This window comes from Vibrio sp. 10N.222.52.B7 (genome assembly GCF_041474275.1).
GTDB lineage: Bacteria > Pseudomonadota > Gammaproteobacteria > Enterobacterales > Vibrionaceae > Vibrio > Vibrio crassostreae_C.
This window is the reverse complement of the sequence record NZ_JBFRTU010000011.1, coordinates 34,880-92,550: the sequence shown is the minus strand read 5'-3', so window position 1 is coordinate 92,550 and position 57,671 is coordinate 34,880. Positions and strand designations below refer to the sequence as shown.

The 57,671-nt window shown below is 45.0% G+C and carries 44 protein-coding genes (1 of these 44 cut by a window edge); 16 read left to right on the top strand and 28 right to left on the bottom strand.

Features of this window, described 5'->3' with window-relative positions:
- The 10 genes from ribBA to AB4512_RS04415 form a co-directional block, all read right to left on the bottom strand.
- On the bottom strand, positions 1-98 hold the start of the coding sequence (gene ribBA, locus AB4512_RS04460; protein WP_017060784.1) for a bifunctional 3,4-dihydroxy-2-butanone-4-phosphate synthase/GTP cyclohydrolase II. 1,012 nt of this gene lie to the left of the window's left edge; 98 of the gene's 1,110 nt are visible here — the first part of the coding sequence; it begins with the start codon at positions 96-98; its stop codon lies off the left edge, out of view.
- 108 nt (positions 99-206) lie between these two features.
- On the bottom strand, positions 207-863 hold the full coding sequence (locus AB4512_RS04455; protein ID WP_010436361.1) for a riboflavin synthase: 657 nt from the start codon (positions 861-863) through the stop codon (positions 207-209).
- Between the two features lie 69 nt (positions 864-932).
- Positions 933-2,012, bottom strand: a complete 1,080-nt coding sequence (gene ribD, locus AB4512_RS04450) for a bifunctional diaminohydroxyphosphoribosylaminopyrimidine deaminase/5-amino-6-(5-phosphoribosylamino)uracil reductase RibD (RefSeq protein ID WP_017060785.1) — start codon at positions 2,010-2,012, stop codon at positions 933-935.
- A 40-nt stretch (positions 2,013-2,052) separates the two neighbouring features.
- Positions 2,053-2,502, bottom strand: a complete 450-nt coding sequence (gene nrdR / locus AB4512_RS04445) for a transcriptional regulator NrdR (protein ID WP_004734394.1) — start codon at positions 2,500-2,502, stop codon at positions 2,053-2,055.
- Positions 2,503-2,658: 156 nt separating this feature from the next.
- The gene (locus AB4512_RS04440) at positions 2,659-3,909 is read right to left on the bottom strand and encodes a glutamate-5-semialdehyde dehydrogenase (RefSeq protein WP_102319945.1); all 1,251 of its coding nucleotides are present in this window, start codon (positions 3,907-3,909) and stop codon (positions 2,659-2,661) included.
- A 66-nt stretch (positions 3,910-3,975) separates the two neighbouring features.
- Positions 3,976-5,160 carry a glutamate 5-kinase gene (proB, locus tag AB4512_RS04435; protein ID WP_012604650.1) on the bottom strand — a complete coding sequence of 395 codons (1,185 nt, stop codon included), beginning with the start codon at positions 5,158-5,160 and terminating at the stop codon, positions 3,976-3,978.
- Positions 5,161-5,236: 76 nt separating this feature from the next.
- Positions 5,237-5,626 carry a sigma factor-binding protein Crl gene (gene crl / locus AB4512_RS04430; RefSeq protein ID WP_017060787.1) on the bottom strand — a complete coding sequence of 130 codons (390 nt, stop codon included), beginning with the start codon at positions 5,624-5,626 and terminating at the stop codon, positions 5,237-5,239.
- 144 nt (positions 5,627-5,770) lie between these two features.
- Positions 5,771-7,024, bottom strand: coding sequence for an esterase FrsA (gene frsA, locus AB4512_RS04425; protein ID WP_017060788.1), 1,254 nt, complete (start codon positions 7,022-7,024; stop codon positions 5,771-5,773).
- Between the two features lie 89 nt (positions 7,025-7,113).
- Complete coding sequence (tet(34), locus tag AB4512_RS04420) at positions 7,114-7,578, bottom strand: oxytetracycline resistance phosphoribosyltransferase domain-containing protein Tet(34) (protein ID WP_009847475.1); 465 nt, start codon at positions 7,576-7,578, stop codon at positions 7,114-7,116.
- Positions 7,579-7,662: 84 nt separating this feature from the next.
- The gene (locus tag AB4512_RS04415; protein ID WP_017060789.1) at positions 7,663-8,952 is read right to left on the bottom strand and encodes an NCS2 family permease; all 1,290 of its coding nucleotides are present in this window, start codon (positions 8,950-8,952) and stop codon (positions 7,663-7,665) included.
- A gap of 1,063 nt (positions 8,953-10,015) precedes the next feature.
- On the opposite strand from AB4512_RS04415, the gene AB4512_RS04410 reads away from it, so the two are divergent.
- On the top strand, positions 10,016-11,488 hold the full coding sequence (locus AB4512_RS04410) for an aminoacyl-histidine dipeptidase (RefSeq protein WP_017060790.1): 1,473 nt from the start codon (positions 10,016-10,018) through the stop codon (positions 11,486-11,488).
- A gap of 138 nt (positions 11,489-11,626) precedes the next feature.
- On the opposite strand, the gene AB4512_RS04405 is transcribed toward AB4512_RS04410, so the two are convergent.
- On the bottom strand, positions 11,627-12,166 hold the full coding sequence (locus AB4512_RS04405) for a DUF3332 family protein (RefSeq protein WP_017069508.1): 540 nt from the start codon (positions 12,164-12,166) through the stop codon (positions 11,627-11,629).
- A 271-nt stretch (positions 12,167-12,437) separates the two neighbouring features.
- On the opposite strand from AB4512_RS04405, the gene AB4512_RS04400 reads away from it, so the two are divergent.
- A complete protein-coding gene (locus AB4512_RS04400; protein WP_017060792.1) occupies positions 12,438-13,484 on the top strand; it encodes a succinylglutamate desuccinylase/aspartoacylase family protein in 1,047 nt (348 codons plus the stop codon).
- 202 nt (positions 13,485-13,686) lie between these two features.
- Here AB4512_RS04400 and AB4512_RS04395 read toward each other — a convergent pair whose 3' ends face one another.
- Positions 13,687-14,004 carry a DUF3622 domain-containing protein gene (locus AB4512_RS04395; protein ID WP_017069509.1) on the bottom strand — a complete coding sequence of 106 codons (318 nt, stop codon included), beginning with the start codon at positions 14,002-14,004 and terminating at the stop codon, positions 13,687-13,689.
- A gap of 354 nt (positions 14,005-14,358) precedes the next feature.
- Between AB4512_RS04395 and AB4512_RS04390 the strand changes: the two genes are divergently transcribed.
- The gene (locus AB4512_RS04390; RefSeq protein WP_102319944.1) at positions 14,359-15,366 is read left to right on the top strand and encodes an adenosine deaminase; all 1,008 of its coding nucleotides are present in this window, start codon (positions 14,359-14,361) and stop codon (positions 15,364-15,366) included.
- Between the two features lie 67 nt (positions 15,367-15,433).
- Here the strand turns inward: AB4512_RS04390 and AB4512_RS04385 are convergent, their stop codons facing one another.
- The gene (locus AB4512_RS04385) at positions 15,434-16,618 is read right to left on the bottom strand and encodes an NnrS family protein (protein WP_102319943.1); all 1,185 of its coding nucleotides are present in this window, start codon (positions 16,616-16,618) and stop codon (positions 15,434-15,436) included.
- A 288-nt stretch (positions 16,619-16,906) separates the two neighbouring features.
- Between AB4512_RS04385 and AB4512_RS04380 the strand changes: the two genes are divergently transcribed.
- Positions 16,907-17,461, top strand: coding sequence for a gamma-glutamylcyclotransferase family protein (locus AB4512_RS04380; protein ID WP_017063327.1), 555 nt, complete (start codon positions 16,907-16,909; stop codon positions 17,459-17,461).
- Positions 17,462-17,507: 46 nt separating this feature from the next.
- Here AB4512_RS04380 and AB4512_RS04375 read toward each other — a convergent pair whose 3' ends face one another.
- Complete coding sequence (locus AB4512_RS04375; RefSeq protein WP_017060796.1) at positions 17,508-17,840, bottom strand: tRNA-binding protein; 333 nt, start codon at positions 17,838-17,840, stop codon at positions 17,508-17,510.
- A 197-nt stretch (positions 17,841-18,037) separates the two neighbouring features.
- Here AB4512_RS04375 and AB4512_RS04370 point away from each other — a divergent pair, with 197 nt between their 5' ends.
- Positions 18,038-19,036: a substrate-binding domain-containing protein gene (locus AB4512_RS04370; protein WP_017066816.1), complete on the top strand. Its 999-nt coding sequence runs from the start codon at positions 18,038-18,040 to the stop codon at positions 19,034-19,036.
- A gap of 219 nt (positions 19,037-19,255) precedes the next feature.
- Here the strand turns inward: AB4512_RS04370 and galM are convergent, their stop codons facing one another.
- From galM to galE, 4 genes are all read right to left on the bottom strand, one after another.
- Positions 19,256-20,335: a galactose-1-epimerase gene (gene galM, locus AB4512_RS04365; protein WP_017063325.1), complete on the bottom strand. Its 1,080-nt coding sequence runs from the start codon at positions 20,333-20,335 to the stop codon at positions 19,256-19,258.
- A gap of 111 nt (positions 20,336-20,446) precedes the next feature.
- On the bottom strand, positions 20,447-21,607 hold the full coding sequence (galK, locus tag AB4512_RS04360) for a galactokinase (RefSeq protein ID WP_372174526.1): 1,161 nt from the start codon (positions 21,605-21,607) through the stop codon (positions 20,447-20,449).
- 234 nt (positions 21,608-21,841) lie between these two features.
- Positions 21,842-22,894 (bottom strand): UDP-glucose--hexose-1-phosphate uridylyltransferase, encoded by a 1,053-nt coding sequence (locus AB4512_RS04355; protein ID WP_372174524.1) that lies wholly within the window; start codon positions 22,892-22,894, stop codon positions 21,842-21,844.
- A gap of 228 nt (positions 22,895-23,122) precedes the next feature.
- Positions 23,123-24,133 carry a UDP-glucose 4-epimerase GalE gene (gene galE / locus AB4512_RS04350; protein WP_017070355.1) on the bottom strand — a complete coding sequence of 337 codons (1,011 nt, stop codon included), beginning with the start codon at positions 24,131-24,133 and terminating at the stop codon, positions 23,123-23,125.
- A gap of 393 nt (positions 24,134-24,526) precedes the next feature.
- Here galE and ebgR point away from each other — a divergent pair, with 393 nt between their 5' ends.
- The 7 genes from ebgR (at position 24,527) to ygjK (ending at position 36,903) form a co-directional block, all read left to right on the top strand.
- Positions 24,527-25,510, top strand: a complete 984-nt coding sequence (gene ebgR, locus AB4512_RS04345) for a transcriptional regulator EbgR (RefSeq protein ID WP_017069515.1) — start codon at positions 24,527-24,529, stop codon at positions 25,508-25,510.
- A 324-nt stretch (positions 25,511-25,834) separates the two neighbouring features.
- Complete coding sequence (gene ebgA, locus AB4512_RS04340) at positions 25,835-28,951, top strand: beta-galactosidase subunit alpha (protein ID WP_372174522.1); 3,117 nt, start codon at positions 25,835-25,837, stop codon at positions 28,949-28,951.
- A gap of 3 nt (positions 28,952-28,954) precedes the next feature.
- The gene (locus AB4512_RS04335; RefSeq protein WP_017066026.1) at positions 28,955-29,407 is read left to right on the top strand and encodes a beta-galactosidase subunit beta; all 453 of its coding nucleotides are present in this window, start codon (positions 28,955-28,957) and stop codon (positions 29,405-29,407) included.
- 142 nt (positions 29,408-29,549) lie between these two features.
- Entirely contained in the window at positions 29,550-30,974 is a 1,425-nt protein-coding gene (locus tag AB4512_RS04330; RefSeq protein WP_017063320.1) for an amino acid permease, read from the top strand.
- 575 nt (positions 30,975-31,549) lie between these two features.
- The gene (locus tag AB4512_RS04325; protein ID WP_372174521.1) at positions 31,550-32,983 is read left to right on the top strand and encodes an amino acid permease; all 1,434 of its coding nucleotides are present in this window, start codon (positions 31,550-31,552) and stop codon (positions 32,981-32,983) included.
- A gap of 428 nt (positions 32,984-33,411) precedes the next feature.
- On the top strand, positions 33,412-34,476 hold the full coding sequence (gene ygjJ, locus AB4512_RS04320; RefSeq protein ID WP_004734431.1) for a protein YgjJ: 1,065 nt from the start codon (positions 33,412-33,414) through the stop codon (positions 34,474-34,476).
- 15 nt (positions 34,477-34,491) lie between these two features.
- Positions 34,492-36,903, top strand: coding sequence for an alpha-glucosidase (gene ygjK, locus AB4512_RS04315; protein ID WP_372174520.1), 2,412 nt, complete (start codon positions 34,492-34,494; stop codon positions 36,901-36,903).
- Positions 36,904-37,079: 176 nt separating this feature from the next.
- Here ygjK and AB4512_RS04310 read toward each other — a convergent pair whose 3' ends face one another.
- The 4 genes from AB4512_RS04310 to AB4512_RS04295 form a co-directional block, all read right to left on the bottom strand.
- Complete coding sequence (locus AB4512_RS04310; protein WP_372174518.1) at positions 37,080-40,196, bottom strand: beta-galactosidase; 3,117 nt, start codon at positions 40,194-40,196, stop codon at positions 37,080-37,082.
- Positions 40,197-40,357: 161 nt separating this feature from the next.
- Positions 40,358-41,584 carry an ABC transporter substrate-binding protein gene (locus tag AB4512_RS04305; RefSeq protein WP_050619979.1) on the bottom strand — a complete coding sequence of 409 codons (1,227 nt, stop codon included), beginning with the start codon at positions 41,582-41,584 and terminating at the stop codon, positions 40,358-40,360.
- Positions 41,585-41,761: 177 nt separating this feature from the next.
- Complete coding sequence (locus tag AB4512_RS04300) at positions 41,762-42,613, bottom strand: carbohydrate ABC transporter permease (protein WP_050644910.1); 852 nt, start codon at positions 42,611-42,613, stop codon at positions 41,762-41,764.
- Complete coding sequence (locus AB4512_RS04295; protein ID WP_050619981.1) at positions 42,613-43,533, bottom strand: carbohydrate ABC transporter permease; 921 nt, start codon at positions 43,531-43,533, stop codon at positions 42,613-42,615. The genes AB4512_RS04300 and AB4512_RS04295 overlap by 1 nt, the downstream gene beginning before the upstream one ends.
- 296 nt (positions 43,534-43,829) lie before the next feature.
- Here AB4512_RS04295 and AB4512_RS04290 point away from each other — a divergent pair, with 296 nt between their 5' ends.
- Together AB4512_RS04290 and AB4512_RS04285 are read left to right on the top strand one after the other, a co-directional pair.
- Positions 43,830-44,912 carry an ABC transporter ATP-binding protein gene (locus tag AB4512_RS04290; protein ID WP_372174516.1) on the top strand — a complete coding sequence of 361 codons (1,083 nt, stop codon included), beginning with the start codon at positions 43,830-43,832 and terminating at the stop codon, positions 44,910-44,912.
- Between the two features lie 278 nt (positions 44,913-45,190).
- Positions 45,191-46,531 (top strand): MATE family efflux transporter, encoded by a 1,341-nt coding sequence (locus tag AB4512_RS04285; RefSeq protein WP_017060807.1) that lies wholly within the window; start codon positions 45,191-45,193, stop codon positions 46,529-46,531.
- 93 nt (positions 46,532-46,624) lie between these two features.
- On the opposite strand, the gene AB4512_RS04280 is transcribed toward AB4512_RS04285, so the two are convergent.
- The gene (locus AB4512_RS04280; protein ID WP_372122410.1) at positions 46,625-48,319 is read right to left on the bottom strand and encodes a solute:sodium symporter family transporter; all 1,695 of its coding nucleotides are present in this window, start codon (positions 48,317-48,319) and stop codon (positions 46,625-46,627) included.
- Between the two features lie 102 nt (positions 48,320-48,421).
- Complete coding sequence (locus AB4512_RS04275) at positions 48,422-50,524, bottom strand: alpha-galactosidase (protein ID WP_102393201.1); 2,103 nt, start codon at positions 50,522-50,524, stop codon at positions 48,422-48,424.
- Positions 50,525-50,774: 250 nt separating this feature from the next.
- Between AB4512_RS04275 and AB4512_RS04270 the strand changes: the two genes are divergently transcribed.
- Complete coding sequence (locus AB4512_RS04270; protein WP_102393219.1) at positions 50,775-51,848, top strand: LacI family DNA-binding transcriptional regulator; 1,074 nt, start codon at positions 50,775-50,777, stop codon at positions 51,846-51,848.
- Between the two features lie 233 nt (positions 51,849-52,081).
- Here the strand turns inward: AB4512_RS04270 and AB4512_RS04265 are convergent, their stop codons facing one another.
- Complete coding sequence (locus AB4512_RS04265) at positions 52,082-53,008, bottom strand: LysR family transcriptional regulator (RefSeq protein WP_017060808.1); 927 nt, start codon at positions 53,006-53,008, stop codon at positions 52,082-52,084.
- A 101-nt stretch (positions 53,009-53,109) separates the two neighbouring features.
- On the opposite strand from AB4512_RS04265, the gene chrA reads away from it, so the two are divergent.
- Positions 53,110-54,258, top strand: a complete 1,149-nt coding sequence (gene chrA, locus AB4512_RS04260) for a chromate efflux transporter (RefSeq protein WP_372174514.1) — start codon at positions 53,110-53,112, stop codon at positions 54,256-54,258.
- A gap of 37 nt (positions 54,259-54,295) precedes the next feature.
- Here chrA and AB4512_RS04255 read toward each other — a convergent pair whose 3' ends face one another.
- From AB4512_RS04255 to AB4512_RS04245, 3 genes are all read right to left on the bottom strand, one after another.
- Positions 54,296-55,024 (bottom strand): class I SAM-dependent methyltransferase, encoded by a 729-nt coding sequence (locus AB4512_RS04255; RefSeq protein ID WP_372174512.1) that lies wholly within the window; start codon positions 55,022-55,024, stop codon positions 54,296-54,298.
- Positions 55,025-55,033: 9 nt separating this feature from the next.
- Complete coding sequence (locus AB4512_RS04250; RefSeq protein ID WP_372174510.1) at positions 55,034-55,963, bottom strand: glycosyltransferase family 2 protein; 930 nt, start codon at positions 55,961-55,963, stop codon at positions 55,034-55,036.
- Positions 55,960-57,671 (bottom strand): hypothetical protein (locus AB4512_RS04245; protein WP_372174508.1); only part of this gene is annotated, 1,712 nt, incomplete at its 5' end. The genes AB4512_RS04250 and AB4512_RS04245, both read right to left, overlap by 4 nt.

Genomic DNA, 57,671 nt, shown 5'->3' with positions numbered 1-57,671 from the left:
AGATCGCCTTCATTTTCGCGATCTTCATCATCCATCAGGATAACCATTTTTCCTAGGCGAATGTCTTCAATAATTTCTTGAGGAGTACTAATTGGCATTGTTCTATATCCTTTGAAATGGTTCTGCTTCCTAGAACCGACACTATTTAAACCTGATGATATTGCTTCGCTTTACAAAGTCTCGCTTAACGCACTTTGTATCAACGGTTAGGCAAAACCATTCTGCTGTAAGAATTCCATCGTTAATCGAGATTCAGGCTCAGATTCTTGTTGCTGGCCTTGCAGTAAACGCTCCATGTAACGTGCTAATACATCAACTTCTAGATTCACTTTACGACCGACATTGAATTGGTCGATGGTGGTTTCTGAAGAAGTATGAGGAACGATAGTCAGCTTGAATGCGTTCTTACGTAAATCGTTCACAGTCAGGCTAATGCCATCAACTGTTACTGAGCCTTTTTGAGCCACGTATTTTGAGATTTCTGCTGGCATTTCTACCCAGAATTCAATCGCACGGCCAACTTGGTTACGTTCAACAATCTCACCCACGCCATCAACGTGACCAGACACTATATGTCCACCGAAACGCGTGGTTGGTAACATTGCTTTCTCAAGGTTAACTTTATCGCCCGCTTGGTAATCGACAAAACCCGTTTTTTTCAGGGTCTCAAGCGAAAGATCTGCACTGTAGCTGTGGTCGTTATATTCAACAACTGTCAAACACACACCATTGGTAGCGATACTGTCGCCTAACTTAACGTCAGCCATATCAAGCTTACCAACATTAACCGTTACGGTGATGTCTTCTCCGCGGGGAGTGATTGCACTCAATGTACCTACGGCTTCTACAATTCCTGTAAACATTTTAAAACTCTTTTTGTTGTCAACGACACGTATGTAGTTGGAGTAACTATTTCCACTGTGGTTTCGTTACTATCTGTTTCGAAATACGGGTTTCGCAACGATGCGAATATCCACACCAACCTGTCGAACATCTTTAATTTCTAGGTCAATAACGTCAGACATTGAAGTGAGCCCTAATGCACCCATCAAACCTCGTCCGTCACTGCCCATAAGTTTAGGTGCTAAATAAAGGATTAGCTCATCCACCAGCTGCTCTTCAATCAAGCTTTTTGCCAATGTTGCGCCCGCTTCGACCCAAATATGGTCGATATGATTGGCAGGTAATTGACGCATCAGATCGTGCAAATCGAGCTGACCTGCATCTGTGGTTGCGACTTCAATATCAGCAGATGCTTCGGCAACTCTCAACACCGATGTTGGAGTCTGGAATAACTTGAGTTCAGGACGCAGTTGGTTTTGACGATCAAGAATCACGCGAATCGGCTGACGCAGCTCGTCTTCAGCGTAATGACCTTTGATACTGCTTGGCAACTCTGCCCAACGAACATTCAACGACGCGTTGTCTTCAATCACCGTCTGGCTAGTTGACAACACAGCGCCTGATTTTGCTCGGTAGTTCTGAACATCACGACGTGCTTCTGGCGATGTGATCCACTGGCTTTGGCCATTTTCCAATGCCGTTTGCCCATCAAGGCTAGCGGCCATCTTTAACTGAACGAATGGCATGCCAGTTTGCATACGCTTGATAAATGCAGGGTTCAAGTCGAGAGCGTCTTGCTCTAGCAAACCGATTTCAACCTCAATACCCGCATCGCGTAGCATTTTGATACCACGACCTGCGACTTTTGGGTTTGGGTCCTGCATGGCACAAATCACTTTGGCTACTTGAGCCTTAATCAAACCTTCAGCACAAGGCGGCGTTCGACCGTAATGAGAACAAGGCTCTAGCGTGACATAAGCCGTCGCACCTTTTGCTTTGTCGCCTGCCATTCGCATGGCATGTACTTCAGCATGAGGTTCGCCAGCTTTGGCATGAAAACCTTCACCAACGATCTGACCGTCGGTTTGTACAATGACACAACCCACATTAGGGTTTGGCGCAGTAGTGTAAATGCCGCGTTTTGCTAACTGAATAGCACGCGACATCATTTGAAAATCTAGGGGAGTAAAGTTTGACATGATTGAGGAGTTAATCCTCTAATTTAGCGATTTCTTCGCCAAACTCTCGGATGTCTTCAAAGCTGCGGTAAACAGAGGCAAAACGAATGTACGCCACTTTATCCAATTCTTTCAATTGGCCCATCACAAGATTACCAATCATCTCGCTTGGTACTTCACGCTCACCAGTTGCACGGAGTTGTGACTTAATCGTACTGATCGCAAGTTCAATCGCGTCAGCACTCACTGGGCGTTTTTCTAGGGCGCGCTGTACACCACCCACCATTTTATCTTCATTAAATGGTTCGCGGTTTCCATTCGACTTTATGACTTTAGGCATCACAAGTTCTGCCGATTCGAACGTAGTAAAACGTTCACTACATGCAAGGCATTGACGGCGACGACGAACCTGATGGCCATCGGCTACCAGTCTTGAATCGATTACTTTAGTGTCGTTCTCTGAACAAAAAGGACAATGCATATCACCTCCAAATAATTGAATATCAGTGTAACGGAATTGCCAAACGTTAGGAAAGAAAAAGGGCCAATTAAGGCCCTTTTGTGTGGTGATTCATTGATTATTGCTACTCGACCGCCATTTCAAAAATGAGCTGAGGAGTAAAATTAACGACCAGCGTTAACCGCGGACTAAATAGTTCGCTTTACCTACCCATTTGTAGCTTGTCAGCTCTTCTAAACCCATTGGGCCGCGAGCATGCAATTTCTGAGTAGACACGGCAACTTCAGCACCTAAACCAAACTGTGCTCCATCAGTGAAACGTGTTGATGCATTCACATAAACCGCTGCAGAACCAACAGAGTTAATGAAACGCTCTGAGCTCTCTAAGCTATTGGTCATGATCGCATCTGAATGACTCGCGTTGTGTACACGCATGTGGTCAATCGCTTCTGCCACATCCGCTACCACTTTCACGCCTAGCGTGTAGCTTAGCCATTCAGTGTCAAAGTCGCCTTCAACCGCATCACGTTGGTCTTCAAAACCCGCTAGCAGCGATTTTGCACTGGTATCAGCAACTAAGGTTACCTTGCCGTCTAAACGCTGTTTCAGCTTAGTTAGGAAAGCTTCAGCAACCGCTTCATGCACTAGCAGTGTATCTAACGAGTTACACGCCGATGGACGTTGAACTTTTGAGTTTTCGACCACATCGACAGATTTCTCAAGATCAGCGCTTTCATCAACGAAGATATGGCTGATACCAAAGCCGCCGATGATTACTGGGATGGTGCTGTTCTCTTTACACATCTTGTGCAGACCAGCGCCGCCACGAGGAATGATCATATCCACGTAGTCGTCCAGTTTAAGCAGTTGAGAAACGAGTTCACGATCAGGCTTCTCGATGTACTGAACAGAAGCGGCTGGAAGCTCCGCTTTCTCTAATGCAGACTGGATAACCTTAACCAGTTCCATGTTCGAGAAAAACGTCTCTTTACCACCACGTAGAATGCTTGCGTTACCTGTCTTCAGACACAGAGCTGCAATATCGATGGTTACGTTCGGACGCGCTTCATAGATAACACCCACCACACCAAGTGGCACGCGGCGACGAGACAGCGACATACCGTTTTCTAGTACTTTGCTGTCAATTTCGCTGCCAACTGGGTCATTCAGGCTAATCACGTTACGAACATCGTTAGCGATACCGGTTAAGCGCTCTTCGTTAAGAAGTAGACGATCGAGCAGTGCGTCAGTTAAACCCGCTTCGCGACCTAATTCGATGTCTTTCGCGTTCGCTTCTAAAATCGTTGTTGCGTTTGCTTCTAGCTCATCAGCGATAATCGCCAATGCTTTATTCTTTTGCGCCGTAGATGCGGTCGCTAGGTGGAAAGCAGCGTCTTTTGCTGCGATACCCATGTTAGTTAAATCCACGTTTAACTCTCCCTAAATTCTGTCTGTCTTTGGATGCAAAAAGGTGATTCACCTTATCATCACGAGCTACTCTTGGATTACAACTAGGTCGTCACGGTGAATGACTTCTGACCCATAATCGTATCCAAGGATGTCGCCAATATCTTTACTGTGCTTGCCTGCAATTTTTGCTAGGTCTTGGCTTGAATAACTGGCGATACCACGCGCAATTACTTTGCCTTTGCTGTCTGTGACTTGGGTAACTTCACCACGAGAGAATTCGCCTTTAACTCGAACAACCCCTTTCGCCAACAAGCTGCTGCCTTTGGTGTTGACTGCGTTTACTGCGCCGTCGTCAACCACGATGTCACCTGCTGAAGCAGGGCCCGCTAAAATCCAGCGTTTACGGTTTTCAAGCGCTTCCGCTAAAGGCAAGAAACGTGTGCCTTGTGGGTTATCACTCAGTGAATCAAACACCACATTTTCAGCACTGCCCGCAGCAATAATCACTTCGATGCCTGCGCGACGAGCAATGTCAGCCGCCTGCAGTTTTGTCGCCATGCCGCCAGTACCCAACGTAGTACCGCTGCCACCTGCGATCTTACGCAGCGTGTCATCAATGGTTTTCACTTCTTTGATGAGCTCAGCATTTGGATCTTTACGAGGGTCAGCCGTAAACAGGCCTTTTTGGTCTGTTAGTAGCAAAAGCTTATCAGCACCGCACAAAATACCCACTAAGGCCGACAAGTTATCATTGTCGCCCACTTTAATTTCGTTGGTTGCTACTGCGTCGTTTTCGTTTACTACCGGAATAATATCGTGCTCAACCAGTGCGTTGATCGTGTCACGTGCATTAAGAAAACGCTCGCGATCATCGAGATCAGCACGAGTCAGTAGCATCTGGCCAATCTTAAGGCCATAGATAGCAAACAAAGACTCCCAAACTTGAATCAACTGACTTTGCCCAACTGCCGCAAGCAACTGTTTGCTCGCCATTGAGTTGGGAAGTGCGGGGTAACCAAGGTGCTCACGTCCTGCTGCAATTGCACCAGACGAAACCATAACCACAGAGTGGCCTTGTTTTTTTAATTCAGCACATTGACGAACCAGCTCAACCATATGAGCGCGGTCTAATGCCAATGTTCCACCAGTTAAGACACTGGTACCCAGTTTAACAACGACAGTTTTACGCTGTGTTGTTGTCCCGCTTTGATGATTTGTTGTCATGAAGTCTTTTATGGATAAAACAAATAAGAGGTGATGTTTTAGCAATCAAAAGGGGAATTCACAAGCAGAAAAGGTGCGAAATCGCACCTTTTTGCTTTATATAGAAGAGTAACCTTTAAAATTAGACGAATTCGACAGACTCTTCGTCTAATTGGATACTGATTTCAAACTTACTTTGAAGTTCATCAACCAGTTTCTTGTGGAAGGCTTCTTGAGTTCGAGAGACCTCAGCGACCGCCTTTTTAGGTAACGGCAAAGAATCCCAGTTACCATCGATGTTGTACTTGCCGATATTGTACTTCGCCGAATATCCCTCTTCCGACTTATCCAATTCCAGCCACCAGCCCCAGAACTCGCGTTCTTCTGGTGATTTTTTATCGTTCACACATACAGACAAGCAATCAAAGATATAGTGGCCTTCTTCTGATTGCGGTTCCCTTAAGTAAGGCCCGATCGCCTTTAAAACATTCAACAAGCGGTAATGCGTAGGTTGTTGTGTCACTTCTGACATATTGAATCTCCATTTTCAATGTTAAGAATGACGTTACTCAGACTGTTATACGTAGAAACTACGCATTTGGATTTTATAAATGACCTCTGAGTATCAGGTACTTAGTTTGTACATTTTTCATGCTTAACTAATTTAGGAGAAATGTCATCTAAATAATTCATCCTCAAGCCACTTTATCGCCAATTCGAGGGATTGCTCATAACCTTGTGTAATTGACTTAGCTTTGATTTTCTTCGCTTTTCCGTAATCACTGTAAATAGCAACCAGTTGATTATCCATTGGCGGTGAAACCGGGTCGCCTTCCAGAGCCAATGCCAAGATAGGAACACTGGTTTTACTGTTTGACAGCAAACCTTGTACCTTGAGTGACCACGCCATCAACTGCCCAGAAAGGCTATTGATATCGACCGCCCCTTTACCAAGGCGCGAAGCCAACACATCTAGATGCATTTTAGGCATCTGCTTAAGTTTGTCTGCATGAACAAAGATATCGTGAATTGGCGCGCCTAAAGAAATACACGCTTTAATCTTATGTTGCTCGAGGAAAGATAATCTCACCATCGCATTGCCACCGAAGCGGAAACCAAACAAGCCGACTTTGTGGTGATCGACCCATGGGATGTTAGGCAATTCATTCAGCACTGCTTGGTGAAGACAAGATGAGTCTTCTGTTAACGGCCAATGTGCACTGTGCCCTATTGATGGCATGTCTACCGTTAACATAGCAATGTTCTTAGGTGCTAAATAATCCCTAAACAGGCGCCACATATCGGTTTGCAAGCTATCTAGACCCGCGCTGACAATCACAACCGGTTGTGGTTTATCTGTCTTGGTTAGATGCAAGTTCGCTTTGATCTTCTTGTTTTGGTATGGAATATCAATCTGCTTGACGATCAACTTAGTGTGCTTGATCGCTTCAGAATACGCTGCGTTGGCCAACACTTGAGCCTGAGCTGCCAAGTTGTCGTTCTTGAGGTGTGGGTAACCCGCAATACTGAAGCACAACGATGCGGAAAATAGCTCTTCAGCCATCTCTTCACCATTCTTCTCATTAGAACGATTTTGATGCTGCATACCCAGCTTGGTCCATTCGTATGCCCAGTTACCACTTCGGTAACCCATGACCGTATCAAGCCACTCATCGGTTGTACGAGAGTTATCTGATGACGCGATGCGAGCCAATACCGCTTCCTGCTCTATTGGATTAACGCCTTGCCATACCCACTGAAGACGTCTTAGGTTTCGATACCATGATGAGTTTTGCTGTTCACGTTTCTCATCCAATAGCGCTTCAGAGCTTGGCATGTATTGTGTCAACATTGAGGTCTCTTTCGCTTGCTTGTGCTTTACAAACAAAGTTTCCGAAAGGTTCGAGCTCGTTTCTTCTGGTTCAGACATTGGAATACTTAATAAGAAATGGTTGTTACTAATAATATAAAAAAAAATGACCCTATAAAGGGTCATTTCTCAAAAAACTAAGTTTACGCTTATTTTGACTTGCGATTTACTGGCTCTACGTAGCTTAGGCTAGTATCCCAAGGTTGCTCAATCCATGTATCTTGAGCGATATCAACAATGTACTCGTCTAGCAAATCAGCGCCAGATGGTTTTGCACATACAGCGATCAGTTTCGCTTTAGGGTACATTTCGCGAAGCTTACGTGCAGTGTCACCACTATCAACCAAGTCTTCAACGATTAGGAAGCCTTCGCCGTCACCTTCAGGTGCTTTAACTACTGTCATATCACGTTGGTGATCGTGGTCGTAGCTAGAAATACAAATCGTATCTACGTGACGAATACCTAGCTCACGAGCCAAGATTGCACCAGGAACCAAACCACCACGGCTTACTGCCCAGATGCCTTTCCACTGCTCTGCTGGCATTTGCTTTTCAGCAAGTTGACGGCAGTAAGTCTGCATGTTGTCCCAAGTGATAACGAATTTGTTGCTCATAGTATAAAACCTAATAATTTTGTCATGTTATTAGAGGCTATTTCAAACATAGCCTCTTCAGCGATTAAGCAGAAATCTAGACGATTAAGCGAAAATGTATTTAAGAATAAAGATAGCCGACATTACCCACACAGCAGGTGAAACGTCGCGACCTTTACCACTTAGCAGCTTAATTGCAGCGTAAGCGATGAAACCTAGTGAGATACCCTCAGCGATAGAGTACGTCAGCGGCATAAGCAGACATGTTACCACGACTGGTGCTGCTTCCGTAAGATCACGCCAATCAATGCCAACTAGGCCAGACATCATCAGAATTGCTACATAGAAAAGTGCACCTGATGTTGCGTAAGCCGGAATCATACCTGCAAGTGGCGAGAAGAAAAGAGCCAGTAGGAATAAGATACCAACAACAACAGCCGTTAGACCGGTACGGCCGCCTTCAGCAACACCCGCAACACTCTCAACATAAGAAGTAGTATTTGATGTACCTAGCAGTGCACCAATAGATGTTGCTGTAGAGTCAGCAAGCAGTGCTTTGTTCAAGCGAGGTAGTTTGCCGTCTTCTTTGATTAGGTTTGCTTTCGTTGCAACACCAACCAGAGTACCCGCTGTATCGAACAAATCGACGAACAAGAACGCGAATACCACTGAAATCATACCGATTTCAAATACAGCAGAGAAATCAAGCTGCATGAATGTAGGAGCAAGGCTTGGTGGTGTAGACATGATGCCGCCGTATTGAACGTCACCAATAACAATGCCAAGAGCTGTGATAGCTAGAATCGCAATCATTACTGCCCCTTTCACGCCACGGTGAACAAGAGCAATCGTTAGGAAGAAACCAAGTGAGCCTAGGATAGGAGCAATCGCGGTAATGTCGCCCAGTGAAACTTTAGTTGCTGGGTTAGAAACAACGATGCCTGCATTGCTAAGCGCAATAAACGCTAGGAAAAGACCGATACCTGCAGAGATACCAACACGCAGAGACATAGGGATCGAGTTGATAATCCATTCACGGATCTTAAAGATGCTTAAGAAGATGAAGATTACGCCTGATACGAAAACCGCTGCCAGAGCAACTTGCCACGTATAACCCATACCCATTACAACAGCGTAGGTAAAGAATGCGTTCAAACCCATGCCTGGAGCTTGAGCAATTGGGTAGTTAGCAACAAAGCCCATGATGAAACAGCCAATAGCAGCCGCTAAACAGGTTGCTACAAATACAGCGCCATGGTCCATACCAGCATCAGCTAGAATCATTGGGTTTACAAAAATGATGTAAGCCATTGTTAGGAAGGTTGTTAGACCTGCGATGATTTCAGTGCGCACATTGGTGCCATTTTCACTGAGTTTGAATAGCTTTTCGAACATTATCGAATCCTATAAGGGTAAAAAGTAAACGGTTGCGTAATCGATTGGCTGTGGATTATAAAGTTATCAAATAACAAATTCCAGATAGAATTAAGGCTCTAATCGATATTTATCAGAATGCCGTATGAAACAAAGCGATTAAAAATGAAGATATCATCGATAAATAACCATTAAAAACAAACAATTAACAACAATAGACTCACTAAAACTAGTTGGTTGTTTTTTCTACCATCGGTTATTTTCATTGATAATCTAGCCAGTAAATTCTGAATTCAAACTCACAATAGTTATGTATTTTTCAACAGGATCAGTAATAAGGCGCAAATTGATATTTCGGCGTTTAAAAAACAACCACGCAGAACAGCAAGGAAAGTGACAAGCGAAAGCGGTTTGGAAAAGTAGCAGGCAAAAAAAACGCCACTCAAAACTGAGTGGCGGTAGAATCTGTCAACCAAAAGGGCTGTAAAAGAATTCCAATATATAGGGGTGAACAAAACTGTTCGAGTTACATGCTTACGGTATTAGTAACCAAAGCTTGTAGGGTATGCAAAGTTGCTAGTGTAAACAGAGCTGTTAATCCAGAACATTGCAGATGGTAAACCTTTCATAACTATCACCTTAATAAATCAATAAAAAACGAATTTGATTTCTCGGTTCCTTGGAGGCGATAAAACGGACTCATCCTTTGAGCATTTACTCTTCATCTCAGAAGTTGGTTATTAATATACCCTAAAGAAAAAAGATTACAAGTATTTTTTGCTATACGTCACATTTTTGGCCATTTACGGTTATTTTGCAAACTTATTTTGTAATAAAACTACAAAATAGAATTAAACAAACGTTTGCCTGCTCCATTTATAAGCATCAAGGCGCTTAGCTGTGATCAGATGGACAAGATCGCTTTCAAAATTTGAGCTATTTGAGGTTTAGAACCGCTACTCGTCAAAACGCTCAAGTGGTATGCTGTTGCCATCAAAACAGACCCATATTTTAGATTTTTGTTCTAGGTTTTTCCCCATACAAAACCTAAATATATGGTTATTAAATAAAAAAGGAGTCATCCGTGTCTGAATTCCATTCTGAGATCAGTAAATTATCCCCTGCCCCTATCTGGCAGTTCTTCGATAAGATTTGCTCAATCCCACACCCTTCTAAGCATGAAGAAGAGCTTGCTCAATACATTATTGCTTGGGCAACAGAGCAAGGCCTAGATGTACGTCGTGACCCAACGGGTAACGTATTCATCAAAAAGCCAGCAACGGCGGGTATGGAAAACAAAAAAGGTGTAGTGCTACAAGCTCACATCGATATGGTTCCACAAAAGAACGAAGACACAGTTCATGACTTTGCTAAAGATCCAATTCAACCATACATTGATGGTGAGTGGGTTACAGCTAAAGGCACAACGCTTGGCGCTGATAACGGCATGGGCATGGCTTCTTGCCTAGCGGTTCTTGCTTCAAACGAAATCCAGCACGGCCCTATCGAAGTTCTACTAACAGTAGATGAAGAAGCAGGCATGACTGGTGCTTTCGGTCTTGAAGCGGGTTGGTTAGAAGGCGATATCCTTCTTAACACCGATTCAGAGCAAGAAGGCGAAGTGTACATGGGTTGTGCTGGCGGTATCGACGGCGCAATGACATTTGAAATTGCTCGTAATGCGATTCCAGCTGACTTCGTAACACGTAAGCTAACGCTAAAAGGCCTAAAAGGCGGTCACTCTGGTTGTGACATCCACACAGGTCGTGCAAACGCAAACAAACTGCTTGCTCGCTTCCTAGCGGGTCACGCAAAAGAGCTAGACCTTCGCATCGTCGAATTCAAAGGTGGTAGCCTTCGTAACGCGATCCCTCGTGAAGGTTTCGTAACGGTTGCTGTTCCTGCGGCAAACCAAGAAAAACTGGCTTCACTATACAACTACTACACTGAGCTGCTTTCAACAGAGCTAGGTAAAGTAGAAGACAGCATCGTGACTTTCAATGAAGAAGCTTCTGTAGAAATGGGCGCACTTGCGTCAGCAGACCAAGCTCGCTTTATCGCGGCACTTAACGCATGTCCAAACGGCGTGATTCGTATGAGTGACGAGATTGAAGGTGTTGTGGAAACGTCTCTAAACGTAGGTGTTATCACAACAGAAGAGAACTCAATCACAGTACTTTGCCTGATCCGCTCTCTTATCGATTCAGGTCGTAGCCAAGTAGAAAGCATGCTTCACTCTGTTGCTGAACTAGCAGGCGCTAACATCGCGTTCTCTGGTGCTTACCCAGGTTGGAAACCAGACGCAGATTCAGAAATCATGCATATCTTCCGTGACATGTACGAAGGTATCTACGGTCACAAGCCAAACATCATGGTTATCCATGCTGGTCTTGAGTGTGGTCTATTCAAAGAACCTTACCCGAACATGGATATGGTTTCTTTCGGCCCAACCATCAAGTTTCCGCACTCTCCTGATGAGAAAGTGAAGATCGACACCGTTGAGCTATTCTGGAACCAAATGGTTGCATTGCTTGAAGCGATCCCAGAAAAAGCTTAATTCGATAAGCTATGTTTGTTCAGTAAATGGTGTTTTACAGTAAACACCGTTTATCTGAGACAAAATAAAACAGGTACTCAATGAGTACCTGTTTTTGTATCTAATCTTTGTAGCTACTACTTGTGACTAAATAAACAATTAAGCGCGTGAAGCCGCGTAGCTTTCTAGCTCATCAATTGAAGTTTGTGCCACAACTTCGCCATCGATGAAGTACGTCACCATCTCGCCATCACGAACACCGATTAACGTCGCACGCTCACCAGACTGGTAAGTAATGTCCATTTGGATCGTGTTTTCATCAATCTGCTGCATTTGACCTTTTTCGATCACATCTGCACTCGTGATAGGACCCACTGGCGCTTCCGTTAGCGACGGATCAAGTTGGTGGTTGATGTCTAGGTAAGTATCAGTCTTAGTATCAAAGATGTGCGGAGCACCTGTTAGTGGGTTGCTACCAGTCCAGAACTCTAGTGAGTTGAATACTATGTAATCGGCAGCAACTGTTAGACCGTATGCAGGTGCAAGTAGAATGTTCAAACCACCACGAGCGTAACGGTTATCAACAGCCTTGATGTTGAACTTCATTAGGTAACCCGTTACTGCGTTGCTACCAACACAGCCAGATAAAGCAACAGATACCACCGCTAGTGCTACAACTTTTGAAATTGTTTTTTTCATTTTGATCTCAATATTTGAATTTGGCCGCCAAAAAATGGCGGTGGATAATACCAACGAACTGAATGACAAATATCAGCTCTAAGTTAATGTATTGTCATAAAATTCAAAATTTTAAACACCCTTCAATTAGCCAGATAAAAAACTGAAACCAATTCAGAAGCCCCTTCATAAAAAACTTTTGTCGTCACCGTAAAGCGATTGATTCGTACTAAAAATCAACGATTGCTACATTCCGTGTTAACGAATTATCACCATGTTGAGAACAACCTAAATGGCAAGACTAAAACCTAATCAACCATTCGAATTACTTGGTTATACTGTTCAGCCAGGACAGCGAATGGAGATTGAACTGCAAGCGGCTCAGCTTTACACGCATTCTCCACTTTCGATCCCGATTGAAATTATTCACGGTCGCCAAGCAGGCCCAACACTGATGGTAAATGCGGCTATCCACGGCGATGAGCTAAACGGTGTTGAGATTGCACGACAACTGACCAATGCGATTGATCCAAAGAAACTGAAAGGGACATTAATTGTTGTGCCTATCGTTAACGTATTTGGCTTTATCCATAAATCTCGTTACCTACCAGACCGTCGTGACCTAAACCGTTGCTTCCCTGGCAGTGAGAAAGGATCGTTAACATCACGTATCGCTTACACCTTCTTTGAGAACGTGGCAAAGCACTGTGATTACATTCTGGATCTACACACGGGCGCGATTCACCGTACCAATCTGCCACAGATTCGTGCAAACCTATCGAACCCTGAGACACTGCGCATCGCAAAAGCGTTCGCAACACCCGTGATTATTGATTCTCCACTGCGCGACGGTTCACTGCGTAGCGAAGCGGAAAAACTGGGTATTCCTGTATTAACTTACGAAGGTGGTGAAGCGCTGCGTTTTGATCACCTCGCGATTCGTGCGGGTTACCTTGGCGTGCATCAAGTGATGAAAGAAATCGGCATGCTGCGCCCTAACCGTAAGAAGTTACCAGAGCCAGTATTGAGTAAATCCACCAGCTGGATCCGCGCTGAATCAGACGGTATTTTGCGTAACATGGTAAGACTTGGCGAACAGGTTGAAGCAGGACAAACCCTTGCTTACATCAGCTCTCCATTGGGTCACCAAGAAGGCCAAGTGATCACAACCAAAGGCGGTATCGTGATTGGTCAGCAAACTCTGCCTTTGGTCAACGAAGGTGATGCTGTGTTCCACATCGCTTACTTCAAGCAAGACGATGAAGAAGTAGGACAATCAGTAGAAAGCTACATTGAAGAAGTGGCAGAAGACGATTGGCTAACTGCACTGAATAACTGATCAGACAATGCTTAACAGTTTAAGAGCTCGACGTTAAAAGCGAGAAGCCAAACCGAGCTCTTAAACACAATAAAACAGAACTCCACAAACTAAAAAGCCCCAAAACACTTTTAACTCGAAAGAAAAAAGTTGTATCGGGGCTTTTTTTTCACAAATCCCTTATCTTAAAATTAAGGGATCTATAAATTAGTCATGCACTGAATTATTCAGCGTCTTGTTGCTCTTCTGCACGAGCTTTAGCGCGCGCTTCACGTGCTTGCTCAGCTTTAAGCTCTTTAGTGTGACGTAGTTCGTCACGCTCTTTACGCTGCTCTGATTTACGCTCGTTACGTTCAGCTTGGTTAGCGATGAAAGATGCTAGCTCTTTCTCTGCCCACTCTTGTGCTAGAGCTTCAGTTTCGAAACCAGACTCACGCTTAGATACTGTAGTGCTGCGAGACGTTACTTGACGAGTAATCTCTGCACACCAACCGTTGCGTTTTTCTGTAAGGCGGATATCAAATTTTTTGTTCTTAGACATGTTCTATTTTTTCCTAAGGGAGATCATTAAGGGATCGGTCAACTTTGATAACTCCATCTAAGTGAGCATCTTTTAACACCATCCCTTGGTAAGCGCGGTATTAGAGCACAAATCAATGAATATTGCTGCAAATATTTGCAGCGGATCACACTCCAATGCTGCAAATCGTTTGCGCCTAATTTCAATCGGTTCATAACTCTCGGTTCACCATCAACTTCTATCCTATTTTATCGATAACAATGAAATGAACTATGCTCAAACAGAGATAAATGAAAGAGATACCTGCTTGCTCAGGTTTATAGACTCTACTGTCTCACCTACTCCGCTCATAATTAAAATAGCTAAGGAGTTGCTATGGATAGCTTCATCAAAAATTTACCCAAAGTTGAGCTGCACTTACATATAGAAGGCACATTAGAGCCAGAGCTGATGTTCCAACTCGCCAAGCGTAATAACCTGTCGATTCCCTTTGAGACCCCAGACCAAGTTCGAGACGCGTACCAGTTCCACAATCTTCAATCCTTTCTCGATATCTATTACCAAGGTGCAAACGTACTGATTCATGAACAAGATTTCTACGACCTGACGTGGGCTTATCTGTTGAAGTGTCAGCAAGATAATGTGGTTCATACTGAGATCTTCTTCGACCCTCAGACTCACACTGAACGCGGCATTGACTTTGAAGTCATCGTTGACGGGATTACTCGAGCTTTGAATCAAGTGGAGCAAGAGCTTGGTATCAGCAGCCAACTGATCATGTGCTTTCTGCGTCATCTCGATGAAGACAGCGCTTTTGAAACACTCAAACAAGCCCTTCCTTATAAAGATAAGATCATTGCCGTTGGGTTAGATTCATCAGAACAGGGCAATCCACCAGAGAAGTTTAAACATGTATTCCAAGAAGCGATCAACCAAGGCTTTCTGACTGTCGCGCACGCCGGAGAAGAAGGCCCAGCACAAAATATTAGCGACGCACTGAGCTTGCTAGGCATTACCCGAATTGATCATGGCGTTCGCTGTGTAGAAGATGAAGAGTTGATGGAACAGCTAATAGCAAAACGTACACCACTGACCGTCTGCCCGCTGTCGAATACCAAGCTCAAGGTGTTTGAGACCATGCAAGAGCACAACATCGTCGAGTTGCTGAGAAAAGGGCTGTGCGTCACCATCAATTCCGATGATCCGGCTTACTTCGGCGGCTATATGAATGATAACTTCCTCGCCGTCGCCAATGCTCACCCAGTGACCAAAAACGAATTGGCGCAGTTCAGTATTAATGCCATCGAAGCCAGTTTTATCTCGCCTCACGCCAAGGAAGATCTCATCACACAGGTACGCCAATACCTTGCTGCGAGTACTTAATGAGTTATCAAGATCAAAAAGGGAAGCTCTGAGCTTCCCTATCTATATCAATAGATAACTAATTGGCTTAGCCCGGGTGACCATCCACTCTTGGCGTTAACAGCATCATCCCAAATTTCCAGATAAATAGACCGAACGCTAACGTCCATAAACCCGCGCTGATATTGACCATCTCAAATAAATACGCCGGGAAGAATGTCACACCTAAACTACGAACGAGTGCCGCGATAAATATAGCCGAGAACGCCAAAGCCATACTTGGCCCTTTATAGATAGCACGGCCAGTATGTCCCATTGTCACGCGCGTGATCATCGCCAGAATTAACCCACTCAAACCGCCAATCGCAAACAGGTGCAGCATGTTATGGCTCGCGAACGGGTTATCTATCAAACCGCGTAACAGCAAGCTGAGAGGGATACATAGGTAAGCCGCATGCAGCGACCACACCAAGGGTTCTGATAGTGTTGTCCAAGGCTTCCAGCGGATAAAGCGCACCAACTGTGTCACACCTGCAAATACCATCAACTCATTGCCGACTTGAGCAAAGGTCAATGGGAAGAAGCTCAACACAAATAAGCCAACCAAAGGTAGATTGGCTAACCATTCCAACCAAACCAAGGGCTGCACTTTTTCGAAATCAAAACGACGCGCTGTAAAGAATGGGAGCACTCGCCCACCCATCACTGATAACAGCAAGGTAAACCACCACAACATAGCCTGCCAAACTGCAGACGATGGGAATGGAGGCATCCCCTTAATGGTCGCGTAACTAGCAAAGTTCGCCACGATAGCCAATATAAACAGTGGCACAAAGAATAGATTCTTCCAGCCTTTCGACTTCACGACTCGGAAACCAATTTCGTAGGCGGCGAAGATTAAGAACAGCGCCTCAACCGACGAGATCAGCCATAACGGAGCGGGTGTCCAAAACAGAATACGAGGTGCGAGCCACAAACCGACTAGCGCAGCTAATCGATAATGCTTGGTGCCATTGACACCCGTCCACGTTTGTACTGCCGTTAACACAAAACCGACCACTATCGCCATTGAGAAACCAAACAGCATCTCATGCACGTGCCACCACAGTGCGGGAACTTTTAAAATCTCAGGCTGACCGTTTTGGAACATGATGACCCAAGCGACAATCGCAATCACGGCATAGAGACTGCCTAAAAAGAAGAAAGGTCGAAAGCCTAAACGCAGGTAGGCTGGAATCGCGTCTTCTACACTTTTATCTGTGATATTTAACAAACTCGCTCCTAATTCTCAGATAAGCGGCCAAGGTATTACCTAAACCAAATTTTGTATGCATCAAATCCGATGCAATATGCAGATAACACTGCATGAAACGCGCCAATTAGATAAAACCAGTAAAAACAGCGACTCACGAGATTCACTAGCCAATAAACAAGTCAAAAAAACACAACCAAAAGAGTCATAAAGACATATAGATGTATAAATAGAAACTTACTGACTTTTGGTATCTCGCCACATATAGTAAGACTAGACTTAAATGGAACAACTCAGACAAGGAATGCGATGTATATTTTTGGTTATGGCAGTTTAATCAACTCATCTTCACGCCAGCTTACCGGTCAGACAGGGCAAGCGATCCCTGCGATTGTTCATGGCTTAATTCGCCATTGGAGCAAGATCGATGACAGCTATGTGTTATCACCTTTGATCGTCAATCTCGGCGAGGGACAAGTGAATGGTGTGTTGCTTGAGGTGGATGATATTGCACTGGCTGAGTTTGATCGCCGTGAGCGTGGTTATCACCGAATCGAGTTAAAGGCCTCTCAGATAGAAAGCCAAGATGAGTTCAAACAGGATCAATCTATCTGGGTTTACATCAAAGACGAGATTGAAGCACCTTGCGAAAACAGCCCTATCGTCCAAACCTATGTCGATACGGTATTGGCAGGATGTTTAGAGGTGTCTGAAAGCTTTGCGGCGCACTTCGTTAAACACACACAAGGTTGGCATCACCCATTAGAAAATGATCGCCACCAGCCTAAATACGGCAACCTTGCTGGGGTTTCCGATCACCATCACAGTGTGATTGATGGCTTGATACTAACTGTACGCAGCTAGTTGATTTAGGTTGGTGAACACATTGACTCACCAACCTAAAGTGAGCTTAAACGACACGAATACCTGCTGGCATCGCACGTTCAGGTGTTAGCAATACACTTTCAGATTCATCTTCCGTTTCTGCACAAAGCAACATGCACTCAGAAGTGTGGCCTCTCATCTTCGCCTTCGCTAGATTGCACAAAACAACAACCTGCTTACCCATCAACTCTTCTTCTGTGTAGTAAGGGACTAGGCTGGTCACCGTTTGCAGTGTCTTGTCACCAACATCCACTTGCACTATGTAAAGCTTGTCGGCGTTTTCATGACGCACAACCTCAATGATCTTACCCACACGCATTTCTAACTTAGCAAAGTCACCATAAGAGACAGTATCCATTTCTCACTTCCTATATTGGTTTATTTTCACTCATTAAATCATTTACTAAAATTAAGTAAAATGTAAATGTTTACACTAGCATTAAGCCTAATAATTACAAGCGGTAAAGATCTCATTACTGGAAGTAAAATGAGAGTTTCGTTGCCTTACTATCATTGTCGGTGTTAAATAGATGAAGCAATGTATAGAGGTTAAAAATGGCAACAATTAAAGATGTAGCAAAGGAAGCTGGTGTTTCTGTTGCAACCGTATCTCGAGTGATCAACAAGTCTCCCAAGGCGAGTGCAAGCTCGGTAGAGTCTGTAACTAAAGCGATGTCTAAACTTGGCTATCGACCGAATGCCAATGCTCGAGCGCTGGTAAGCCAAAGCACGAACACTGTTGGTGTATTGGTCGGTGACATCTCCGATCCCTTTTTTGGCACGCTGGTTAAGGCTGTCGACAATGTCGCTCGTGAGAACGGAAAACATATCCTTGTCGGTAATGGCTCGCACGATCGTGAAGAAGAGAGACAAGCGATTGAATTGCTGATTAACAGCCGTTGTGACGCCCTGGTGATCCACTCTAAAGGCCTCACCGACGAAGAACTGATTGCCTATGCAAAAGAGGTCAAAGGCTTAGTACTGATCAACCGTTATATTGCTGAGATTGCCAACCACTGTATTTTCTTAGACAACAAAAAAGGTGCGTATCTTGCGACGGAATATCTGATCCGCCATGGCCATAAGAACATTGCCTGTATCGCCTCATCGCATAGCATTGAAGATGCCGATGAGCGTATCCAAGGTTACTTAGCGGCACTCTCAGATTACAAAATAGCGCTCTCTGACAGCTATATTGAATACTCAGCGCCGACCAGTGACGGTGGCGAATACGCCATGACTAACCTTCTGACTAAGTCACTGCCAATCACTGGCATTGTGGCGTACAACGATTACATGGCAGCTGGTGCTTTGTCTGTCCTTGATGAAAACGGTATTCAAGCGCCAGACAAAATGTCGATCATCGGTTTCGATGATGGTTTGATTGCCCGCTATGTTCATCCAAAGCTCACCACTATTCGCTACCCGATTCAGATGATGGCAGAGAAAGCGACACGACTCGCGTTGCACTTAGCCAAAGGTGAAAACACCTCAACTGAACCAATGATGTTCTCTCCAACTCTGGTACGCCGTAATTCGGTAGAGAAAGTCTAGGTTCTGGTCGACTCATCAAGCAATAAACAAAAAAAAGCCCTAACAGAATCGCTTCTGTTAGGGCTTTCCTACCTTACTCAGATACTCAACAATCGCGCTTAATAAACCGCACTCTTGTTGAGCGCCACTTTTGCTCATCCCCCAAGAACAACGCGATAATTCACATCGTCCTATTCACAAACAAAAGATATTGACGTAACCGCTTTGAGCTAGAGCGTACTAGTTTGAAGAATCCCCCGAAAATTCAAACTGGTAACAGGTACTGTAGTTATATTCTTGTTCAGGCTTGAGAATACAACTGTCCTGCTTCCACTCTGGGTGGTTAGGAGAGTCAGGTAAGAACTGGGTTTCTAGCGCCAAACCAGCGTAGTCTTCATAGCTGCCACCACTTCGGTTTGGTGTGCCACCAAGCCAGTTTCCGGTGTATAGCTGCATCGCAGGTTTGGTTGAAAATACTTTTAGTGTGACGAGCGCATCCGGTGAGGTTACGGTCGCGGCGCATTGAGTGCGTTTGCAGCCATCAGCCAATAAGAAAGAGTGGTCGTAACCCTTTGCTGCTTTCTGCTGTTCATCGCCCAACAAACGCTCTGAGATCATCATAGGCTGATTGAAGTCAAAGCTGGTCGATTTCACTGATTTAAGGTTACCTAACGGAATACCCACCGAATTGGTCGGCAAGAACTGATTAGCATTGATACTGACAATGTGTGACAAACAATCGTGTCCAGCTTCAGCGCCAAGTAGATTGAAGTACGCATGATTCGTTAGGTTGACTACAGTCGGCTTGTCTGTGGTTGCAGAGTAATTAATGGACACTCGATTGTCTTCGGTGATGTCATAACGTACCGACACATTCAAATTCCCCGGGAATCCTTGGTCGCCATCAGCAGACTCTAGACTGAACACCACTGACGTTTCGGTTTGCTCGGCAATATTCCAACGGCGTTTATCAAATCCGTTCGGGCCACCATGTAAGGTATTGCCCGCTTGGTTGGTTTCCAGCTTGTAATTCTGACCATCAATTTTGAAACGACCATTAGCAATGCGGTTAGCATAACGGCCAACGGTTGTGCCCATATAGCTGGCTTGTTTATCGAAGTTCTCCATTGAGTTAACACCCAACAACACTTCTCTTTTGTTTCCCTTTACTGGCAGGATACAGCTCAACCATGTTGCACCAATATCCATGAATGTCACTTGAATGCCATGCGTATTTGATAGCGTCACTAACTGAGCGGGTTGGCCATCATAGGCTGGAGTCTGCGCCATGGATTGATGCAGGTTTTGCTCTTGTGTCATTCTAAATTCCTTCTAGTGCCAGTAAAAAGCCTCTACCTGAAGTAAAGGCTTTAGCATTTGGCCTACCATGATCTTTTTACTTGGTAAGCTCTATATTAAGTCTCGAAGCCGTTAGATTACTTCAACTAAGCCTGCTCCGTCTTTCGCTTGGCACACATAAATAGATTCTTTTAGCCCCGTCGCCGCTTGATATTTCTGTTCAACGGTTGTTTTGATTTCATCAACCAATGCAGGTGGAACCAATGCCACAATACAACCACCGAAACCACCGCCAGTCATACGCACGCCACCTTGTTCACCGATCACTTCTTTGACCATATCAACCAGCGCATCAATCTCTTTCACCGTGATTTCAAAATCATCACGCATTGATGCATGCGATTCAGCCATCAACTCGCCCATACGCTTCATATCATGAGTGCGTAGAGCTTGAGCCGCTTCAACAGTACGGTCATTTTCAGTAATCACGTGACGAGCACGTTTCGCGACCATTTCATCCAATTCAGACTCTTTCGCTTTGAATTGCTCAATGGTCACATCACGAAGTGCCGGAACACCAAAGATGCGCGCCGCTTCTTCACACTGTTCACGACGTGTGTTGTATTCGCTGTCGACTAAGCCGCGTTTCTTGTTTGAGTTAATGATAACCACAGCCATATCTTCTGGCATTGAAACCGCTTGAGTCTCTAGGCTACGACAATCCAATAGCATCGCATGGTTTGCACAACCTTCTGCAGAGATCATTTGGTCCATGATGCCGCAGTTACAGCCAACGAACTCGTTCTCTGCTTGCTGGCCGTTCAATGCTACTTCTGCTTGAGTGATCTCTAAGTTGTAAAGCACCTTAAATGTCTGACCAATCACCACTTCAAGTGCCGCAGAAGAACTTAAACCTGCACCTTGAGGTACGTTACCCGTTACAGAGATGTCTGCACCTGTAAATTCAAAGCCGCGACCTTTTAAGCACTTCACCACACCACGAATGTAATTAGCCCACATCTTGTCTTGTTGGAATGTGATCTCTTGAGTTAAATCGAACTCATCGACTGCATTACCGTAGTCCACTGATACTACGCGAACAATGTTGTCGTCACGCTTAGCCGCGGCGACTACCGTTTGGTAGTTAATGGCACACGGTAGAACAAAACCATCGTTGTAGTCAGTGTGCTCGCCGATCAGGTTCACACGACCTGGTGCTTGGATAATATGAGTCGCTTGGTAACCAAGGACTTGCTCAAAAGATGCTTTCACGTTTTGGATTAGGTCAGACATAAGTAAACTCTCTGGTTAAACTCTTTGTTCAATTGGTTATGGCCCCTTTACGGCACCACTTTAATTCTTTTAGATTCCCTATATCGTTCGTCGCTCACGGTAGGGAATGACAACATCAGCGACTAAACTTTTAAGCTTCTAAGCTCTTAAACTTATGGGCTTTTCATCTGCCGTCATTCCAGAATCGAGGGACGAGATATCAGGAATCTCGCTTGTTATCTACGAAGCAACGTATTACTGCTCTTTATAGTGAACGTCACTCAAATCACGCAGACGCTGCGCTGCTTGTTCTGCGGTTAAATCACGCTGAGACTCAGCCAACATTTCGTAGCCGACCATGAACTTGCGAACCGAAGCACTACGTAGCAATGGCGGGTAGAACAACGCATGCAGTTGCCAGTGATCGATGTCCGTGCCTTCTTCAAAGAACGGCGCATAGTGCCAACCCATTGAGTACGGGAATGAGCATTGGAACAAGTTGTCGTAACGACTGGTCAGCTTCTTAATCGCAAGCGCTAAATCATCACGCTGCTCGTCAGTCAGTTCGCTCATACGGCGAATGTGCGTTTTTGGTAGCAACATGGTTTCAAATGGCCACGCCGCCCAGTAAGGCACCACCGCAATCCAATGTTCAGTTTCAACCACAGTGCGAGAGCCGTCTTTCATTTCAGCTTCAACGTAATCCACTAAAAGATTCGAACCTTGTTGTTCGAAGTACTCTTTTAACAATTTCTCTTTGCGTTCAATCTCGTTGGGCAAAAAGCTGTTTGCCCATATCTGACCGTGCGGATGAGGCTGAGAACAGCCCATGGTCTCGCCTTTGTTTTCAAACGCTTGAACCCATAGGTAGTCTTTACCTAGCTCTTCAATCTGTTCATTCCATGTGTCGATAACACCGCGAATCTTGTTTAGTGGTAACTCTGGCAGCGTTTTGCTGTGGTCCGGAGAAAAACAGATCACGCGGCTCAACCCGCGAACACCTTGAGTCTTGAATAGAGGGTTATCAGACTCTGGAGCGTCAGGTGAATCAGGCATCAACGCCGCGAAGTCATTACTGAATACATAAGTGCCGTCGTAATCTGGGTTTTCGTCGCCCGAGATACGCGTATTGGTTGGGCACAAGAAACACTCTTTCTCATACGCAGGAAGCTGCGCAGTCGATGGTTTTTCATCTTGGCCGCTCCACGGACGTTTTGCGCGGTGCGGTGATACCAAGATCCATTGACCTGTTAATGGGTTATAACGACGGTGCGGATGGTCTACTGGGTTAAATTCAACTTTTGACATGTTTAGATTGCTCTCAAATTTTGTGTCTTGGTCAATTCACCAAGATGAATAATTCTTCTACAAGGAGATTCCCTATCACGCTCGTGCCTCGCTGTAGGGAATGACGTGTAATCTCGTTGTGCTATTTGTGCAAAGGCCACCACTTCATAGCCTTATGCTCATCCGTCATTCCAGAATAAAGGCACGAGATATCTGGAATCTCTATTTTTTCAATAGCTTAAAAGTTCTTTAGTAACCTTGTGGGTTATTCGACTGCCAATTCCATGTATCCGCCGTCATCTCCATCACGCTACGCGTCGCCTTCCAGCCAAGCTCGCGCTCTGCTTTTTCAGTACTTGCCCAACATTCGGCAATGTCACCTGCGCGGCGTGGGCAAAGTTCATAAGGAACCGGTTTGCCCGATGCTTGTGCGAAGGCTTCAACCATCTCGAGTACACTTGAGCCTTTGCCCGTACCTAGGTTGTAAATGTGTAAGCCCGCTTTCTCGCCAACCACTTTTAGTGCTGCGACGTGACCGTCCGCTAAATCCATTACATGAATATAGTCACGAACGCCTGTGCCATCGACTGTTGGGTAATCGTTTCCAAAAACAGCCAGTTTTTCACGGCGACCGACGGCTACTTGAGCAATAAACGGCATTAAATTATTTGGGATACCTTGTGGGTCTTCACCCATAGTGCCCGATGGATGTGCGCCAACTGGATTGAAGTAACGCAGTAAAGTGACGCTCCAGTCGTTCTCCGCGTTGAACAGATCGCTCAAGCACTCTTCCACCATATATTTGCTGCGACCATAAGGGTTAGTTGTCGCGCCAGTTGGTGAAGTTTCAGTAATCGGCACTACTTCTGGATCACCGTAAACGGTAGCCGAAGAACTAAATACGATGCTTTTCACGCCCGCTTTCTTCATGCTTCGAGCTAACACTAGTGAACCATTAACGTTGTTATCGTAGTACTCCAAAGGCTTAGCCACCGACTCCCCTACCGCTTTCAGGCCAGCAAAGTGAATCACCGCTTGGATATCGTTTTCTGAAAACACGCTATCTAGAAAAGATTGGTCACGAATGTCGCCAAGATAAAACGTTGGGCGCTTGCCAGTTAACGACTCGATTCGTTCCAGCACTAGCTCTTTGCTGTTGCAAAGGTTATCAACAATGATCGGCTCCATACCTGCCTGTATCATTTGAATGCATGTATGACTTCCGATGTAACCCATGCCGCCCGTAACCAGTACTTTCACAATCAACCTCTCTTTGTCGTCATTCGTGGGCTAACTCGAACTGACATTCAGCTCAGTAGCACCGTATGTCAGAAATAGTAGCAGCCATTTTGACTATAATTCTGTGATCAAAACCACGAAGTGTAAACGTTTACACTAACTTTCATCATTGGAACTGATCATGACATAGAGAGAACGTATAGCTGTTAACCTATAATTCATTGAATTTTAATAAGATAATTATAGACAGTTAGATTTGAGACATCACAGATGAGTTGAGCATTTATTTTACTAAAAGTTAATGCAATGACGTCCAGTTTGATTACAATAGGTCTGTAGAATAAAGAGGTGTATTGCTTTTTTACTAAATACCAATTTCAAAGCAGCGCAATGTTCCAATAACAGGAAGTGAGTATGGCAACGTTAAAAGATATCGCGACTGAAGCGAATGTATCATTGGCTACAGTTTCAAGGGTTCTCAATGAAGATCCAACATTAAGCGTCAAGGAAGAGACCAAAAGGCGTATCTTTGAAATTGCAGAGAAGTTGGAATACAAAACCAGCAGCTCACGAAAAACCGTTAGCAGTAAAAAACAAAACCATCACTTCCTAGCACTGTATAACTACAAGCAAGAAGCGGAAGTTAACGACCCTTACTATCTATCGATTCGCCACGGGATTGAAACCCAATGTGAAAAGATGGAAGTTAAGCTAACCAACTGTTATGAAAGTAAAATACAGATCAATTCAGCACCAATCACAGGTGTTTTGTTGGTGGGTAGAATGACACCAGAGGTTATCGAGCAAGCTAAAAAGCTGAGCGATAATATCTGTTATGTCGATTTTACCGATCACTCAGAACCTTATGACTCTGTCGATATCGACCTGGCTTTGATCAGCAAAGAGATCACCAACTTCTTTATCAACCAAGGCTATGAGCGCATCGGCTTTATTGGTGGCCAAGACGACGTCAATACCCCTGATATTCGTGAAGTCGCTTTTGCTGAATATGGTGGCCTCAAGAACGTTGTCAGTGAGCAAGACATCTACCGTGGTGACTTCTCTAGCTCATCAGGTTACAAGCTTGCAAAACAGATGCTCGCGACGGGCGACTACCCTAAAGCCATGTTTATTGCGTCAGATTCCATCGCAATTGGCGTTTTACGAGCAGTTCATGAGCACGGATTAAACATCCCTGAAGATATTGCGCTGATCAGTGTAAACGACATCCCAACAGCTAAATTTACCTTCCCATCTTTATCAACTGTTCGTATTCACTCTGAATTGATGGGAATTCAAGGCGTTAATCTGCTGATTGAGAAAGTACGCGACGGCCGAACCATCCCACTACGCGTCTATGTACCAAGCAAACTCAAGCTACGCGATACAACAAAATAATTAAATATATCAAATAGATAAATTAAGGCTACCTTTGTTGAAGGTGGCCTTTTTTGTGCCCGTCACATACATCAATCGACACATGTCCCCCTCTTTAACCTGCTGCATAAAACAGCCAATAGCATTCTTTTAAGTGGATCACACAGCACCGTAAAAAGACCATAAAAAACGTGATGAAGTTAAAGTAAAACGTTCTCACTAATTTCATTTAGTAAAACTTTTACTAATAATTACCTCAGTCCAAAAATACTCGTATTCACTACGACCCAATTACGCATAAGAACGTCGGTCAGCAAACTGCATTTAGACCGAGAGAGAGGCAACGTGAACAACTGGGAAAACTTCCTGAACTTACATGAGAACCGTATGGCACCGCGTGCATACTTCTTCTCATACGCATCAGAAAAAAATGCAAAAACGTTTCAGCGTGAACTGAGCAGCCACTTCCAACTATTGAGTGGCCAATGGAATTTCAGCTACTTCACCAATCCGCTATTGGTTCCTGAAGAGTTTTATTCTCAGGAAATGAGCGACTGGGGCAACATCACGGTTCCAAACATGTGGCAAATGGAAGGCCACGGCGATCTTCAATACACAGATGAAGGTTTCCCATTCCCAATTGACGTGCCTTTCGTACCATCAGACAACCCAACCGGCGCATACCAACGCTCTTTCTTCCTTGGCGAAAGCTGGGACGAAAAACAAACCATCATCAAATTTGATGGCGTTGAAACTTACTTCGAAGTTTACGTAAACGGCGAATATGTAGGTTTCAGCAAAGGTAGCCGCCTAACCGCTGAGTTCGATATCTCTAGCCAGGTAACAGCAGGCAACAACCTACTTTCTATTCGTGTGATGCAGTGGGCCGATTCAACCTACATTGAAGACCAAGACATGTGGTGGACGGGCGGCATCTTCCGTGATGTTTACCTTGTTGGTAAAGAACAACTTCACGTTCAAGACGTTACCGTTCGTACTGATTTTGACGACGCTTACCAAAGCGCGACCCTTTCGTGCAACGTTGCTCTAGAAAACCTAGCAGCAGCGACTAACGCAACTCTTGAGTACGCATTGCTTGATGGCAGCCAAGTTATCTCCCAAGGCTCTGTAGATAGCTTAAGTGTCGATGGCAATACGAGTACTCAATTCTCTATTGATGTGGTTAACCCTGTCCAATGGAACGCTGAGAACCCTTACCTATACCAACTGCTGCTTACGCTGAAAGATGGTGACGGCAAGGTGTTGGAAGTGATTCCACAGCGCGTTGGTTTCCGCGACATTAAAGTTCGCGATGGTCTGTTCTACATCAACAACAAATACGTGATGCTGCACGGTGTAAACCGTCACGACAACGACCACCTAAAAGGTCGTGCGGTTGGCATGGATCGCGTAGAGAAAGACTTAGTGTTGATGAAGCAGCACAACATCAACTCAGTACGCACGGCGCACTACCCGAACGACCCACGCTTCTACGAACTGTGTGATATTTATGGCCTATTCGTTATGGGCGAAACCGATGTCGAAACTCACGGCTTTGCTAACGTTGGCGACCTAAGCCGCATCACTAACGATGCCGCATGGGAAGCGGTGTTTGTTGAACGTATCGAACGTCATATCCACGCTCAGAAGAACCACCCTTCTATCATCATGTGGTCGCTAGGTAACGAGTCTGGTTACGGTTGCAACATCCGCTCTATGTACGATGCAGCAAAAGCAATTGATGACACGCGTCTGGTTCATTATGAAGAAGACCGTGATGCTGAAGTAGTCGACATCATTTCAACCATGTACTCACGTGCTCAACTGATGAATGCCTTCGGTGAATTCCCACACGAAAAACCACGCATCATCTGCGAATACGCACACGCAATGGGTAACGGCCCGGGTGGTTTAACTGAATACCAAAACGTGTTCTACAAGCATGACGCAATTCAAGGTCACTATGTTTGGGAATGGTGTGACCACGGCATTCTAGCGCGTGATGAAGCAGGCACAGAGTTCTACAAATACGGCGGTGACTACGGTGACTACCCGAACAACTACAACTTCTGCATGGACGGTTTGATCTACCCAGACCAAACGCCAGGCCCTGGCTTGAAAGAGTACAAGCAAGTGATTGCCCCAGTGAAGCTTCGCGATTTCGATGCACAAACGGGCACCTTCACGGTAGACAACAAACTTTGGTTCTCAAACATCGATGACTACACCATCACTGCGGAAATCCGTGCTGAAGGTGAAACCATTGCTGTGCAACACATCAAGATTGAAGAACTGGCAGAAAACTCGAGCCGTGAACTGACACTTAACTTGCCACAACTTGATGAGCGCGAAGTGTTTGTCAACTTTACCGTGCGCAAGGATTCTCGTACGCCTTACAGCGAAGCGAACCACGACATCGCGGTGTATCAATTCCAAGTGAAAGAGAACACAGCACAGCTAGAAGCCTTCACTAACAACAATGCGACAGCACTGAATGTGGAAGAGTCTCGTTTAGCTTACCTAATCAAAGGCCACAACTTCGCACTGAACTTCTCGAAAGTGAACGGCAAGCTGACGTCATGGTTGGTCAATGGCGAAGAGATGATTAAGTCAGAACCACGAATCAACTTCTTCAAGCCAATGATCGATAACCATAAACAAGAGCACGATGGTTACTGGGAGCCTGCACACTTGCAAATTATGCAGGAGCACTTCCGTAGCATTGACCTTGAATGCGTTAACGTTGAACAGGTAAATGGCAAGGTAGAGATCACCACCACCAGCATCATTGCTCCACCAGTATTCGATTTCGGCATGCGTTGTGAATATCGCTACCAAGTTAATGCTGAAGGCCAATTGAACGTTGAGCTAAGCGGCGAACGTTACGGTGAGTACCCTCATGTAATTCCTGTGATTGGTTTTGATATGGGCATCAACGGCGACTTCGACCAAGTCCAATATTACGGACGCGGCCCTGAAGAGAACTACCAAGACAGCAAGCAAGCCAACATGATTGATGTGTACCAATCAACCGTTGCAGACATGTTCGAGAACTACCCGTTCCCACAGAACAACGGCAACCGCCAACACGTTCGTTGGGCTGCGCTTTCAAGCCGCGCGGGTAATGGTATTGCAGTAAAACCACAGCAAGAAATCAACTTCAGCGCATGGTTCTACACCAACCAAAACCTGCACCAAGCACAACACACCATTGAGCTAGAGAAAAGCGGTTACATCACGTTAAACCTAGATCACCAAGTGATGGGCTTAGGCTCTAACTCTTGGGGCAGCGAAGTGCTCGATTCTTACCGCGTTTACATGGACGAGTTCCGCTACGGTTTAACTCTGATTCCATTCCAAGCAGGCGATTGCGATGCGCAGCACCTAATCAATCACAACTTTGGCGATGAGTTTTTTACGGTGAATGCACCAAAAGCTCAACCACAACTGAACGAGGCATAAGCGATGATCGTTTTAGAGAACTTAGAACAATTTAAAGTCGTCTACCGCGATGGTCGTAAATGGCAACGCTGTGTAGAAGCGATTGAAAACATCGGAAACATCAAAGATGGCGTGATGTATTCAATTGGTGATTCACTGGCTTACATGATTGAAGACGGTGTGGCTCGTAACACAGAAAACTTCACCGGTAATCGTCGTTACTTCGACGTGCACTACTACCTAGAAGGCCGTGAAACGGTTGAATTCGCAGCGAAATCAGAGCTAGAGCAGATCCAAGCTTATAGCGATGAAACCGACCGCGAACACCTAATGGGGAACGGTGAAACTCGTGAGCTAGCTGAAGGCCAAGTGGCGATCTTTGACAACAATCAGGCTTACCGTTTCCACGGTGATAACCGAGTTCGAAAAGTGGTACTGAAAGTGACCATTGAAGACGGTTACTTCCTCAATAAATAAACAATAACGCTATCTATTCACAGTATGTATCGAGCCTTGCCGTTCAAGGCTCCAACATGCTGAACAAAGCCTCAATGCTTCCTCCCTACAAGGAAGCATTGAGAAATAACGACTATAATTACGTGATTCCTCGGAGGACACTATGTCTGAATCTGTACGCGGTAAGTTAGGCAAATTTGCCCTACTCTCCATGACATTTGCAGCGGTATTTAACGTTCGCAACATTGTAAACAACAACATCGAATTGGGATTGAGTTCAGCCCCTATCTTTTTGCTCGCGACCCTTATTTACTTCATTCCGTTCGTGTTCATCATTGCTGAATTCGTATCAGCAAATAAAAATTCTGAGTCAGGCATGTATGACTGGCTAAAAAAACCACTAGGCTCAAAAGCAGCCTACCTAGGTTCCTTCCTATACTGGTTCGTAAACCTTTTCTGGTTTGTATCCCTGCTACCAAACGTAATCGCCTATGCGTCTTACGCGATGTTGGGCTATGAATACGCCTTCTCGCCAGTCGTCACATCGGCTATCTCGATTGCTCTGTTTGCTGCAGCAACTCACATCTCAACCAAAGGCGCGAGCTGGCTAGGTAAGATTGCCGAGATCGTGGCCTACGGTGTATTCGCTCTGTTTGCAATCTACGTTATCGGTGCACTAATGGCACTGGGCGGCAACCATGAGCCAGTAGAACCAATCACGCTTGAAGCAATGACACCGACCATCAACTGGGCAACGCTAGGTATCATGTGTTGGATCTTCCAAGCAGCCGGTGGTGCAGAAACCGCAGCCGCTTACCTAAACGATGTTAAGGGCGGTCACAAGTCTTTCATCAAGGTTATCATTGGTGCAGGTATCGCAATCGGCGCAATGTACGCAGTGGGCTCTCTTCTAGTAAACGTATTCGTTGCTCGTGATGAACTGACCTACGCTGGCGGCATGGTTGAAATCTTCACAGGTATGGCGAACTACTTCGACATTTCACAATCTCTAACGGGTCGCTTCGTCGGTATTATCCTATTCGTTGCTATGTTCGGTTCGATGATGATGTGGACAGCAGCTCCAGTAAAAATTCACTTCTCTGAAATCCCTAAAGGTGTTTACGGCGAGAAGACAACAGAGCTTAACGAACACGGCGTGCCAGTACGTGCAGCTTGGTGGCAGTTCGCGTTTGTATTCGTGATGCTTGTGGTGAACGGCTTCGGCTCTGAATCTGTACAAGACATGATGAATACAGCAATCAATCTAACAGCAGGTACCGCAATGCTACCGCCAATCTTCATCATGGTGGCCTACTTTGTATTCCGCTTGAAACACGACGACACACCGCGTGATTTCCGCATGGGTACTCGAGTTCAAGGTATGGCAGTAGTATCGGTACTGATTGGTATCTTCATTGTGAGCATGACAGCATCGGCATTCCCGACAGGTGTTGACCTTGTTCAAGCCTTCTTCATCAACGTCTTCATGACAGCGGTATTCTCTGGTATCGCATGGTGGTGGATCTCTCGCTTTGAAAAGAAGCAAGCAGGTAAAGAAGCAAAGCTAGAAACGGCTAAGCAGTCGTAATCCAGAATCTATACATCTAGTTAAAAGCGCCTTAATTGGCGCTTTTTTTTGTTTTAAATCAGATAATTAAAATAAAAACCCCAAAAATAAAAACGGCGTTCCGTCAAGGTTTCAGTTCACGAAAAACACCAATTAATAGGTAATAAAACTCAAATAAAAACCAAGGTAAAACATTAACTAAATTTATTTACTCAAGGTCACATATTTGATCAATTTCGATTAACTTCCCGCCGCTTAATCTTTAATCTTCTTGCTGAAGAGACAAACTGATTCATATAAAGAAAGCGACAAAAAAGCCCCTACACGCCTTATAAATCGTCGCTCATGAAACAAGCAATCTCTTCAATGAACTTCTTAATCTTTAACTCTTTGTTTTGGTAATAAGTTTACTGAAATACCAAAGAAAAAAATCCCAAAGAAGTCCGATCGTAAATCTATAAAAACAACAATGAGCCAACCCTGACAAAACAAAGCGGGTGTTTGCCAAACCAACATAACAATAAAAGTGCGGCCTAGAGCCTCCCTCTCTAGGACCAAGTTATAACGATCATCAACGTGATTCACCGGAGAACATCATGTCCGAAAATAAACGCAGTACGATAGGCAAATTTGCCCTACTGTCTATGACCTTCGCGGCGGTATACAGCTTCAATAACATCATTAATAACAACATCGAGATCGGCCTTTTCTCGGCTCCGATGTTCTTTCTAGCAACCATCTTTTACTTTGTGCCATTTTGTTTGATCGTTGCAGAGTTTGTGTCACTGAATAAAGACTCTGAAGCGGGTGTTTACTCTTGGGTTAAAAGCTCTCTAGGCGGCCGCTGGGCGTTTATTTCAGCTTACACCTACTGGTTTGTTAACCTGTTCTTCTTCACCTCTCTGCTGCCTAGAATCATCGCTTACGCGTCGTATGCGTTCTTAGGTTTTGAGTACATATTCACGCCAATGACCACCGCAATTCTAAGTACTATTTTGTTTGCGGTCGCGACTCATATCTCGAATAACGGTGCGAAATTACTGGGCCCTATCACCTCACTAACATCATCACTGATGCTGCTGCTAACGATGTCTTACATCTTGCTATCTGGCGGTGCTTTGGTAGGCGGTATCGAGCCAGCTGACCCAATCACCATTGAAGCCATGACACCAAGCTTCAACTGGGCATTCCTTGGCGTAATCACTTGGATCTTCATGGCGGCAGGCGGTGCAGAATCGGTCGCGGTTTACGTTAACGACATCAAAGGCGGTCACAAGTCTTTCGTTAAAGTCATCATCATTGCCGGTATCTTCATCGGTGCGCTTTACTCGGTAGGATCTGTGTTAGCAAACGTGTTTGTTTCGCGTGAAGAGCTTAAATTCACAGGCGGCTCAGTTCAGGTATTTGAAGGGCTAGCAAGACACTTTGGCCTGTCTGAAATCTTGATGAACCGTTTCGTTGGTGTGGTTTCATTCACGGCGATGCTGGGCTCTCTGCTGATGTGGACGGCAACACCCGTTAAGATTTTCTTCTCTGAAATCCCTAAAGGTATCTTCGGTGAGAAAACGGTCGCTCTAAACAAACAAGGCGTTCCAGAGCGTGCGGCTTGGATTCAGTTCTTGATTGTGATTCCACTGATGTTCATTCCGACACTGGCGTCCGATACGGTTCAAGATCTGATGAGTACCATTATCAACATGACAGCTGCAGCATCGATGTTGCCACCGCTATTCATCATGATCGCGTACCTTAATTTACGTTTGAAGTTGGATCACTTACCTCGTGATTTCAGAATGGGCTCACGTATGACAGGCATTACCGTGGTCTCGATTCTGATCGGCATTTTCACTGTTGGCTTCTTTGCGTCAACCTTCCCAACAGGTGCTGACATCATTACTATCATCTTCTACAACGTGGGCGGGATTGTTATCTTCCTTGGCTACGCGTGGTGGAAGTACGGAAAATATGAAAAAAGCTTATCTCCAGAAGAGAAAAAACTAGAAGCAAAGCCTGAACCGGCGAACGCTTAGCTTTACCCTACACTCTGATTGAAAGCTTAAGGCACTTACATTTAAACTTCAGGCACTCGCATTTGGTGAGTGCCTTTTTATTTGTCGGTACATTCCCACTCAACACCTAAATTTCACCAAAGCCTTCAAGAAAGAAGACATTCGAGTCAACAATCGAACCGCCTATAAAGTAATTCACCAACTGAATAGCTATCACCCTAGCCATACCTCTGCAAATTCAACTGAAAGTCAAAATAAAAACAAAGTAAATATTTACTAAAAATAGATCACACTTTTAAACTTAATTAATTTTAAACATCAAAATTATCATTAATATTGGTTTTGCGATCGTAAGTAACCTGACCAATACGCCTTGAAGAGCACCCCATATTAGAAGTCAGAACTGCTTGCGAACCTTCATTTATAACCCCGACACAGAAGTGATTAAAATGAAAAGTAGTTTTACTAAAAACACTCTTATTACAAGCTGTATTCTTGCTGCCTTAAGTACCACTGCCCACGCGGAAGAGTCCGCAGCAAACCACAGTGATACTCAGCCTCCTCAGACAGAAACTGAAACCCTATTTAACTTTTATGGTGAGCTTGGCCTTGGTGGTCACGTGGCACTCGAAGGTGATGATAAAGGCCGCTACGCAGACGGTACTTACATTGAAGCTGGCTTGGCTATCGAGCACGGTAATTGGTTTGGTCTTGCTTATATGGAGGGCTGGACAGTACAAGCCGATGACGAAGGCAATGCTTGGGCAACGGGCCACGGCTGGGGCGGTTTTGAAGGTGGTTTCAACCGCTTTTACGCTGGCTACCGCACAGATAACAAAACAGAATTCATGATTGGTCGTATGGACTCTTCATTAGATGACGTTCAATGGTGGGGTGACCCTACGGTTGAATACGGCTACGCGATCTCAAACACGCGAGACGTGCACCTTGGTGTGAAGATTCAAAACCTAGAAGGCAAGCTTCGCTACAGCGTTTCTTTCGCGCCAGAGTCTGACTTCTCGGAAGACGATGCTCTTGTTCACTTCGGTAAATACGACAGCTTCGCAGACCAATGGAAAGATAAGAACGCCATGGTCAATGGTTACCTTCAATACGATCTGACCGACGACTTAACCCTAATGGGTGGTGGTGAAGTTCGTAACAACGATGGTGGTGAACTATTGCTATTGGGTGCTGAGTACAAAAACTTCGCCACTCGTGTTTGGCACGATACAGATAAAGGCAACCAAGAGTCTTTCGGTAGCGAGTCTGGTATTCAAACCAGTGCATGGTACGAAGCGGCACAAGGCGTTTACCTATCTGCAGCCTACAACTACGCAAACTTTGACGGTGACAATGGCGACAAAGAAATCACCTCTTACATCAATGCTGGCGTTTGGTATGAATACGGCAACGGCGCGTTTGCGACTGCTTTCGATAGCCGCTTTGGCGTAGGCAGCGACACTGAAATCGGCGACGCTCAGGTGTTCGCAATGCAATACTTCTACTGGTAATAACAGGAATTGATCATGAAACTGAATAAATCATTCGCAGCTCTCGCTATCGGTGCAGCCCTTGTCGTTACTGGTTGTGCTTCAAACTCAATCTCTGGCTCAGGCTCAGGCTCAGGCTCAGGCTCTGACACAGAGCAACTGCAAGCCAACGAATTTAAGAACGTTATCGACCGTACTGGCTCACCTGAATACATGCGTGACTACGACTTCGATGACCACCAACGCTTTAACCCATTCTTCGACCTAGGTGCATGGCACGGTCATCTGCTGCCAGACAGTGCAGAAGGCATGGGCGGATTCCCAGGTACAGCACTGCTTACCGAAGAATATATCAACTTCATGGCTGATAACTTCGACCGCCTAAGCGTGTTCAAAGACGGCAAAAAAGTGGCTTTCACTATGGAAGCTTATAGCCTACCGGGCGCATTGGTTCAGACGCTAAAATCTGACGATGTGACCGTAGAAATGACGATGCGTTTTGCTTCAAACCGTACCTCTCTGCTAGAAACAAAAATCACTACCGACTCACCGGTTGAATTAGTGTGGGATGGTGAACTGCTAGAAAAGACGCACGCCAAAGAAGGCGTGGCACAAACCGACAAAACAATCGCTGAAACTTACCCTAAATATGACCGTCAAATCGTCGCAACCGACGATGGCCTAAAGGTGACCTTCGGTAAGGTTCGTTCGACATGGGATCTACTGACTTCTGGTGAGTCTGAATACCAAGTTCACAAGTCGATTCCAACGAAAACCACGGTTGATGGTTTAGCGTTTACTTCAACGGCAAACATTGAAGCATCGACGACTATCTACACCACATACTCGCATGTTCTAACGGCAGAAGAAGCGCAAGCGGAACAGCCTGAAATCAAAAAGATCATGGCAAACCCTACCGACTTCTTAGCCGCATCAGCAGAACGTTGGGAAGGCTATCTTGAGATGGGTTTAACCAACCCGAACGCGACACCAGAGCAAGAGCGTGTTGCGGTTAAAGCGATGGAAACCCTAAACGGTAACTGGCGTGGCGCTGCAGGTGCGATGGAGTTTGACTCTGTGACACCATCCGTGACGGCGCGTTGGTTCTCGGGCAACCAAACTTGGCCTTGGGACACATGGAAGCAAGCCTACGCAATGGCTCACTTCAACCCAGATGTAGCGAAAGATAACATCCGCGCGATGTTTGCCTACCAAATTCAAGCTGACGATCCTGTTCGCCCTTGGGATGAAGGTTACGTGCCAGATCTATTGGCTTACAACCTAAGCCCAGAACGTGGCGGCGACGGCGGTAACTGGAACGAACGTAATACCAAACCAAGCCTAGCTGCATGGGCCGTGATGGAAGTCTACAAGACCACCAGCGATGAAGCTTGGCTAGAAGAGATGTATCCAAAGCTAGTGGCTTACCACGACTGGTGGCTACGCAACCGTGATAACAACGGCAACGGTGTTCCAGAATACGGCGCAGCACGCGACAAAGCACACAACACACCTGAAGGTGAAATGTACTTCACCGTGGTTCGTGGCGATAAACACGAAACAGTCGTAGGCCAAGCTGAACTGGATAAAGTGGTAGCAGAAGGCAACTACGATTACATCGAGAGCCCAGCTCAAACCGCTGCGTCTTGGGAATCAGGTCGTGATGATGCAGCAGCCTTCGGTTTCATCGATAAAGACCAGCTAGACGCGTACGTTGCTAACGGTGGCAAGCGCAGTGATTGGGATGTTGAATTCGCTCAAAACCGCGCTGAAGACGGCACTTTGCTTGGCTATTCATTGCTGCAAGAGTCCGTTGACCAAGCAAGCTACATGTACAGCGATAACAAGTACCTAGCAGAAATGGCTGACATTCTAGGTAAAGACGCAGAAGCGAAAGAGTTCCGTGAAAAAGCAGAGCACCTATCGAACTACATCAACACCTGTATGTTCGACGAAGGCACTAACTTCTTCTATGACATTCGTATTGAAGACAAGCCTTTAGCCAATGGCTGCGCAGGCAAACCGATTGTCGAGCGTGGTAAAGGCCCTGAGGGTTGGTCACCACTGTTCAACGGTGCAGCAACACAAGCTCACGCTGATGCCGTGGTCTCTGTGATGAAAGATACCTCAGAGTTCAACACCTACGTTCCACTGGGCACAGCAGCGCTTTCTAGCCCAGCATTTGGCCCAGATATTTACTGGCGTGGACGTGTATGGGTAGACCAGTTCTACTTCGGCCTAAAAGGTATGGACAGCTACGGCTACCGTGACGATGCGATTGAAATGGCAGGCGCATTCTTCGACCACGCCGATGGCTTGGTACAAGACGGTCCTATCCGTGAGAACTACAACCCGCTAAACGGTGAACAACAAGGTGCTCCAAACTTCTCTTGGAGTGCTGCCCACCTATACATGTTATACAACGATTTCTTTACTGACGCAGAGTAAGTAAAAACCTATACCTGTCTTCTGAAATTCAATGAAAATCTAACCTCATAAATTTCAGACTTTGGCACTCAGTTTCTCGCTGAGTGCCTTTTTTATACTTGAAGCCAAATAAGCGAAAAAAACAAGCATTTAGATCATTTGGCCTACTATGATCCTTTTACTCAATTCGCTGCACGTTAGCCTTTATCACCACAATGGAAGCGCACCTGATAATGGTAATGCTCTTTCAATAATTTGAATTCATCATGGACACTTGGCGTCCACGAGTCATCACCGCCAACCCCCATATGGAAGCCATCGACATAAACAAACAGCTGTTCTTGTTCGGTTAAGTCACAAGTATGTTTTGCCTTCTGTAGCTGCTGTAACCCAAAACGACTGACTGAGAAATGGAAGTCTCCTTGCAATTCGAATGCACCCACTTTTGCCTCACGAACATCACAACGTAAGCCGCAATCAGAAGGGAAAATATACGGGGTATGCATTTGTTCAATACTTTGCTGATATAGCCCCATATGTGCGGACATCTTTCGATCTGGGTAGTTTTCGTGTGGCCCACGACCAAACCATTCCACCCCATCAGGCACATGCTTCAAAGCAAACTCAAATCCGACTCGTGGCAGAGACGGCAAACCTTTCGCCGCTTGAACATCCACATCTAATTTGACCTCACCATCGGCAAATAATTGGTATTGCCAAGTCGACAACAAACGAACCTGATCTTCCACCGTGTGGGCAATTCTTGCAGTCACCGACACCCTATTTTTCTGAGTGATGGATGAAAATTCGATGCACTCTGGAGTGAGCCTATCTAACCTCATCGCCTGCCAGCGTGCGATCCATGAATTGGGGTCTACACGGTTTGCTTCACTGACACCGATATCGTTGTCTAATGGTGCACGATAAAAGTTATCTCGAAGGCCACTAGCAAGTTGTTCCACCCCTTTGATTTTCCAGCTTTCTAATGTCCCAGACAATCTGTCGAACTCTACTTGATAAGCATCACCAATCACCGTCAGCAGCATATCGGTTTCAGTCACTTTCGGTGGGTATTGTGAAAGGTTAGCATCCAACATCAATTGCGGTTGAGTCGGTAAGCTAAGCTGTTCAATCGCCGTCACATGACCTTTATCCGCCCATGCAGTATTGGTGTTTAATACCACTTCGAGATTAAGGTAATTAAGTACGTTGGCCGTCTTCGGAATAGTTACACCATCAAGCTCAATCTGCACACTGGATTGAGCTTCAACAAACAGTTCAATACTGCCATGACATTGAACAATTCCATCTTGAGTTATATTCCAATTAAGCGTTTCGACAGACTCTGAATCAAATAAATACTCACTAGCAATCTCAATCACCAGTGGTGATGCAGAAACCAGCTTGAATTGATAAAACTGCTGTGCTTTTTTCACTTCATGTAGCGTTGGGTGCACCGTCCTGTCTGGGAATACCAAACCATTAATGCAGAACTGGCGATCATTAATCTCGTCGCCGAAATCACCACCATAGCCCCAATATTGTTTGCCGCTCGAATCGGTTTTGGTGATCCCTTGATCGACCCAATCCCAGATAAATCCGCCCTGTAATCTTGGGTTGTCTCTAAACGCCTGCCAGTATTTATCAAAGCTACCGAGACTGTTCCCCATTGCATGGGCGTACTCACAGAGAATAAGAGGACGATGCTCGTTTGGTAGAGCGATAGCTTTACGAATACCCACGCGAGGTGTCACCTCAGGTTGACTCTCAACCACAGGTAAATCCCAATCAACCCGCGCATACATAGGACATAAAATGTCTGTCGCTGCTGTATCTGCCCCGCCACCTTCATACTGAACGGGACGTGTTGGATCAGTTTGTTTCACCCATTGATACATCGCATGGTGATTGCGACCAATACCCGATTCATTACCCAGCGACCAAATGATCACGCTGGCGTGGTTTTTATCGCGCTCCACCAGCCTTGTCATTCGCCTCATGTACGCATTCAACCATGACGCATCATCGGATAAACGGCACATCGGAAATTGACCATGAGTTTCCACATTCGCTTCATCAACCAGATACAGACCATACTCATCACATAGTTCATACCACAATGGATGATTCGGATAATGAGCGGTTCTAACGGCATTGAAGTTATTTTGTTTGAGCAGTTTGATGTCTTGAATCATCCCCTCTCGAGTCATGGTGTGCCCCAATTCAGGGTGATGTTCATGACGATTGACGCCACGAATCAGCAACGGTTTTCCGTTAACTTTTAGCAAACTATCGGTAATTTCAACACTTCGAAAGCCGACATCGTAAGCCTCACAATCGATTAGCTCGTCATGTTCATCGAGCAATGACACCACACAGCGATATAAGTAGGGTGACTCGGCACTCCACTTGTTCGGGTTCACCACTGAAATGCGGTGTTCTGCGACTTCAGACCACGGCCCTTTTTCATCGACATAACGCTCACCAAAACCCACGATTTGAGGTTCGAAAACCAACTGTCCTTGAGCATCATAAAGTTCAGCTTTCAGCTTATAGCAGCTTTCTACATCATTGCTGTGCTTGGTTATTTGCGTAGAAATATTTAAAACCGCATCGCGATAGCAAGCATCTAGCTGAGTATCAATACCAACATCCTCGATTGCGACCTTGGGCTTTCTCAATAAAGTCACATCACGGAATAGGCCGCTGAGCCACCACATGTCTTGGTCTTCAAGATAAGAACCATCAGACCAACGCAGCACCATCACTACCAGCGTGTTCTCGCCCGCTTGCAAGTATTCAGACACGTCAAATTCAGCCGGTAATCGACTGTCTTGCGAATAGCCAACCCACTTGCCGTTGCACCACAAATGAAATGCAGAATTCACGCCGTCGAAGGTCAGCCTATGGGTATCTAATAACTCCGGTTCCGTGCAGTTAAAACGCGTTCGGTAGAGCCCTGTCGGATTATCGCTAGGGACGAAGGGAGGGTTATCAGCGAAAGGATATTTCACATTGGTATAGATCGGTTTATCAAAGCCTTGCATCTGCCAGTTGCTTGGCACTGAAATCGACTTCCATGAAGAATCATCAAAATGTTCCGATACTACCTCTTCGCAAACCAACTCTGGTGAATCGAACAGCTGAAACTTCCAAGTCCCATTGAGAGACATAGTGCTCGACGAGTTCTTCGTCATAGCCTCAACCAACGAGGTGTAACTATTTAAAGGAGCATGAGCCTCAACAACATTATGATGGGTGATATGTTGATTTTCCCACTCACGGGCAGAGATGATTTGAGAGAAAGTTCTCATGACGTGTTCCTTACCAAAAGCCGTTTAACGTGAACCATTGCAAGTGATGCTCAGCGCCTCATTGCGTTCAAACATTACGAACGCCAACTAAACAGCTCTTGCAATAATCCCTTAAGAGAAGAAAAAAAGCCGCAGCCAGAACAGCTGCGGCTATTGAAATGTTACTTAAAGGTACGCTTGCTCACTTTATCGAGTTTTTTCAATATTTTATCGATTCGTTCAGGGTGAACCATAAACTCTTGGAAGCCTTTCATGCCTTCTTTTGCCATCGCAGGGTCGGTGTCTCGGTCATAGAATTGAGCCGTACCATCACTGGATGCCAACATCGCGACGCCTTTGTCTAAGAACGGGTCAGACTTCGCCTTAGCTTTGTTGTTGGTTGGGATCTGTAATAGCATCTCATTGATCAGCTGCTGGTTTTCAGCGCGAGCAACAAACTCTAGGAACTTACGAGCATCTTCTTTGTTTTTCGCTTTTGAAGGTATGTGCAGCGTATCCATTGGCGCATCTTCAGACATAGGAATACTTGGGTCGATCACCGGGAACTGGAAGAAATCCATCTTGCCATCTAACTCAGCAGGGAAGTTAGGCGTGATGAAGTTCCCCATCAGGTACATAGCCGCTTTACCGTTGTACAAGAAAGGTTGAGCTTCTTGCCATGAATAAGACGCGTGGTTTTCTAGGAAGTAACCAGGTTCAACTAACTCCGCCCAATTAGCGAAGGTTTTCTTCACTCGCTCATCAGAGTAAGGCACTTTGCCTTCCATTAACTGAATATGAAAATCCAAGCCGTTAGTACGCATGTTGATATAATCAAACCAACCAGCAGCAGTCCAAAGGTACTTGGTACCAATCGCAAACGGCGCTACACCATTTTCTTTAAGTGTTGCAGACGCAGATTTCAAATCTTCCCACGTTTTCGGCTCCGCAATTCCATATTGCTCAAAGATGTCTTTGCGGTAGTAGATACCCCATTGATAATACGTGTACGGCACACCAAACTGCTTGCCTTGTACTGTCATCGCAGGCGCGGCAGCCGCAAAGTCTTGCTTCATGTTGTTGTCAGCCCAAATATCACTGACATCCTCAAACAGGCCACGGTCAACAAAGGCTTTCATTCGGTTGCCCGCATACCAAAAAACCACATCCGGCGGGGAAGTGACCAACCAATTACGAATCGTTGTTTTATACGACTCGTGATCGTACAAGTTGTACTTCACCGTAATATCTGGGTTTTCTTTTTCAAAGCGGTTAATGATCTCACCCCACGCCTCTTTTGGCGCAGGATCAGAAGCATCTGAGTTGATAACGAGTGTCCCTGCAAACGATGTTGCAGACATGGAGGCAGCGAGCACTGCACTGGCAGCGATATGTTTCACGTATTTCATATTGAGGTCCTTGTTATGGAGCTAAGCTCTCTAAGTCCAATTCTTATTGTTTTATCTCGTAGGGTTGTTCGTGTTTTAGTTTCTCTTTAATGATTCATCCATTTGGGATATCGATAGCAATAACGATTTAAAGCCGTCGCTATTGCTAGATTCGTGTATCGATTCTTATCTCGTGATTTACCCTTTAGTCGCACCCAATGTCAGGCCTGCGATAAAGTGCTTTTGCATGGTAAAGAACAGCACTACCGGTGGGATAGCCGCGACCACTGCACCCGCCGACATAAACTGCCAAGACGCCAGCCATTGGCCTTGAAGTGAGCTCAAACCCGCAGTTACAGGACGAACGTCATCACTCTGAACCAGAACTAGAGCCCAGAAGAAATCGTTCCAAATAAAGGTAAACACCAATACGGCTAACGCCGCTAAAGCAGGGCGAACCAGAGGGAGTACGACATGCCAGAATATTTTCCATTCACTCACCCCTTCAACACGCGCTGCTTCGATCAGGGCATCAGGGATCCCGACAATAAAGTTACGCATGAACAAGGTACAAAAACCGGCTTGGAAAGCGATATGGAAAAAAATCAATGCCCAGTGAGTGTCGTATAAACCGAGTCCAATCGTTAAATCACGGACTGGAATCATCAAAATTTGGAACGGAACAAAGTTACCCGCGATAAACATCGCAAAAATCCACACATTGGCTTTGAAGTTGTATTTAGCCAAGGCATAACCAGCCAGCGTAGATAACGCCACGGCACCAGCAACCGCTGGCAATGTGATGATCAAACTATTGATGAGGTACTGCCCCATCGACGTCGAGGTAAATACTTGAGTGTAGTTTTCAATGAACTGAATCTCACTCGGCCAGCCCCAGTAGTTACCTTTGTTGATGTCTTCCATCGAACGAATCGAGGTCATCATTACGGCGATAAGTGGTAATAACCACATCACGATCGAGATAGGTAACGCGACTCGATAGCTGATATTAGTAAAGCGACCGGCTTTTTGAATTGGTTGCGGAAACATTATTTTTCACTCCTTAACATGCGCCACAAGAAGTAAGCGATATAGATATCCATAATCAGAAATAGCACCACAGAGACCGCTGCACCATAACCCATTCGATAGTTAAAAATAGACTCTTCATACATCTGGTACGCAAGTACTGTCGAGCTGCCCCAAGGGCCGCCTGCCGTCATGGTCGCCACTAAATCAAATGAACGCAGAGCACCAATCACGGTGACAACCACGGCGATAAAAGTCGCCGGTCTTAACTGTGGAAGCACCACATACCACAACATGCGCCACTTCTTTGCACCATCAAGTCGAGCCGCTTCTAACTGCTCAGGATCGAGGTTATTCAGCCCCGTTAAATATAAGATCATGCAATAAGAGATCTGAGGCCATAAGCCGGCAGCGATGATTCCATAGGTCACATAGTCTTCATCAGCAAGTATCGAAATTGGCTCGAAGCCAAGCGACCCGAGTGCAATATTGAAAAGGCCAAAAGAGGGGTCATAGAACCAAGCAAATACGAGGCCTACCACCACTTGAGAAATAACGAATGGGAAGAAAAACAGAGATTTTACGACACGAATGCCTTTCACTTGTTGGTTGAGGAAAAGGGCAATCGCCAAGCCACAGGGTGGCGCAAGCATAAAGAAGATCAACCAAAGAAAGTTATTCGTTAACGAAGTATAAAAAGCATCTGAGTCAAAAAGCTCACGATAGTTCTCAAGCCCCACCCACTCCTTTTCACCTAATCCATCCCACTCAAAGAAGCTCAGCCAAATACTGTCCAAGATGGGATAGATAACATAGAGAGAGAAGATAGCGATGGCTGGTGCCAAGAACAGCCAAGGCGAGACCTTGGAACTGATGCGCCTTTTCTTCTTCGCTGATGGGGTGCGATTTTCTGGGTATATCGTTTTCACAGATTGCTCCATTTCCCAAAATTCCTTGTATTAAAAGCTTGGTTTACTACTTGGTTAACTTCCATCTGAATTTATAAATCCTAATCAGTAGCTCAGCATTTATAATGATTACGTTCAAATATTAGGCTTATTGATAACATTACGCACAGTTATGTTTTATTTATGTAAACGTTTTCACAAAAATCAGTATAGATCGCGGGATTTATATGACGATGATCAATAAATCATGCGAGGCACCTAACAAATTTCTGATGAAAGCGTATGTTTTAAAGGCAAAGAGATGTAGTCCAACGAAGCAAGGAGAGAGCATGGCTGATATCAGCTTAAAAAAGGTCATCAAACGATATGGTGATATACAGACCATCCATGGTGTTGATCTAGAAATAAATAATGGCGAATTCGTCGTATTCGTTGGACCATCAGGTTGCGGAAAATCAACCCTCTTACGCTTAGTTGCTGGCTTAGAAGAAATCACTGAAGGCGAGATTCATATTGGAGACGATCTTGTTAACGATGTCGATCCTGCTGAGCGTGGTGTCGCTATGGTATTTCAATCCTACGCACTCTACCCACACATGACCGTGGAAGAAAACATGGGCTTTGGCCTCAAAATGAATGGCGTAGCGAAGGAAGTCGTTGAAAAGCAAGTCACCAGTGCGGCAAAAACACTCCAATTAGAGCCTTTATTGAAGCGTAAACCGAAAGAACTGTCAGGTGGGCAGCGTCAACGTGTCGCTATCGGTCGAGCAATAGTTCGTAACCCTCGCGTATTCTTATTCGATGAACCGCTCTCGAACCTCGATGCTGAACTTCGTGTCGATATGCGCTTACAAATCGCCAAATTGCACCAAGATCTGCAAAATACCATGATTTACGTCACGCACGATCAAGTCGAAGCCATGACGCTTGCAGACAAGATCGTGGTATTGAGAGATGGTCGTGTTGAACAAGTCGGTTCTCCACTCGATCTATACCACTCTCCACAAAATGAATTTGTGGCTGGCTTTATTGGCTCACCGAAAATGAATTTCTTACCGTGTGTTGTTAACAGCACCTCAGAAACGCACGCCCAACTCGCCGTTAACGGTGTCAGCCAAATCACCCTTCCCTTACCAAGCGATGGATTAAAAGAGGGACAAAGTATCACGCTGGGCATTCGACCTGAACATTTAGAGATTAACAGTGGCTCTGATATCACCATTGAATTTCAAAGTGAAGTGGTCGAGCGACTAGGGAACAGCACTTATATGTTTGGCCAGTCTTGTGGCGTGGATAGCTTTAAGGTGCACCTACCAGGAGACCACGAGGTCACTCGATACCAATCACTTGAGCTGAGTTTCTCCTCAAAAGATTGCCACCTATTCGATGATCGAGGGCAACGAATTAACTAGACTTTAAAACGGTAGAGCTAGCTCGATGTCGCTAGCTTTGCCACTTTTCAAACTCACTTTCCGGTCGTTTCAAGCAATCACTTGCTTCCATTCTGATCCTCTTAATAGCTTATGAAATCTTACTCAAAAATTTCATCACTCTCACTGAAATATTGGGTTCTGAAGACTTATTCGAATTTTATTTATCCTTATTAGCCTTCCGGACATTAATTTGATAGTCGTTTACTAAATAATAGCTAAACTATAGTGTCGCCTACCCCTTTTTTGAGAAAACCTAAATGCCTAATGCTGATTCCACCCTAAACAAACGTATGGGAATCGTTGCGCTCACCTGGCCAATTTTTATCGAAGTTCTTTTAAGAACCGCACTCAACACCAGTGATGTATTCATGTTATCGGGATACTCGGACAAAGCCGTGTCTGCCGTTGGTGTTATTTCTCAGATATCCTTTTTCCTGATCATTGTCTCGACCATGGTCAGCAGTGGTACGGGTATTCTAATCGCGCAATACAATGGTGCTTCCCGCACTCAAGAGAGCGCTCACGTGGGTGTAGCAAGTATCATTCTGGCCATTATTGCCGGTGTGCTACTGAGTGTGATTGCCGTTCTTGTTGCTGAATATTTTATCCCGCTTTATCAACTCGAACCTCAAGTCGAACAGTACGCGCAAGAATACCTGTTCATCAGTGGTGCTCTCACCTTCAATGTAACCATAGGTGTGGTTCTCACCACTATTTTGCGCAGTCATGGCTATTCAAAGTCACCGATGGTGATCAATATGATTGCAGGTGTCATCAACGTATTCGGTAACTACTGTGCCTTATATCAACCTTTTGGTTTGCCTGTATACGGCGTGCAAGGGGTTGCGACCGCGACCGTCATTAGCCAAGTAATCGGAATGTTGATCTTGATTGGTGTGGTCAGAAGCAAAGGGATTTATCTACCAGTGAAGCAGTTTAAATCTGTGCCGAAAGCCATCTATCAAAAAATCATGAAGATCGGCTCGATGAACGCTGGAGAAGTGCTCTCTTATAACATGGCTCAGATCAGCATTACCTTCTTTGTAGTGCAGATGGGTACGTCTTCACTGGCTGCGTTTACTTACGCACAAAACATCGCTCGCCTCTCTTTTGCGTTTGCACTGGCAATTGGTCAAGGCAGCCAAATCCAAACAGGCTATTACATTGGTAAGGGGTGGATCGACGAGATTACCAAGCGCGTGCAACGTTACTTTGTGGTTGGCTTTATCGCGTCAACCGCGATCACCTGCATGGTGTATGTGTTCCGTTTCGAAATTCTCGATCTGTTCACGCAAGATCCAGAGATCATTGCGCTAACGGCGGCACTGATTGCAGGTTCCATCATTCTTGAAGCTGGACGAGTATTTAACCTTATCTTTATCTCTTGTCTAAAGGCTGCTGGCGACATTAAATTCCCGATCAAAATGGGCATTCTCAGCATGTGGGGCATTGGGGTTGCCATGAGCTATTTGCTTGGCGTGCATTGGGGTTATGGCGTATTGGGTGCTTGGATGGCAATCGCGATGGACGAATGGTTCCGTGGAATCATCATGGCCTATCGCTGGCGAGCTAAGAAATGGACTCGATTCTCTTTTTAGACTTTTTAGCCTTCCATTTATCTTCACAAGATCGAAAAACGCCGCTCCTATTTCCAAAGAGCGGCGTTTTCGTTTTTAATTACCCGAACTCATCTACGCGGTCGCAAGTGCTTTCTTTCGCTTTGCTAGTCGTCCAAAAATACCGAGCAACATAACAATGCCACACACGCCATAAACTTGCATGATGGTTGGATCGTCCGATACAAAACCCACATCCGAGAACATAACGTAAGCACCAAGCACCATGTAAAGAATAATAGCCGAAGCCTCGAAACGGAACTCCCAAGGTGTCACATCAATATTCTCATTGACTGGCATCACGTACTCAGACTCACGCGGCATAAAGTAACCAATGATGAACATCAACGCGGTACATACTACGAATAGAATCGCTAATTGATGTAGGAAGTGAATCGGTGTTTTAAATACTAGCTGCATTGCTGCGTATGAACTTACAAACACCACCAACGCCACTTTCGCCGCTACAGCGGGTACACGTTTAGATACATAGCCGACAAACACGATAGTAAAGATTGGCACACTGAAGAACCCCGCCACCATTTGAAGGTATTGGAAAAGACCTTCTGGTGCGTACATGATGAATGGTGCGATACATACCGAGATAATCGCAATCACAACACCAAAAATACGCCCTTTATCCACTAGCTCTTCGTCTGTTTTACCTTGTCCAAATAGCGGCTTATACACGTTCAACGCAAACAGAGTCGTTGAGCTGTTCAACACACCATTAAAGGTACTCAAAATCGCACCAAACATCACCGCAACGAAGAAACCCACCAGCGGCTTAGGCAAAACTTCATTAACTAAACGGGTGTACATGGTGTCTGGGTTGCCCGCATCAGCACCAAACATGTGGAAAGCGATGATGCCTGGAATGATCAAGAACAGCGGAGAGATAACCTTAATCGCACCGGCAAGGATTACACCTTTCTGACCTTCTTTCAGGTTTTTAGCACCTAATGCGCGTTGAATAATGGATTGATCAGTACCCCAGTAGTACAAGTTCACCAAAAGCAGACCAGTAAACAATGTTGAGAACGGCAGTGGATCGCTTTCTGTACCCACCGATTGAAGCTTCTCTGGCGCGGCATAAAGCAGAATATCTAAGCCAGCACCAAAGCTACCTTCGCCCAGTACCATCAAACCAAACACAGGGATCATCATGCCGCCAACAATCAAGCCTACGCCATTAATGGTATCTGCAATCACAACCGCTTTCAGGCCACCATAAATTGCGTAAAAGAAGCCAAGTAGACCAATCGTCGCCGAAATAAGCGCGATTGAGCTAAACTCTGAAATATTAAGCAGGGCCTGAACATCGAAGATTTCACCCAAAACAACGGCGCCCGCGTAAAGTGTGGTAGGCAAAATGTTGATCACGTATTGGCACAAGAAAAGTAACGTCACAAACTTCTTCACCGACATGTCGTAGCGGCTCTCTAAGAAATCAGGAATAGTGGTGATGCCTTGCTTCAAATAACGAGGAACTAACATCAAAGCGATGATCACCAAAGTGACACCAGAGGCCACTTCCCAGCCCATGACACTCATATTGTGGGTATAAGCTTGTGCGCTCATGCCCACGAAACTGGTGGCGCTCAAGTTTGTTAAGATAAGTGAGCTGGCGATTAAGCCGCCGGTTAAGCTTCTTCCGCCAAGAAAGAAACCATCTTGTGAGGTGTTTTTATCATTTTTCACTTTGTTGTAGGTAAACGCGACTACAAACCCAGTAAATAACAAAAATGACAACAGAACGGTAATAGACATTTTGTTTTCCTTAAGTTGAGTTATTGCGGCAGCAATACCTCGCTGCCGATTATAATTTTTATATTTAGATTTTTATTTGTAGGGGTACTCAGAGTCAGAGATTCACATCTTTTTTAGATGCACAATCAAGGCAGACTCTGGGTCGAGAATAGGTAAGGTCAATCCAATCTCTTTGAGGTTATCGCCGCTTAAAGTCAGTGTTTTATCTAACCATTGAGGGCGTTGCTTCATGAGTTGGAAACTGGTTTGTGGCATCTCCACTAACTTCACTTGATACAGCGCACTGTCTTCCACGCAGCTAATACGAAGTGGTGATGGCAGAGCGTACTCAGGCATCGCCAACTGACACACGGTGATCAGCATTTCATCATCATTCTGCACCCCATAGATGTTCTGGTTTTTGTCCGCAGGATCCATGCGAAAGCTGCGCCCTGAGTGCAAAATATGGCGGAACTGCTTGTGCAGAGAGATGTAGTGAGAGAAAGCTTGTTTCTCTTGTTGCGACTCTTTAACCGGGTCAAGCTCAACACCCATATGCCCCATCAAAGCGGTGACACCACGCATATTGATACTGTGACGACGATTGGTTGAATGGCACTCAGCAGGGCCAATATGCGCCCCCATAACTTCTGGTGGGAAGAAGTAACTCATGCCTTTTTGAATAGCTTGGCGTTCCAATGCATCGTTACAATCGGATGCCCAGAATCGATGTGTTCTCTTGAGGATTTCAAAATCAATGCGACCACCGCCTGATGAACAAGATTCAATCTCGACTTTAGGGTGTGCTTGATTCAGTTGATCGACGAGACGATACAAGGCTTCAGTTTGACCATGCACCGCCGCCTTACCTTGGTGGCTCGGCTGAACTAATTCACGATTCATGTCCCACTTTAAGTAGCCGATATTGTACGTAGTCAGAAGCGTATCAAGGCGAGAGAACAAGTAGTCAAAGCACGCTTCATTCTGCAAGTCTAAAACATACTGCCAACGACCAGACGGTTGATGATAACCTTGCAAACCTAGGACCCAATCAGGATGGTTACGGTATAGGTTTGAGTCTTGGCTGACCATCTCAGGTTCAACCCACAACCCGAACTCCATCCCCTGTTGGTTAACGTGTTCAATCACAGGTTCTAAGCCATTTGGGTATTTCACTTCATCGAGATACCAATCGCCTAAGGCCGTTCGTTCGCCATCACGACCAATAAACCAACCATCATCAATAATGAATCGTTCAACACCCATTGCGCCGGCTTCGGTTGCCATCTGCATGATGTATTCCGGTTTATGGTCGAAGTAGATGCCCTCCCAAGTATTTAAGTGCACAGGGCGAGGTTTATCGGTAGGGAATTGAATAATGTTGTCACGAACAAACTGCTGAAAACGTTGAGCAATACCGTTCAAACCAGAGTTGCTGTAACAGCCATAGAGCCAAGGTGTCTGGTAAGTAGCCTCTGGTTCTAGAATCGATTCACCCGCTAACAATAACTCTCCCGCTTGTACAAAGCGGCGGCCATCACTGCGAACATCAGCACGCATTTGGTGGTTACCACTCCAACCTAAATGGAAGCCCCACACCAAACCATTCTGTTCTGAGAAACCTTGCGTTCCTGCAAACATGCCAGGGAAGTTTTCATGTGAAGTACGGCCGCGACGGTTCTCTTGCATGAAGCCACCATGCTCAAAACGCTGACGTTGCGTTTGGAACTCATGACACCAACGACCATGGAACGTCATCAATTCATTGGCGTGGTTTGGCAGCGGCAACGTTGATGACAGCTTATTTAAATAGTATTTACTGCCCCCTTTGTTGGTTACTGTGATGCGCTTTTGAACCACATCCGATTCGTAATCCAGTTTAATTTCAACCGTCAATTCAAGCTTAGACACGGTGTCTTCTAGAACAAAAGTGGCTTGCTGAACCTGAGCTTCCACGCGGACGGTATTAAAAACGGGTGCCCAATCAAAACCATCACGATGCCCTTCTATTCCCGGCGCATTAAAATGACCGCTACCCAATTCAGGACAAAGAGAAAGCGGTACATCGACATCAAGGCGTGCTTGAGAGATCGGTCTCTCGGTTGATAACAAAAGATCTTCATCAATACTGGCGATCTTTGCGCCCCAGTGAAGAACCTCTGGAGTACGGCCCGATTTGATGATCAAACTGTGGTTTTTACTTGTTAGATGAATAAATTCGCTCATAGCCAATCTCATATTGTTTTCGTAAACATAAACTAAAATTAATAGTGAACTTGAAGACTGAAATTAGTACTAAAACGGCTAAATAACGTGATCTAAAAACACTTATTCGTTGCTAAAATTTGCACAAGATCGACTGTTTCCGGAAACATATTTAATGTTTCAAATGACATTTTTTTGAAAGGGAGCAGAGTTTCATTTCGCTAAATTGGATAAGCTCATCGAACGACGGGAATATTCGATGGACGGTGTGATGAGTGTAACTTTTAAAGATGTGGCGAAGCTGGCTGGCGTATCGACTCAAACAGTATCAAGGGTGACGAACGGTTCGCAAGATGTCGCAGAATCCACTCGAAACAAAGTGAATGCTGCGATAAAGAAGCTTGGATATGTGCCCAATAAAGGGGCTCAAATGCTCAGCCGTTCCAAGTCCACCAGCGTTGGTTTAGTCACGCTCGATATGGCACTGCATGGCGCAGCAATGATCGCCAATGGCGTGCGAATGCAGGCTCATGATATGGGTTATGGCGTCGCTTTCTCTGTTGTTTCCGAGCCTAATCTCGCGAACACCCGTGAGGCTATTCGTGAACTGATGGCTCAACAGGTCGACAGCATCATTCTCAATGTGCCTTTAAAGAGTGCAGACGCCGAATTGCTGGTAGAACAATATCAACACTTGAACCTCATCTTCATTGATGTCCCTTCTAACAGCCAAGTTAACTATATATGCGGCGATCACGCCGAGGGCGCAAAGCTGGCGGCTCAGCATCTTATTGAAAATGGTCGCTCTGAATACTTGTTGATCAGCGGGCCTAACGAATCCAGTGCCTCACAAATCCGTCTTCAGAGTTGGTTGGGTGTGCTATCAGATGCAAACTGTCAGGTACAGTTTCAACATCAAGGAAACTGGCAAGCGGAAAGTGGCTACCTTGGCATTCGAGACGCCGTTGCGAAACAAATCCCATTTGATGCTGTGTTGGTCGCCAGTGATCAAATGGCATTAGGGGTTTTACGCGCACTGCAAGAACTGCAGATTCCAGTCCCTGACAAGGTTGCGGTCGTCGGCTTTGATGGCATCGAGGACAGTGCGTTTTTTAATCCACCACTGACCACCATCAAACAAGACTTCACCACGATTGGTCGACAAGCTGTGGTACTTGCAGAGAAGCTCAACGCTAACTCACAAGATGCTTTACTGCAGCACCATATCGAAACTGCATTACTCCCAAGAGAAAGCAGCCAACCTAAGGTGACGGCTCACTATGAAAAACAAGAGATCGAGCAACTGCTGAAAAGAATTCAGACCCTTTTGCCAGAATCGACATAAAAGAAAAAGCGCTAGGGGGAGCTAGCGCTTTAAGACCAACTAAGTCCGTTTAGCCTGGTAGTTTTTTAAGCTATATCATGAGGATATAACCAATTTTTTTACTTAGGTAAATCAAAAAGCCTATTCTTTACGACTGCCTTGAGTCGTAAATTAAGTATAGTCGGGTTCTTATAATAAACCGGATTTTTCTAAAATTAATTCATATGAATTTGACGATTAACCGACACAATAAACTATTCGGAAATCACAGATGAGATCGCATTAGTAATCAACTTTCTAAGTAGTTTATTTTTATCATCTAAATGCTTTGCCTTTCTATAAACAAGCTGGATATCAAAATCTGGAACATCAATAGGTGGCTTCACAGCTAGTAAGGTTTCTTCACTATCAATATCCTTGCGCGCGACTAGCTTGGGGACAATACACAATAGTTCTCTGCCACGAATGAGTCGTTTAACAGTTAAAAAGTTACTGGAAGATATCGCGACTTTCCGGCTTAAGCCGAGTTCACCTAAACGAGTGTCCACTCCCGTCTTTAAAGCCCCTGCAGGGGAAACAAGCGCGTGCTCGACAGCAACAAATTGTTCTAGCGACATCGGCTCCTCAATAGATAGAACCGATTGATCAAGTAAACAAACATGTTGCTCCGTATACAAATGCTTTGTTCGATATTGCTTTGGTACCTCACCAAAGCTGCCTATCGTCATATCAAGCTTGGCATCGTCAAAGACTTGCTGATAGTTAGATCGATTTACGTTGAACAACGCAATTTGAGAATCAGGAGAGGACTGTTTAATGAGATCAAACAACACTGGAGCAAACATCTGCTCGGCATAATCGGTAAGACCAATCTTCCAACTGCCTTTGTAAGTTGTTGCATCAAATGATTTAGAGAGTAGTACTTCAGATTGAATGGTATTGAGCAAGGCATCGACAGTACTGGATAATTCAATCGCTCTATCCGTTGCTTCCATCTTGCTACCTACCCGCTCAAACAGAGGATCATCAAACAACTTTCGAAGTCGTTGAAGGCTATGACTCATTGCAGACTGACTGACATAACAGCGCTCAGCCGCTTTACTTACACTGTTCGTTTTGTATAACGCTTGCAGAGCTATCAATAAGTTAAGATCGATACCTTTCCAGTTAAAATCAGCCATCCAGAAGAACCTATTTCATTAATAGTTATAATTAAAACAATTAATTTGAATCATAGTGCAAGTCACCATAAATTACGCTAAACATTTATCTGGAATCGATCATGCTTTCAATTTTTAAAACATTTTTCTGGCTTGGCTGGATTAGCTTTGGTGGGCCAGCTGCGCACATTGGCTACTTCCGTAAAACCTTTGTTGAGAAGCTTAATTGGCTATCTGATGAAGAGTACGGGCAAATTGTCGCGCTTAGTCAATTTCTACCCGGCCCAGGTTCAAGCCAAGTTGGCTTTGCGGTTGGCTACAAAAGAGGTGGCTTAACGGGTGCGATTGCAGCGTTTATCGGCTTTACTTCCCCGTCTGTCATCTTAATGTTGATATTAGCTTTGGTGAGCAATCAACTATTGGAAGCACCTCTGTTTAATTCAATCATTCACGGTTTGAAGCTACTCGCAGTGGTGGTGGTTGCTGATGCCACATTTGGCATGTACAAAAACTTTTGCCAATCGAAAGTCGCGACCGCTTTATGTGTCATGACTGCCGTGGTTCTCCTGTTGCTTCCTGGGATCTGGCCACAAATCTTGGTACTTCTATTTGCCGCAATCATTGGCAGCAAGTTTTTGACCTCACAAGACATCAAAACGGTTCCATCAACACACAAGATCTCCATAACACCGCTCGTTATTTTTGTTGCGCTGTTGGTTGGCCTTCCTCTGTTCAGTGCATACTCTCAAGGTATTGAAGTATTTGGTCTGTTCTATCAAGCTGGCAGCTTAGTATTCGGTGGCGGTCACGTGGTACTTCCGTTGCTACAAAATGGTATTGGTGACCAACTATCCCAAGATGCGTTCCTAACGGGCTATGCTGCAGCACAGGCTGTACCTGGTCCTATGTTTACCTTAGCGACATACCTAGGCTATGTATTAATGCCATCGGCACCAATTACTGGCGCTTTGTTGGCGACAATCGCCGTGTTCTTACCGGGCTTCTTATTACTACTGGGGGTATTGAAAAACTGGCAGGCGATTGCAAGCAAACCTTTAGTGGCAGGCGCTCTTACTGGTGTGAATGCGGCGGTTGTCGGTTTGTTATTGGCGGCACTATATCAACCGATCTTCACAAGCGCAGTAAGCAGCGGCATAGACTTCGCTCTGATCATTGTTGGTGTGTGGTTATTGAAAACCGTGAAGTTACCTATTGTAGGGCTTGTCGGATTATTCATGGCCTTTGGCGCAATGACAGGTTTAGCAGTCTAAAAGATTTATAGTAAGAAGTGAGCGAGTCGCTTGCTTCTTACTTCTTTTCAGAACTAGAATCAGGCTTAATCCCGTGAAAATTGAAGAATAAATTGCAGTCAATAAGAGGCACAAAACTCATCGGCCAAAATGATTTTTGATGTTCAGGAAGATAGTACCTTAAGAACGCAATTAGATTATTACATGGATTTACATGCTCTCTTGCCATTATATAATCGTAATTCCAACCTTTTGCCAGACCTTGCTTCCTCGTCGTACAGTACCGACCAATCTTCCATGCTATTCCAGGATCAGTAGGAATCAGAATCGAAAGAGTCCCTCCGGGCTTTAACACTCTTAACCACTCTTTGATAACTAAATGGGGCTCATACAAATGTTCCAATATATGAGTTGCAATCACTCGATCAAAGCTATTATTTTCAAAGTTTAATTGCCTAGCATTGGTCACATCGAAAGTAAGTTTATCGTAAGAGTTGATATGATTGAGCTGCTTTTGGGCCAACTCAAGTGCCGCAGCATCACCATCACTTACAATATATTCATCAAAAGTGTGCTTAACATGCAGTAAGTGTTCACCCGTTCCGGATCCCACTTCTAACACTCTCGAAAAGTGTTCACTTTCACCAAATGGCTTTTCGCACGCTACATGGCCAGCTCTCATCACATAGCCTGTTGTACTGCTTTCGTAGACTCGCTCGTCATATTCATCACTGAAACGGGACAAATAATCGAGCCACTCCTTGTCTTCATCCTTGTTTATTCTCATTCCTGAATCCTATTGAGATGGCTTGTGATCGTGACTTCTTAATATTGAAAGGATCCTCATCTCTCGTCTGCCGCGCGACACGTTGTCGAGTATCAAGCCACAAAAGAAAGACATCACCGCGATAAGTGCAATTGAACTAGACAGAATAGCTGTTGGGACTCTTTCAACGAGCCCGGTATCAATAAAATCGATAATAACGGGAACCCCTAATCCTAATGAAATAAAACAAAGCAACACTGACAACACACCGAAAAAAAACATCGGCTTTACGTCTCGTAGCAGGAACAAAATAAAATTGAGGATTTTGATCCCATCACTCAATGTATTCAGCTTACTCGCCGTGCCTTCAGGCCTTGAGTGATAATGAGTGGGTACTTCTTTGATCGACATATTGTGGTGCAATGCATGCACGGTTAGTTCCGTCTCAATTTGAAAGCCATCACTGAAAATAGGGACCGTTTTTACAAACCGGCGACTCATCACTCGATAGCCAGAGAAAACGTCATTCAATTGAGCATTGAACCCTTTATTTATCAGAGTCGAAAACATCTTATTACCCAAAATATGTCCTGCAGGATAAGCCTCGGAAGAGCGCTCTCGACTGCCAATGATCATATCGAGCTGTTCAGTAACCAGTTGTTCAATCAGTGTAGGGCAAATGGAGGCGTCGTAGGTATCATCACCATCAGCCATAATATAAATATCAGCATCAATATCTGAGAACATCCGTCGCACAACTTCACCTTTGCCCTGACGATACTCATGGCGAACAACAGCACCAGCTTGCAGCGCCTCTTCGACCGTGCCATCAGTAGAGTTATTGTCGTACACATAAACCGTCGCACTTGGTAGTGCACGTTGAAAGTCAGCCACCGTTTTTCCAACCGCTCCGGCTTCGTTATAGCACGGGAGTAACACCGCTATGGTTTGATTCTTCATGAGCTCTCCCTGACTCGAAACACTCGGTACCCATTTTCAATATTGTCGTACACAACATCTAACCAAGTTGGCGTATCTGAGCTGTACAGCTTATTGATCAATGCCTCCTCGCTAGCCGAGTCCTTTAAAATCAACAAATGCGCATCATTGCCAATAACAATGATATCGATGCTTTTCTCTATGATTTTCCGCTCGGCTAAGCTCAGATCTTCCTCTAGCATCACTTCAATAAGAAATTGGTTCCCAACAATATTTCGATGGTAAGGAGCAGCAATAATTCGATTATCCGTTTTTGCCAACACTGGAGCCCCCGTTTCAATCCCTGAAAGTATGGTGTGCGAATTTATATCGTTATCTTTTAACACCTTATGAATCTTCAGAGATTGCTCCTTTTGATCAAGAGTAGTTGTAATTTCTTCGGTTGGCGACAACGCGAGAATGACAAAGGCGACCGCTAGTGGTGCTCCAGAAGTAATAACCGCTGCTTTTATGATGGAGGAACGGATGTAATCTGCTAACTGAAGAATCACGTATGCTTGGAGGGGAGCCGCTAGCACAAAACACAACCTCATGACTCTAATCTGCCAAAAGATCGCAAGGGCTAAATTGAACATAAAGATGAGATACAAAATTGCGCAGTGGTGATTTTTACGCTTAAAAAGTGGATACAAAGTGGCAGGAATCACGAGCAAAGCGTAATTCTCTATCGAGAAAAAACCATGACTTGCGACATATCTAACGACCGATTTCGCTTCCGTCACTTGGTCTAACCAATAGACTTTAAGTATTGGAGGGTAATCAATTAACAACGCACTGCTGAGTGATGGATAAAGCACTGCCACTGGGATTAAAAATAGAACAGCTAGAAATACGAACAGAAAAACCTTTTGCAGTAGACTGTTATCTTCATTCATAAACCGATGATAAACATTAACGAAAAGCCAGCCACAGAAGAAAAGGATGATGAGAACAAATGATATTTCGTCGTACTTAAAAACGAAAAACTCATCGTAAGGCCGATTTAATAAAACCGCACAAATCCCAAACAGAGCGGAACTCGCATACAACTTAGAGATATAGCCAAACCACTCATGGCGAACAAGACCGTAATACACGGTGTAAATCGCGAAAAAAAACATGAATAGCAAAACATTATCAAGCCCCGTCCATAAAGATAGAGACAGCAAGATAGATTGCGCATACACACGCCACGCATGGCGCAACTGCTCATGATTCAATGGCGTTAAAGCTAGAAATAGGACCGCGAAGACCAGCTGAATATTATGATGATCAATAGAACCGGGTAAAAAATGGATAATTGAAGGCGAAGAAATCGCAAACATCATACTAATAAAGCGATACTTGGCACCGAAGAGGTGGTCAGCTAGGTAAAAGCATGACAGCGAAAAAAGTAGCAAGTAAAGCAGAGGGACAAGAGAAATGGATATTGTATAAGCAAGATTATCATCGACGATAAACAACAATGGAAAAGCTACGAGCGATAAGATTAAATCAGGAAAGCGAGACCAATGAATAACAATGCCATCAGCGGCATTAAAATTATTCATTGGCTCTAGGTACCAATGTCCAGTTGCCATCCAATCCTGAAATTGAACGAAACGCATATAGTCGTCATTATCATTCAGGTTAAGAGCTGAAACACTCTCCCACTTGTAAATAAAGATCACTGTGGCACAAACTAGCCAAA

Bases quoted from the DNA above. Each gene is read 5' to 3' on its own strand.
- AB4512_RS04355 (WP_372174524.1), bottom strand. From the start codon at position 22,894: ATGTCAAAAGTTGAATTTAACCCAGTAGACCATCCGCACCGTCGTTAT.
- AB4512_RS04375 (WP_017060796.1), bottom strand. From the start codon at position 17,840: ATGGATACTGTCTCTTATGGTGACTTTGCTAAGTTAGAAATGCGTGTG.
- nrdR (WP_004734394.1), bottom strand. From the start codon at position 2,502: ATGCATTGTCCTTTTTGTTCAGAGAACGACACTAAAGTAATCGATTCA.
- AB4512_RS04285 (WP_017060807.1), top strand. From the start codon at position 45,191: ATGCCTAATGCTGATTCCACCCTAAACAAACGTATGGGAATCGTTGCG.
- AB4512_RS04270 (WP_102393219.1), top strand. From the start codon at position 50,775: ATGAGTGTAACTTTTAAAGATGTGGCGAAGCTGGCTGGCGTATCGACT.
- ygjJ (WP_004734431.1), top strand. From the start codon at position 33,412: ATGAAAAGTAGTTTTACTAAAAACACTCTTATTACAAGCTGTATTCTT.
- AB4512_RS04295 (WP_050619981.1), bottom strand. From the start codon at position 43,533: ATGGAGCAATCTGTGAAAACGATATACCCAGAAAATCGCACCCCATCA.
- AB4512_RS04300 (WP_050644910.1), bottom strand. From the start codon at position 42,613: ATGTTTCCGCAACCAATTCAAAAAGCCGGTCGCTTTACTAATATCAGC.
- AB4512_RS04330 (WP_017063320.1), top strand. From the start codon at position 29,550: ATGTCTGAATCTGTACGCGGTAAGTTAGGCAAATTTGCCCTACTCTCC.
- AB4512_RS04395 (WP_017069509.1), bottom strand. From the start codon at position 14,004: ATGTCTAAGAACAAAAAATTTGATATCCGCCTTACAGAAAAACGCAAC.
- AB4512_RS04280 (WP_372122410.1), bottom strand. From the start codon at position 48,319: ATGTCTATTACCGTTCTGTTGTCATTTTTGTTATTTACTGGGTTTGTA.
- AB4512_RS04250 (WP_372174510.1), bottom strand. From the start codon at position 55,963: ATGAAGAATCAAACCATAGCGGTGTTACTCCCGTGCTATAACGAAGCC.
- AB4512_RS04370 (WP_017066816.1), top strand. From the start codon at position 18,038: ATGGCAACAATTAAAGATGTAGCAAAGGAAGCTGGTGTTTCTGTTGCA.
- ygjK (WP_372174520.1), top strand. From the start codon at position 34,492: ATGAAACTGAATAAATCATTCGCAGCTCTCGCTATCGGTGCAGCCCTT.
- AB4512_RS04390 (WP_102319944.1), top strand. From the start codon at position 14,359: ATGGATAGCTTCATCAAAAATTTACCCAAAGTTGAGCTGCACTTACAT.
- AB4512_RS04305 (WP_050619979.1), bottom strand. From the start codon at position 41,584: ATGAAATACGTGAAACATATCGCTGCCAGTGCAGTGCTCGCTGCCTCC.
- galK (WP_372174526.1), bottom strand. From the start codon at position 21,607: ATGTCTGACCTAATCCAAAACGTGAAAGCATCTTTTGAGCAAGTCCTT.
- ebgR (WP_017069515.1), top strand. From the start codon at position 24,527: ATGGCAACGTTAAAAGATATCGCGACTGAAGCGAATGTATCATTGGCT.
- AB4512_RS04415 (WP_017060789.1), bottom strand. From the start codon at position 8,952: ATGTTCGAAAAGCTATTCAAACTCAGTGAAAATGGCACCAATGTGCGC.
- chrA (WP_372174514.1), top strand. From the start codon at position 53,110: ATGCTTTCAATTTTTAAAACATTTTTCTGGCTTGGCTGGATTAGCTTT.
- AB4512_RS04255 (WP_372174512.1), bottom strand. From the start codon at position 55,024: ATGAGAATAAACAAGGATGAAGACAAGGAGTGGCTCGATTATTTGTCC.
- crl (WP_017060787.1), bottom strand. From the start codon at position 5,626: ATGTCAGAAGTGACACAACAACCTACGCATTACCGCTTGTTGAATGTT.
- ribD (WP_017060785.1), bottom strand. From the start codon at position 2,012: ATGATGTCGCGTGCTATTCAGTTAGCAAAACGCGGCATTTACACTACT.
- galM (WP_017063325.1), bottom strand. From the start codon at position 20,335: ATGACACAAGAGCAAAACCTGCATCAATCCATGGCGCAGACTCCAGCC.
- AB4512_RS04335 (WP_017066026.1), top strand. From the start codon at position 28,955: ATGATCGTTTTAGAGAACTTAGAACAATTTAAAGTCGTCTACCGCGAT.
- AB4512_RS04380 (WP_017063327.1), top strand. From the start codon at position 16,907: ATGTATATTTTTGGTTATGGCAGTTTAATCAACTCATCTTCACGCCAG.
- AB4512_RS04400 (WP_017060792.1), top strand. From the start codon at position 12,438: ATGGCAAGACTAAAACCTAATCAACCATTCGAATTACTTGGTTATACT.
- AB4512_RS04310 (WP_372174518.1), bottom strand. From the start codon at position 40,196: ATGAGAACTTTCTCTCAAATCATCTCTGCCCGTGAGTGGGAAAATCAA.
- AB4512_RS04290 (WP_372174516.1), top strand. From the start codon at position 43,830: ATGGCTGATATCAGCTTAAAAAAGGTCATCAAACGATATGGTGATATA.
- frsA (WP_017060788.1), bottom strand. From the start codon at position 7,024: ATGTCTGAACCAGAAGAAACGAGCTCGAACCTTTCGGAAACTTTGTTT.
- AB4512_RS04265 (WP_017060808.1), bottom strand. From the start codon at position 53,008: ATGGCTGATTTTAACTGGAAAGGTATCGATCTTAACTTATTGATAGCT.
- AB4512_RS04325 (WP_372174521.1), top strand. From the start codon at position 31,550: ATGTCCGAAAATAAACGCAGTACGATAGGCAAATTTGCCCTACTGTCT.
- AB4512_RS04405 (WP_017069508.1), bottom strand. From the start codon at position 12,166: ATGAAAAAAACAATTTCAAAAGTTGTAGCACTAGCGGTGGTATCTGTT.
- AB4512_RS04275 (WP_102393201.1), bottom strand. From the start codon at position 50,524: ATGAGCGAATTTATTCATCTAACAAGTAAAAACCACAGTTTGATCATC.
- AB4512_RS04455 (WP_010436361.1), bottom strand. From the start codon at position 863: ATGTTTACAGGAATTGTAGAAGCCGTAGGTACATTGAGTGCAATCACT.